The following is a 51946-nucleotide window of genomic DNA, read 5'->3' as shown; positions in this document are numbered from 1 at the left end:
GCCGACAATAGGTAAAGCATATGAGCGCGCTGGAATGGCCTCGATATATCCGCTGTCGCTATCAACACCAAGAAGGTAGGAGATTGTGACGCCAAGGGTTGAGGACAGCTTTATCAGCACGCTTGACTTTACGTCGTTTGCACCACTCTCATATCTTGCGATTTGCTGCTGCGTGGTACCTATGTGCTTGGCAAGATCAGCTTGGCTCCACCCCTTTGCGCGTCTCGCCTCGGCAATCTTGTAACTGCCCAAGGCAAACACCTCCTCCGTTTTGTGTCTTGGCTGAACCTGATTTTTACACACAAAAATGTTGTTGACAAACACGGAAACGTTGTTTTATTCTTACTCCAGCAACACGTAATTGTTGTTGGAGGTGAGACATGAGAGGACACATGAGGGCCGAGAGAGCAAGGCTTGGTCTGACGGCAAAGGAGGTCGCTAAGGCCATTGGCGTGCATGAGAATGCACTGCTCAGATGGGAGAACGGTCTTACTGAACCACTTGGGGACAACTTGATCAAGCTTTCAAAGCTCTACATGGTTTCTCCTGAGTACCTGATGGAGCAAACCAAGGATCCACACCAAAAAGTTGTCGCGAAATAGACCGTAGTCATCAATGCACCTTGAGAACCGAATAGCCGATGTGGGCCGTCTGGTGGAGCCAGCGGCACCCGCCATCGCACGTTTGGCCGCTGTTTCCGTGGGTGCGCCCACGGTCGCTCGACTGAGGAGAAACGGCCGCAAGCACTGACAAGCAATCATACGCAAGCGAGCGCCCCGCGGGGCCGTCCCGCTTCCGGGGGCCGTCTGCATAGCGGCAACCCGGTCGCAAGGGCGGACGAACCGACACAGCCACGCGGTGGTCGCGCCCCTCCTTTCTGGCGTGCGCCGCCCTGACCGGGACGGCCGCGCGGGACGCTCGCGGGGAATCGGAGGTATGGACATGGAGAAGGTGCAGGTCGGCCTCGTCAGGGGCCGTCATGAGATGCCCGTCAGCAGATACGTCTTCGAGGCGATCGCCGACCCGACCGACTTCGAGGGCATGGCGCGCGTGGCAAGCGACTTCGTCCTGCAGGAGGTCGGCATCATCATCAGGGTCGGGCGCCCGCTCAACAGCGCCGACTACACCGACCTCCCGTGCTACACGGGAGTGTGTGAGCTGGTCGTGTACGTGACCGGCCTCACCGCCGCAGCCGCGGCGGTCATCAGGGCATGCGCCATCTACGGCGTGACCCTCACGCTCATGCACTATGACCGCGAGGCGGGCGGCTACGTGCCGCAGCGAATCTTCTAGGGAGGAACACATGGACGCACAGAGCAAGTACCGCATCGTCGCAGACGTCATCAGTCTGTGCGACGAGAACGACCGCCTGCGCGAGCAGGCGCGCGCCATCGAGGCGGCCGAGCGCGAGCAGCGAGAGGTCACAGCCACGGCGTCGCTGAGCGTCACCGAAGCCTACTTCATCGAGGCCGGAAAGCGCGCGGCGGTCAAGAAGTGCATCGACGGCTACTGGTCGAATCCCGAGTACGACGAGGACACGGACACCTACCAGTCGTTCGATGGCTGGTGCGACAGGCAGATCAAGCGTGACAAGATTCCCGACTGTATGAGCCTCACGGCCTTCCGCGACGCCTGCGACGCGCAGCTGCGCGAGGTCTACGACGAGAAGCTTGCCGAGGCCATCAAGGAGAACGAGTGACAAGGCGCCCGCCCGCTGCTGGCACAGCGGGCGGGCCGACAGGATCGGAGGGATCCATGGACAAGAGCATAGCACCACCGGAGGGGTCAGTGACGCTCTCCGTCGCAGAGGCGGCGGCGCTCACGGGCTTCTCGGAGCGGGTCATAAGGACGGCCATCAGGAGCGGTGAGCTGCCGAGCCTGATGCCGCACGGGGCCTTGCGGGGCCGCAGGGTACGGAGGCGCGACCTGGACAGGTGGATGAGGGGGATGAGGTCATGAGGGCGCATCGGAGGTTCGAGGACACGGACATGCTGACGCCACTCCAGGTGGCCGCCGCCGTCCTGGCGCTCCTGCTCGTCCTCGCGTGCCTCGGCATCGCGGGGGAGATGGACTACGAGGACAGGACCGGGCGCGTACCGGCGTCGGTGGTGGTCGTCGATGGGTGACATGCCGAGCTACCCGATGCCACTCGGAGCAAACGCCAGGAGGCAGCTCTTCGAGATGTGGAAGAGGCGCAACCCCAGGGCGTGCGCGCTCCTGGACGAGTACGCGCTGGGGATGCAGGAGCGCGAGGGCCGCGTGAGCGTCCAGTACGTCATCGAGAAGCTGCGCCACGACGGCGGGCTGCGGATAGACCCCATTCCGTTCCAGGACGCCTACGGCCAGGTGCACCGCTACAGGGTGAACAACAGCGACCGCGCCCTCATAGGGCGCTGGCTCGCGCGCAGGCACGACGGCATGCGCGTCATGACCCGCAGGAGCGACTTCGACGGGGTGTCCTGATGGTCAGGCGCTTCGAGGTGCCCGGGAGGCTCCCCGGGCTCAACGAGTACACGAGGGCCTGCCGCTCCCACTGGGCGGTGGGCGCCAAGCTCAAGCGCGAGAGCACCCGGCTCGTGGCCGCGTGCGCCAGGGCCGCGAGGGTCGGCCGGTTCTTCGGCCCAGTCACGGTCACGTGCAGGTGGGTGGAGCGCGACTCAAGGCGCGACCTGGACAACGTCGCGTTCGGGATGAAGTTCGTGCTGGACGGCCTCGTCGAGGCCGGGGTCATCGGGGACGACGACCAGCGGCACGTGGGCGGGATATCGAGCGAGTTCTCGATAGACAAGAGAAAGCCGCGCGTGGTGGTGACCATCACGGGCGAGGACATGCATTGGAGGAGCTCATGACAGCGAGGAAGAAGAAGGTCGAGGAGGTCGAGGCCACGGTCATCGACGCGCCCGACGTGCTCTCCGGGGCGGACAGGTGGCTCGCCGAGCAGCGTGCCAAGGTGGCCGAGATAGCCGAGGACTACCGGCCGCACGAGATCGAGAGCGCGAAGGACTACAGGGACAGCAAGCGGGCGCGCACGCAGGCCCGCAAGGCCATCAAGGAGGTCGAGGACGCCCGCAGGGAGCAGGTCGGCGCCATCAAGGACGCCGTGCGCGACTTCGAGGCCCAGGTTCGCGACCTGCTCGCGCCGCTCTCCGGGGTGGACGCCTCCTACAAGGAGGCGCTCGCCGAGTGGGAGAGGCTCACGGTGGAGTCCCGCACGCAGGCCATCGAGGCGTGGTACGTCGACCAGGGCGGCGTCGTGGTGGACGCCGTGCCCTTCCAGAGGCTCGTCGACGCGTTCGGCGCCGAGGGCAAGTGGCTCAACTACGGCACAAACGAAGCAGCCATCCAGGAGGACGTCACCAGGCACGTGAGGGCCATAGAGGCCGACCTCGAATCCATAGACGCCCAGTCGCTCGACGAGGGCGAGAGGATGGCGCTCAAGCAGGACTACCTCTCGACGCTCGACATGGGCGAGGCCATGCGCCGCGCCGCCGAGCGCAGGCGCCAGAGGGAGGCCCTCGAGGAGGCGGAACGCCGCCGCCAGGAGGCCGAGCGGGCCGAGCGCGAGCGCCTCGAGCGTGAGGAGGCCGAGAGGGCCGCCGCCGAGGCGGAGAGGAGGGCACGCGAGGAGACCGAGCACGAGGCGAGGCTCCGCGAGGCCGAGGAGGCACGGCTGAGGCGCGCCGAGGCCGGAATGGAGCCGGCCGCGCCCGGTGACGCTCCGATGGCCCCCGAGGCCGCACCAGCGCCTGAATTCGCGCCGTTTGCGCCCGCACCCGACCCGGTGGAGGCACCGCCCGCCCCGGCGCCGGATACGGCCCCTCAGGCGCCCGCGGCACCTCCCGCACCGACGTTCTCGGAGCCGGGCGAGGCCACCGCCCCGTGGGTGGTCGTGGTCGAGGCGGCCACGAGGTCGCAGATGGAGCTGGTGGCGAAGGCCATCGGGTCGCTCGGCGTGAGGGGGCGCGTGCTGCCGGGGACGCTGGCGCAGGCGCTCGACAGGACGAGAGGATAGAGAGATGGCAGACGAGACAAGCCTGATGGCGCGCCTGGCCGACATACAGGGCAGGATCAAGGTCGAGAAGAAGCAATGGAACAACTTCAGCAAGTTCTACTACCGCAGCAAGGAGGACATCCTCGAGGCGGCCAAGCCCCTGTGCCACGAGAGGGGCCTCGCGCTCATATGCGACGACGAGGTCGTGGACGTCGGCGGCTGGCACTACGTGCGCTGCACGGCGTCGGTCGTGGACACGGAGACGGGCGCCATCATGTCGGCCCACGGCCTGGCGAGGGAGCCCGAGGAGAAGAAGGGGATGGACGCGGCCCAGATAACCGGGACCGCGTCCTCCTACGCCGGCAAGCGCGCGCTGGGAAACCTCTTCGCCCTGGACGACACGGCCGACAGCGACGCTGGTGACGGGGCGACGGGCGCGGAGGCCATCCCGGACGGCCCGTTCGAGGCGAAGTGCCACAGCTGCGGTATGGCCTACACCTTCAAGAACGCAGCGCAGTACGAGGCCTTCCTGGCACGACCCGGCTGCTGCCCGAACCCCGACTGGCGGATCAGGTAGCCCATGGGCACCTACGCCGGGCAGGGCGACTACGCCGAGCTCATGGAGCTGCAGGACAGGCTCGACGGCGAGGTCGAGGCCATGAGGAACGCGGGCTGCCAGTACGCCAGGAACGAGGCGGAGTACCGCAAGGCGCTCCGCCTCCGCATCCTGGACGAGCGCACCAAGGGGACGCCGGTGACGGTCATATCGGACCTGTGCAGGGGCGACCCCCACATAGCCGACCTCAAGTGCTCCAGGGACTGCGCAGAGGCGCTCTACAAGGCCTCGCAGGAGGCCATCAACACGATAAAGCTGCGGATACGGATAGTGAACGCCCAGATAGACCGAGAGTGGTCGAGGGCGGCGAACGGATAGGGGAGACGATGAGCATCAACGTTGCAAGCATCTCAGGCAACCTCGGGGCGAACCCCGAGCTGAGGCAGACCAGCACCGGCACCCAGGTGCTGAGCATGAGGGTGGCCGTGAACGACAGGGTCAGGCAGCAGGACGGCACGTGGGCGGACAGGCCCAACTGGATCGGCGTCGTGGTCTTCGGCAACCGAGCCGGCGCGCTCTCCGGGATGCTGCACAAGGGATCAAAGGTGTCCGTGTCCGGGCGTCTGCGCTACAGCGAGTGGCAGGACTCCGAGACCGGGAAGAAGCGCAGCAAGGTCGAGGTCGTCGCCGACGACATCGAGTTCCTGAGCCCCAGGAGCGATGCGCCCGCGTACGCGCCGCAGCACCAGCAGCCTGCGCCCGCATACCAGCAGGCGCCACAGGAGGCCCCGCAGTACCAGCAGGCATATGCGAGGCAGCCTCAGGTGGCACCAGCACCGGCTCCGCAGTACCAGCAGCCTGCCGCTGCACCGGCGCCGCAGCCAGCTGCCGCACCAGCCCCGCAGGCGGCGCCACAGCCAGGCCTTTACGACGACGAGATTCCATTCTAGGGACAGAGCTGTGAACATCTTCGACTCATACATAGATGCTGGCCAACAGCTTGGCAAAAGGGACAGGGAGCGGTACTACACGGCGCTCATAGAGTTTCTCGCCTACGGAATCGAGCCAGACGTCAAGGGGACGGCCATGGCGGTTATTATCGCCATCCGTCCATCCCTCGACGAGAGCCGCACGCGGATAGTCAATGGGCGCAAGGGCGGAAGGCCTAACAAAAAGCTAAACGGCGAAATCGCGGAAAGCCAAACGCCCGAAACCGAGAAACCTAACCGAGAGAAATCGGAAAAGCTAAACGGCGAAATCGCGGAAAGCCAAACGCCCGAAACCGAGAAACCTAAGGGTAAGGGTAAGAGTAAGGGTAAAGAAGAACTTCCTAACGGAAGTTCCAAGAAAAGCCCCCGCTTTCAAAAGCCGACCGCAGATGATGTCTCGGCCTACGCGTCCGAGAGGGGCCACCCAGGATTCGATGCAGCCCGCTTCATGGACTACTACGAGTCGAACGGCTGGAAGGTCGGGCGAAACCCCATGAGGGACTGGAAGGCCACCGTCCGCAGATGGTGCCGTGACGAGTGCCACGAGGGCGGTGAGTACCATGGCGAGTACGACTAGCTGCCCGTTCTGTGGGATGGAGCTGCGCGCCCGCACCCTGGACGTCGCTGGTAGGACGATCTTCGCTGGCTACGAGCCATGCCAGTGCGATGGCGCCGTGAGGCAGCGCGAGGCTGACGGGAGGGCCGAGGCTGACGCCGCCGAGCGTGAGAGGTACGAGCGCAGGCGTAGGGCCTACGAGAGGGCTGGCATCATGCCTCGCTACTCCGATGCCGAGCACCCCATGGCTCATGAGTGTGCAGAGCTGGCCGAAGGAGGGTCTAACCTCTACATCTGCGGAGGCGTCGGGACGGGAAAGACGATGCTCGCGGCAGTAACGTCGCGCACCCTCGTCGACCATGGCGTGCGTGTCAGGCTCTCGTCAATGTGGAAGATTCTCGACGCAATCAAGGACGGATTCAAGGATGGAAGCGACCCGCTCCCCGAGTACCAGCGCGTTAGATGCCTGGTGCTCGATGACCTCGGCAAGGAGAGCCCAACCGACTTCGCACTAGAGCGAATATTCGCCCTCGTGGACGAGCGATACAACCGCATGCTCCCGACGATCGTCACGACGCAATACAAGCCGGGAATGCTCATCGAGCGCCTGGCAAAGAACGGTGACAAGGACACGGCGATAGCGGTTGTCTCGAGGCTGCGCGATGGATGCGAGGTAGTCGAGCTAGGCGGAAGGGACAGGAGGCTCGATGGCTAGGGTGACAACGCTGCCGGAGATGCTCCGGCCGATGATGGGCAGGCCATCCGTCACGCTCGGCCGCTGCGCCGTGTGCGGCAGGACGTGGCCCCTGAACCAGCACCACGTGGTGCGCAGGGGCGCCGGGCGCATGTGGCTGCATGGCGTCGAGCTGGCAAAGCCGACCATCACGCTCTGCGGCAATGGCAACGCGTCCGGGTGCCACGGGCTCGCCCACCAGAACAGGCTGCACTTCCGTTGGGTTGACAGGAGGCCAAACGCGGCAGACGGAATCGTAAGCAGCGCGGGCCACTGGGAGTACCTCCTCTGCGACGAGCCGACGAGGTACCAGGACGCGCTCGACATGGACGGATGGAGGCGCATATGCGCGATGTGACGACACGCGACCCGCACGACGCGGCGGAGCGCGCCAGGGTGGCGGCGCAGCTGCACAGGTCGGCCGCGACGGGTGACGACCAGATGTGCCTGCTCGGCGACCTGCGGGCGGCGGCGTACCCGGAGGCCGAGAGGGACTGGGGCCACTGGACGTGGGGAGACGTGCTCGAGAGGCTCGCATGCCTCATAGAGCCGACTGACAGGGAGGACGAGTGATGATCACGACCAATGAGCGACGCGAGATCGCTGCGAGCATTGGAGAGATCGACTGGGCAGGCTGTGTCAACAAGACCTGCTGGTGTGCGGTGAACAGGCTGTGCGAGGCGATGGGGCTGGAAATGCGAAACACCTACGTAGAGGACGTAATTGCCATCGCCGCCAAGGTTCGCGAGCTGTGCGATGTGTCGGACGACACTGAGGATTACCAACGTGGGTTCGACGAGGGCTTTGCCTCCGCCGACGACTGGTACGCCGACAGGACGGACGCAGAGCTGGCCGCGCACGGCCTCATGCGCCTGCCGATAGGTGCGGACGGGGAGCCGATACGACCCGGCGACGTGGTCACCCACCCTGACATGGGCAGCAGGCGGGAGGTGACGAGCGTCTACCTCACGGACAATGGCGTCAGTGTCGGGTGCGCGGACGGCTTCGTGACGCTGCGCACCGGCCTCTTCAGCCACGCAGACACGCCTTCCTCGCTCGCGGACGAGATAGACCGCTGGATAGACGCCGGGCAGGACCCCGACGAGCCGTATGACCACCTGCACGGCATCGCCGAGCGCCTGCGCAGGCTGGGAAGTGACGAGTGATGACACCGGCGCTGGATGTGGCCTGCGGGCCGAGGAGCTTCTACTTCGACAAGGAAGACCAGCGCGTCACATTCTGTGACCTCAATCCGCGCCACAAGGTCCTCTGCGACGGTCGTGCGCTCGACGTGGAGCCTGACCTGGTGGCCGACTTCCGCGACCTGCCCTTCCCGGACGAGTCTTTCTCGCTGGTCGTCTTCGACCCTCCGCACCTTGAGGTGGGGGCGGGCTGGCAGGTGGACAAGTACGGCAGGCTCGACCCCAAGGGGTGGCGCGACGACCTCTCGGCGGGCTTCTCCGAGTGCCTGCGCGTGCTCAGGCCGGGCGGCACGCTCGTCTTCAAGTGGTACGAGTACCACATACCCCTCATGGACGTGCTGTCCTGCTGCCCGGCAAGGCCGCTCCTGGGCAACCGCAGGCCGAAGGCGAGCAAGACGCACTGGATTCTTTTCCTCAAGGAGGATGACTTATGAGCAAGTACGGATACGGCGACTACGTCGCATACGACCTGGGCATCGGGCAGGTGCGGGTCGGGCGCGTCGCTGGGCGCGGCCGGACCGGCTGGTACGTCTGCTACCACGAGGGATGCACGGCGGCGCTCACCCCGAGGGAGTGCCTGCGCCCCGCCACGGCGGAGGAGGCCGCGCGGGCGGTGCCGGGCATCGGGCACCACAGGTTCGACGCCGAGTGCCCGGACTACGACAGGGACGTGTGCATGAGGTGCGTGCACGACGTCCACAACATCAAGACTGGAGATGGCAAGCGATGAGCGGCATGGGCGAGTACGTGGCCGAGCTGATGGTTGCCGACGTCCTCCTCGGCGGCGACGCCGTGCGGGAGAGGGTCGTGCGGTGCCGCGAGTGCGAGCACTGGGGGGGACTGTGGGATTGGGACGAGGCAATCGGCTGCGACCTGGCCGACCTTCCGCAGGCGGATCCAGACGGCTTCTGCGCTTGGGGCGAGAGGAGGGACGATGCGCAGATGTGAGGACTGCGAGCACTCGCGGTGCGTCCTCGGCCCGCACCCGAAAATACCGGACGTGTGGAAGTGCATTGTCCGTGGCGGGCAGATTCAGCTGCACCCCGTGCTCCGGGCGATGACGTGCAGGGCGTACGAGTGCAGGTACAGGTTGAGGATAGGAAGTGCGAACGATGGCAGCTAGTGACGAGAGGCGCGAGGTGGCCGAGAGGCTAAGGGCCGAGATGGGGTTCTATGACGAAAAGGCGGTGTTCAATGCGGTTTTCGGGAGGATGCCAATCGAGATGTATATCAGTGAGAGAAAGCGGCTCATTCTCCGTATCGCCGACCTCATCGATCCGACGTGCCGCGCCGTGCGCTCGGACACGAGTAATGACGACGAGCTGGTGTGCTCCGAGTGCGACAGCTCCCTGGGCGTCTCCCTGCGGGACGGGAGGACACTGCTGCCGCGCCACTGCGCCTGCTGTGGTGCGAGGGTCATGAGGGGAGACACGGATGAGTGAGCGTGACGAGGCACTGCTCAAGTGCCTGGAGGCACTGTACGGCATGGTGGGCATCCTCTCGGCCGCGCTCGGGGAGCGCATGTCGGAGAGCGAGGCAACGTCGTTCGGGCGGGCGCACGGCAGGTGGAACTCCGCGCACACCGACCTGCTGCGCGAGATGAGGGGTGACGGGGATGAGTGAGCTTAAGCCCTGTCCCTTCTGCGGCGGCACGTCCGCCATCGTGGAAAGGTACGAGCACCACGAAGGCCAATGGCGCTACAGGGTCGTGTGTCCTGATTGCATGGGACAGGTCGACTCCGGATGGTGGCAGAACGCTGCCCAGGCAATCGAGGCGTGGAACCGCAGGACGGAGGGCACATGCCACGATGTGACCACAGGCAATGCCCGGTGCTCCGCGCGCTGACGTGCAGGGCGTACGAGTGCAGGTACAGGCTGAGGATGGAGGAACGCGATGGTCAACGAGTTCGATGAGAGCGCGAGGCGCGACGAGCTCATGCGCATGACGATGAGGGAGCTGAGGCAGCTCGCCCGCGACGAGGGCGTATGCCTCGGCTATGCGGGCGCGCGCAAGGACACGGCGGTCAACGAGATCGTCTCCTGCGAGCGGTACAGGTCCATGCATGCCGACGATTGACGATCCTGGTGACTGATGGCGGAATGGCGGTCTGGGGTGGAATCTTGGAGACAGGGAACTCGTATGCGACGGCAATCGACCTCTTCGAGGCGACGCGCGAGGCGGCAAGGGACGCCGAGCGCATCAGGCGGTCGCTGGCACGCATGGAGTCGCGCGAGGGCGTGAGGCCACAGTCGTACGACGCCCACGGCAGGAGCGGGCACAGGGCAGACCAGATGCGCGCCACCGACGAGCGCATGGACTACGAGGAGCGCGTCAGGAGCCGACAGAGTGAGGACTACGCGCTCATAGACCTGTGCTGCGACGTCATATACGGCTCGGGGCAGACCGGGTCGGGAGGCGTGTGCTCCATGCTTGGATCGCAGTACGCCGACTGCCTGTGGTGGCGCTTCTGCGCCGCGGCAACCTGGCCAGAGGTGGCCGAGGGGTGCGGCATGAGCGAGCGTTGGTGCAGGGACGCCGTGCGCGTCGCCTGCGACACCATCGACGCCTACGGGCTCGACCGCATGAGGGACGGCCTGGGGCTTGCCGAGGGGTAAAATGATTGGAATCGCGTGTCTATTCAGATTAATGGATTAAGACCCCGTGATTTCCGACACCTTATGTCATAGGTTCCAGACATAGGCGCGCGCTTTAGTCACGCGCCAGGAAAATTGCCGGGTCGTGCCGGGTTCTGCCAGGTCGTGCCAGGTGATTGGTGGTATAAGGGTATCGTGCTGAGATTGACCGGTGGGGCCATGGGCTTATGCCTGTGGCCCCTTTTGCGCATGGGGGTGCATGGTGACGCTCTTCGACATCGCACGCATCGCCGCCAGGCATACGACACGGATGGCGGTGGCGATGAGACGTGCCCTCCTCGAGCGTGGCGTGGACGCCGACGCCCTGGCATACGTCGAGCGCCGGTATGACGGCGTGGTCGAGTGCATGCGCAACGTCGCGAGCCCCGTCGACCTGAGGGCGGCGAGGCACCATGGCTAACCCAGAGAACCTCGTGCCTAACGACGCGCGCACGCCGAGCCAGCGCCGAGCCAACGCAAGCAAGGCGGGCAAGGCCTCGGCGAGGAAGCGCCGTGAGCGCAGGGACATGCGCGAGACCTTCCGCGACATGCTCGACATGCCTCTGCACAAGGGCGGCGTCACCTCGGCCGGCACGATGGACGGCATGGACGGCAAGAACATGACCGTCGGGCAGGCCATCGCGCTGGCGCAGCTCCGCAAGGCCATGGCTGGAGACACCAAGGCAGCCGAGTTCATCCGCGACACGTCAGGCCAGAGGCCGAGCGACCGCGTGGAGCTTACCGCTCCGTCCAGGGAGAGCGCGGAGGCGTTCTCGCACCTGCTGGACGTGGCTATGGACGATGGCGGCTAGCAGGGCGCAGGCCCTTGCACGCGTCATGGCGTCACACTCTGTCAGGCTCGCCCGCATGATGGGCTACGACAGGCTCGTCGAGCCATTGCACGACGGATGGATACGCCGTATGGCGTTCGGCGACGGAGACTGGACGCTTCAGGCGCACCGAGGCTCGTACAAGACCACCTGCGTCAAGGTGGCCCTCTGGCTGCTAATGGTCACCAAGCCACAGCTAACCGTCGGCTTCTTTCGCAAGGCGTCCCCGGACGTCGAGGAAGTCATGTCGGCGGTGGCCCGCATGCTCTGCTCCGACACGTCGGCCATGGTCATCGAGACGATATACGGCCGGCCAGCGCGAGTGACGTCGGCAAGCTCGACGGCGATAAGCACCGACCTCGCATGCAACGTCTCGGGCCTTCCGCAGCTCTCGGGATACGGCATCGGCGAATCGCTCACGGGCAAGCACTACGACGTGGTCTTCACGGATGACGTCGTCACGCTCAGGGACAGGGCGTCGAGGGCGGAGCGCGAGGCAACCAAGGCGTTCTACCGCGAGCTTCAGAACGTCCGCAACAGGGGCGGCCGCATCGTCAACACGGGCACACCGTGGCACAGGGATGACGCCTTCCAGCTCATGCCAGAGCCGGAGCGTTGGCCGTGGGACTCAACCGGCCTCGTGTCGGACGGTGAGGCCGCAGACCTGCGCAAGGCCATGACGCGCTCGCTCTTCGCCGCGAACTACGAGCTTCGCCATGTGGCCCAGGATGGCGCGGTGTTCGAGGGCGAGCCAGAGGCGTTCGCCGACCAGACGCTGCTGTACGACGGACTGATGCACGTCGACGCGGCGTATGGCGGGAGCGATGGCACGGCCGTCACCTGCATCGCCTGGCACGACGGCAGGCCATACGTCCACGGCGAGCTCTTCCGCGAGACGCACGTCGACCGCTGCATGGCCCGCATCATGGAGCTCCACGAGACGCTCAGGCTCGGTACGGTATGGTGCGAGCGCAACGCCGACAAGGGCTACCTGGCCGAGAGGATGCGCGGCATGGGCCTTCCCGTCTCCACGTACCAGGAGAGCGCCAACAAGTTCGTCAAGATATCCACCCACGCCCGTGGGCGCTGGGCCGACCTCGTGCGCTATGACAGCGCACGCGACGCCAGCGCGGCCTACTGGGACGAGGTCATGGACTACACGGAGGGCGCCGAGCACGACGATGCGCCCGACTCGCTGGCGTGCGCCATCAGGCTCCACGACGACGCGCCGAGGGTGCATCTCTTCAGGGGAGGGATATAGTGGCCGACAGCAAGGCGGCTGACGCCGCGACCTACGAGCCGTGCGGCGGATACCGCGTGCCTGACGGGACGGAGCTCACCGGAGACCTGCTCGCATCGATGCTGAGCGACTACAAGGCCAGCCACCTCCCAAGGCTGGCGATGCTGCGCAGGGAGTACGAGGGCGACCACGCGATCCTGCACCAGGCGGCTAAGGCGGAGTACAAGCCCGACAACCGCCTCGTCGCCAACTACGCCCGCCAGATCGTGGACTCCATGGTCGGCTACTTCCTCGGACGCCCGGCAAAGCTCCTGGGTGACGATGACGCCACCATCCAATGGCTCAACGCGTGGGGTTCCGCTAACGACGTCGACGACCTCAACGCCGAGCTGAGCAAGCTCGCTGATATCTACGGCCAGTCGTACGAGGTCATGTGGCGCGACTGGATGGCAGAGCCGCACAGCACGTTCGTGAGCCCGATGAACATGTTCCTCATCCGCGATGACAGCGTAGCTGGCAAGGTGTTCTGGGCCGTACGCTTCTGGCGCGATGACAACAGGTTCGACAACCGTCCTGACACGCTTCGCGGGACACTGTACGACGCCACGTACGAGACGCCGTTCGAACTCGTCGGCGGGACGGTGAGGTTCGGTGAGGCGACCGAGCACGGCTTCCCGGACGTACCGGCCGTCGAGTACGTGGACAACGAGGAGCGCCAGGGCCTCTTCGAGGGCGTAATCACGCTCATAGAGGCTCACGACAAGGCGCTCAGCGAGAAGGCCAACGACGTAGAGTACTACGCCGACGCCTACCTCAAGATACTCGGCGCGCACCTCGATGAAGAGACGCTCAAGAACCTGCGTGACTCGCGCATCATCAACCTGGAGGGCCGCGACGCGTCAAACGTGGTCGTTGACTTCCTGCCGAAACCGGATGCGGACGGGACGCAGGAGCACCTGATAGACCGCCTCGAGAGGCTCATCTTCACGCTCTCGATGGTCTCAGACCTCAGCTCGGAGAGCTTCGACACCTCGAGCGGTATCGCCATCAAGTACCGCCTTCAGGCCATGAGTGATCTCGCCCTCGTCAAGGAGCGCAAGTTCAAGCGCGGGCTTGGTCGGCGTCACATGCTGCTCTGCGGCTACGCGGGCAACTCGCTCTCTCCGGACGCGTGGGAGGGCGTGCAGGTCATCATGACGCGCAACCTGCCGAACAACTTGCTGGAGGAATCGCAGATAGCCGGCAACCTCTCGGGCATCACGTCCGAGGAGACGCAGCTCTCCGTGCTCTCCAACGTCCCCGACCCCAAGGCGGAGATGCGCCGCAAGGCGGACGAGCAGGAGGCGCGCGCCGCCGCGCTGGTGCCCCAGAGGGGCGGTCAGGAGGGGTAGGTGGCCACCTACTGGGAGCGTCGCATCGCGAGGGCTGACGCGGCCATGGAGTCAGACGAGCACGCCCTCGCAAGGCGCGTGTCCAGGGCCTACGAGACCGAGATGGCCGACCTCTCCAAGGAGATTGCGAGCTACTACGAGCGGTACGGGCAGGACGGCGTCCTGCGCTACCGCACGATGCTGGAGGCGATGGACGAGGCAGACCGCGACCTGCTCATGCGCGACTGCGACGCATGGGCCACGGCCCACCCAGACAAGGCCGACATGGTCGCCATACGCAAGAGCATCTACAAGCTTGACCGCCTCGAGGGGCTCCAGGCGTCGGCCAGGCTCCACCTGGCGCGTGCCACAGCCCAGGCGACGGACGGCCTTGGCGCCCACTTCGCCCGCCAGGCGGCGCGCGGCGCCAACGCGGTGGCAGAGGCGATGGGCTACGGCAGGTCGTTCCACTCGATGGACGACGACACGATCCGCCGCTTCGTCGGGACGCCCTGGAATGCTGGCGAGAGCTACAGCCAGAGGGTCTGGAACAACGCTGACAAGGTTGCAGCCTACGTCCAGGACGACATGGCCAAGGCCCTGGCGCGGGGCGAGTCCTACCGGCGCCTGGCGGACGCCGTGTCAAAGCGGTTCGTGGGCGTCTCCGAGTCGAGCGTCATGCGCCTGGTCTATACCGAGGGCACCTACGTCTCGCGCCAGGCCCAGCTCGCGGAGCTCGCCCGCGAGGGCTTCGAGGAGTACCGCGTCGAGCCGATAGGCGACGAGCGCACGTGCTCCGAGTGCTCGGGCCTCACCGGCAAGACGTTCCGCGTCGAGGACGCCATGCCCGGAGTGAACCTGCCACCGATACACCCGAACTGCCGCTGCCAGATAGCGCCGGCCGTCGACGACTGGGACGCCTGGACGCGCCAGCAGGTGGACGCCAAGCGTGCCGAGCTTGCCGCCAGGCGCATGACGGATGATGGCGAGCGTGCGAAGAGGGCGCGCGCCGTCCAGGACGAATGCGGCCGCATCGAAAGCGACTTCGGGCGCGTCTGGAGGGACTACAGGGCCACCGGCAAGAGCCGCAGGGGCTATGACGAGACGGTGAACGCCTACCTGTCTTCGATATCGGACGGGCGCGTGAGCGCCGAGTACAGGGCGAAGCCCAAGGCCAAGGAGATTCAGGCGGCAACGTGGCTCGCCAGGAACGGCCACAAGGTGAGATTCAAGCTCGAATCGAGCAAACCGGGATCACACAACGCAGACATGCTTCTTGACGGTATTCCTTATGAGATGAAACGCCTCGGCACACGCAGCGCATACAAGGCAAAGGTGAGGATAGGCGATGCAGCACGGCAAAGCGAGAACGTCATCGTAGACCTATCTCTCCGCACGCTCACCGATACCCAGGAGGAAGAGGTGCTGCAGGAGATGATTAAGAAGGGCGATATAAAGGTAATAGTCGCCCTCACCGAGCTTCTTGAGAGGGTGTTCAGATAAAGAATGACGCCGATTCTCTGCTCTGGTTCGTATACCCGGGTGGAGCTCGGCGTCACTGGCAGTATACCCGATTTCGGGGCGTGGCGAAACTGGCATACGCGCGTGCCCCAGGAGCACGTGGCCGTGCGGCCTTGCGGGTTCGAGTCCCGCCGCCCCGACCATAGGAGGACCTCATGCCGACGGTCACCATCTGGCACGCGAGCTGGTGCTCCCCGTGCAGGGGGACGCTGCGCGACCTCGTGCCGACGCTCGAGGACGAGGGCATAGAGCCGCTCACCAAGGACATCGACTGGTGCCCGTGCGAGGCCATGGACAGGGACATCGACTACCTCCCGACGGTCACCGTGGACGACGGGGACGAGGAGCTCATGCGCTGCAGGGGCTACCCGACGGCCGATGCCGTGGACAGGATCATCGAGCTTTGCGAGTAGGGCCAACCGGGGACGGTGGCCCGCTCGCGCGTCCGAGACGTGATGACGCTAAAAGCACCGTGGGAAGGCCGAGCCGCAGGGCCATGACATGCGGGGATACGGAGCACGCGGATGGCGGACGAGAACGACGGCACGCAGCAGCAGGGCGAGGGCGCCCAGCAGGGCCAGCAGCAGACCGACCCGACCAAGAAGGGCGAGGGCACCCAGCAGGGCGGCAAGACCTACACCGACGCGGACGTGGACGCGATCATCGCGAAGAAGTTCGCTAAGTGGCAGGAGCAGCAGGAGGCCAAGGTCGCCGAGGCCGCGAAGCTCGCCGAGATGAACGCGACCCAGAAGGCCGAGTACGAGCGCGACCAGCTGCAGAAGCGCCTCGACGAGCTCGAGCGCGAGAAGTCGGTGTCCGGCATGGTCGCAGAGTCCAGGAGGCAGCTCGCCGGGCGCAGCATCAGCGTGCCGGACGAGCTCGTGGGCATGCTCGTCGGCGAGACGGCCGAGGACACCAAGGCGGCGGTCGATGCCTTTGCTGATGCCTTCGACGCGGCTGTGGAGTCCGCCGTGAAGGCCAGGCTCTCTGGCAGCGCGCCGAAGGCGGGCGGCACCGGAAAGCCGATGACCAAGTCCGACGTCATGGCGATCAAGGACACCGCCGAGCGCCAGAGGGCCATCCGCGAGCACATAGAGCTATTCACCAACCAGCAGAAAGAGGCATGACATGCCAGCAGCGAACCTGAGCTATCCGGAGGCCGGCGTCACCAAGGCGGCCGACCTCGCACCTGACATCTCCATCGACTACGTCAACCGCTTCGCGCAGGGCATCCAGCGCCTGCAGAAGCTGCTCGGGATGACCAACCTCATCCCCGTTGCCGACGGAGGCACGATCAAGACCTACAAGTACACGACCGACGTCAAGGGCGGCAACGTCGCCGAGGGCGAGTACATCCCGCTCTCCAAGGTGTCCCGCACCCTTGACCAGACCATCACGCTCGGCCTCAGCAAGTGGCGCCGCAACACCACGGCCGAGGCCGTCCAGGGCAAGGGCCGTGACCGCGCCATCAACGACACGGACGCGAAGTTCGTCGCGGGCCTGCAGGGCAACATCAAGTCTGACCTGCTCGCCGCCGTCACCGGCACGACCAAGACCGCTCCCGCGGGCAAGACGCTGCAGGCCGCGCTCGCCAACATGTGGGCCGCGCTCGAGACCATCTTCGAGGACTACGACGGCTTCGGTGACATCGACGACGACGGAGTCCCGCCGTTCGCGTTCTTCGTGAACCCGACCGACGTGGCATCCTACCTCGGCACGGCCACCATCACGACCCAGAGCGCATTCGGTATGTCCTACATCAAGGACTTCCTGGGGCTCGGCACGACCTTCACGAGTGCAAAAGTTCCCGCAGGCACAGTCTTCGGCACAGCCGCACAGAACCTGAACATCGCCTACGTGCCCGCCAACGGTGGCGACCTTGCACAGACCTTCGGCCTCACGTCAGACGCGACCGGCATGCTTGGCATGACGCACGCCGTGATCACCACGAACGCGAGCATCGACACGCTCGTCATGGGCGGCACGAAGGTCTTCCCGGAGGTGTCTGACGCCGTCCTCAAGGGCACCATCACGCCCGGAGCCTAATGACAGGGAGGTGGCGGCATGGCCGTCCTGGATCGCGTCAAGGCGAGGCTTGACGCCTGGGAGGACGTCCCGTCCGACGAGTGGCTGGCGGAGGCCGTCCAGTCCGTCTCCGACCGCGTGTGCCTGCGGGCAGGCGTCGCAAGGCTCCCTGCGCTGGCTGAGTCCATCGTGGTGGACGCCACGGTCAAGGCCGTCAACCGGCGCTTCGACGAGGGCATCACGTCCGAGTCGGAGGGCCAGGGCGACGTCATGTCAGTCACCTTCGTCGACGACCTCCTCTCCGAGTACGACCGGGAGCTGTCCGCGCTCGCCGACATGGCCCGCGCGGACGGCTCGTCCGGGCTGCCGAAGGTGAGGTTCGTATGAGGTGGCGCATGGCGGAGCTCTATGAGCTCTCCGACACCGGGAGGCGTGACAGGCTCGGCAACCGAATCCGCGAGTCAAGGAGCCTGGGAAGGGTGCGCGTGCGCACCACCCCATGGGGGCTGACGGCCACCGAGAACGAGGGGAACGGCTACAGGGCCTGCGACCTCGCCTTGGTCACCACGGCACCCGTGGCCACCGTCCGCAGGGCGGACACGATCCGCTTTCCGGTAGGTCAGGACGGCGAGACCTACGAGGTAACGCAGGTGTCAGACCTTGGCAGGCGCCGATCCCTGTACTGCACGAGGCAGAAGGGTGGCTAGCAATGGGCATCACGCTGGACGATGGTGGGCTCTCGGCGGCGCTGGATGGGCTCGGGCAGCTCGCCGTGAGGACAGCCATCACCGCGACAGTGAACGAGATGGCCGAGGACCTCAGGGCATCGACGCCGCGTGACTCCGGCGGCCTGGTGAACTCGCTCAGGCAGGAGGTCACGGACACCGAGGGATACGTGGGCTACAACGCCGAGTACGCCCCGCACGTCGAGTACGGGCACCGGCAGCAGGTCGGGAGGTACGTGCCGAAGCTTGGCAAGCGGCTCAAGGCCCCCTACGTCGAGGGACGGCACTTCCTGTCGCAGGAGGTACGCAGGGCCCAGCCTATCCTCGAACGCAGGGTAGGAGAGGCGCTGAGGGAGGCCGGTCTATGAGCAGGCGGATGCTGAGGCGGCTCTCGCCGGTCGACCTCGTGGCCGCGATAGTGGCGAGGATCCAGGACGGCACGGGCACCAGGTGCGTCCTCGACCCGGACGACGAGCCGTCGCCGCTCTACTCGGTGTCGCTCGTGGGGAGCAGGCCCGGCAAGTCGAAGACCATGTTCCTCGACGTCTTCGACGTGCAGATACATGCCATATCGTCACCCTCCAGGTCGAAGGAGGGCGTGCTTGCCATGGTGGCCTCCCTCGAGGAGGCCATGGAGCAGGACGTGGTGGTCGACGCGTCCGAGTGCCCCATCTTCAACCTGGTGCGCCAGGACGACATGGGAATCCAGAACATCAAGCGCGACGGGACGGGCGAGTGGCATGCCATCGTGGCATACGAGCTCACGGTCTCGTACGGGCTCATCGCGAAATAGGAGGCATCAATGCCAGACCCAGCACCCACCACGAACTTCGATTCGGGAGCGTACTGCGTCACCGAGAAGTCGGTGGCCGCCCTCAAGGGCTCGGACATCCTCACGTGCATCTTCAACGCGGACGGAACCAAGCTGCTCGCCATCGACGGCGAGACCGGCGCCAAGATCTCGCTCTCTGCGGACACGACCAACTTCACCAGCAAGGACACGAAGCAGACCTGGCAGATCAACCGGCCGTCCACCAAGAGCTGGACGCTCGACATCGACACGGCGACCGTCAAGGACAGCGAGTCCGACAAGGCCCTCCGCAAGGCCTTCGAGGACGGCACGGCCATCTGCATGAAGCAGGTGTACGACGACACGAACTACACGCCGCGCTGCGGCGGCCTGGCCTACGTGACCAAGTACGAGAACGACGCCCCTGCGGATGACAACTCCACGGCGAGCATCTCGCTCACCGGCACGGGCAAGCTCACCTGGTTCGACATCGACACCGCCGCAGCCGCCAAGGCGGCGGCGAAGCCGTCGAACCGCCATTAGGACTGACAGCGACGATCATGGTGGGAGGCCCGTACGCCTCCCGCCGACATGGAGGGCAGCATGGCAGACACGCAGCAGACGACGCTCGAGCAGGGCGGCACCGAGTACGAGATCGTGTACGTCCCGAAGCGCATAGAGATGGCCGAGGCGGCCCTCGGGAACCGCTCGGTCGTGCAGGTGTTCAGCCAGATGCCGACCATCAAGGACGAGCGCACGGTGGTTGCCTACGGCCTGCGCGAGGTCGGCAGCGCGGCGTGGGTGAACCCCACGCGTGCCATGCAGGTAGTCGATGGCTACATCGGCGAGCACGGCATGGTGTCGCTCATGAACCTGGCCGCAGAGGCTCTCAGCCGCGACTGTGGTTTTTTATTCCAGTAGCCCTCACAAGGCAGGTCATCAGGCGCACCAGCGCAGGCAGCGTCGGCCACCCGTGGATGAGGCTCGTCCCACGGGAGCACGCCGAGGACGCCGAGTGGGCGTACGTGGCCGCGAGGCTCGGGTGGACGCCTGACCAGTGGGACGGCATCACGCAGGCTCAGAGGGTGCTCCTGGCGCGCGCCATCGAGGACAGGGACGCCGAGGAGGCAGAGACGCTGAGGGACGCCCTCGCCAACGCCCTCGCCAACGCCATGGCCAAGAAGGGAAGCAGGGCGGTCAGGCTCTACGAGGACCTCACTGCCATGAGGCGCATGAGCCCACGACAGGCGCGAGACAAGATGCGCGACATACAGGCACACATCGACGGGCGGTGACACATGGCTGACTACACGCTGTCGGCGAGGATAACGGCCGACTCGTCCGGCTTCACGGATGGCGTGGGGAAGGCCTCCGGCGCGCTCGACGCCTTCAAGCAGAAGTGCAGGCAGGCGACGAGCTCCGCGACGTCTGACGTCAACGGCATGTCCTCTGAGACGGGCTCGGCCTGGGACAGGCTGAGGGCCAAGGCGTCATCGACGTGGGACGGCGTGAGGTCGTCCATAAAGGATAAGGTGTCCAGCTCCCTCACTGCCGTGAGGGAGAACGCCGGACAGCTCGTCGGTGCGCTCGGAAGCGTCGGAAAGGCCGGTGTGGCCGCTGTCGCAGGCATAGCCGTCCAAGGTGGCTTCGACCGCGCCCTTGCCATCGACAACGCGGAGAAGAAGCTCGCCGGCTTCGGCCACGACGCGGCCGACATCGCCAGCATCATGGACTCGGCCACGACCGCCGTGCGTGGCACCGCCTACGGCCTCGGCGACGCGGCGACGGCCGCGGCCACGCTCTCCGCCGCAGGTATCAGGAGCGGCCAGGACATGACCAACAGCCTGCAGGCCGTGGCGAACGTCGCCGCTGCCTCTGGCAGGAGCTTCAACGACATAGGCACGATCTTCTCGTCGGTCGCGGCGCGCGGCAAGCTCATGGGCGACGACATGCTCCAGCTCACAAGCTCCGGCGTGCCAGTGCTACAGCTGCTCGCCGACCACCTGCACATGACCACGGCCGAGGTCTCCGACATGGTCTCCAAGGGCCAGATAGACTTCCAGACGTTCTCGGACGCGATGCGCGAGGGCCTGGGGGACTCGGCCAAGGCGTCCGGTGACACGTTCCAGGGAGCGGCCGCCAACGTGCGTGCCGCGCTCTCGAGGATGGTCGAGCCGCTCGCCACGCCGGTCATCCAGGGCGCCGTCGACCTCTTCAAGAGGCTCTCGGCGGCCATAGACGAGGTTCCAGGCAAGATAGGCCCCATCATGCCCGCGCTCGCACCTGTCATCGCGGGCTTCGCCGCCTTCGCCAGTGGTGGGCTCGCGCCGGTGATCTCCGGGATACCAGGCCTGAGCGCAGTGCTTGCGCCGCTCACGAGCCTCCTCGGTGCCATGAGCGGCCCGGTGGGCGTCGCCGTCGCGGCGTTCCTCGGCATCGTGGCCGTGTGCCCTCCGCTCCAGGACGCCCTCGGCAACCTGTTCGGCTCGATAGGGCAGCTCGCCCAGGCCTTCGTGTCGTTCGCCGCACCGCTCGTCGACGCGGTGATGCCCGTCATCTCGCAGTTCGTGCAGTGGGTCGGGCAGGGCCTCGCTGACGCCATCAACATCGGCGCGCAGGCCATCCAGGGCTTCGCCGGATACCTCCAGGGCATCGCGGACGGCGGGACGAACGCCCTCACGATGCTGCAGCCGGTCGCGGACTGGTTCATGGGCACGCTCGTGCCCGCGCTCCAGGGCATAGGCGACTACATCGCGCAGACGTTCGGCCCGGCATGGGACATACTCGTCCAGGGCTTCCAGGACTTCGCCGCGAACGTCGGGCCGCTGCTCACGCCAGCCCTGCAGGCGGCGCAGACGGCGTTCCAGCAGATAGGGGATGCCATCGGCACGTACCTCGTGCCGATGTTCCAGACGCTGCAGCCCGTGTTCGAGGCGGTGGCAATGGTTCTGGCGAGCGTGGTCGGCCCGGCCCTCACGATGGTTGCTGGGATAGTGTCGAGCGTCTTCACGGCCGCGTTCACCGTGGCCGGTGCCGTCATCTCCGGGGCCATGCAGGTCATAGCTGGCATCGTCCAGGCTGTGGTCGGCACCATAGAGGCCATCGTCGGCGTCTTCGTCGGCGTCTTCACCGGTGACTGGTCAATGGCTGCCAATGGCGCGAAGTCCGTCATGAGCGGACTCGCGAACATCCTCGGCGGCATCATGAACGCCATGGCGGGGACGATAGGCGGCATCCTCAGGGGCATCGCAGGCGTCTTCACGAGCGTCTTCAACGGCATCTCGAGCACCGTCAGCGGCGTCTTCTCGGCCATAGCCAGCACGATATCGAGCAGGATCGGCGATGCGAAGAACGTCGTCTCGAACGGGCTCAGCGCGATAAGCGGGTTCTTCAAGGGCCTGCACCTCGAGCTGCCTCACATAAAGCTGCCGCACTTCTCTATATCCGGGAGCTTCAGCCTCGACCCGCCGAGCATACCGACCATCGGCGTCAGCTGGTACGCGAGGGGCGGCATCCTCACGAGGCCGACCATCTTCGGCGCCAGCGGTGGGAGCGTCCTGGGCGGCGGCGAGGCCGGGCCGGAGGCGGTGCTTCCCGTCGAGAGGCTCGTGGGCTTCATGTCAGACGCCCTCTCAGACTTCTTCAGGGGGAGCGACGCGTCAGGTGGCACGACCGTGGACCAACACGTGGTCATCGTGCGCGACGACGAGGACCTCTACAGCGCAGCCGCGATACTCAACCGCTCCGCGCTCGCGGAGCTCTAGGGGGCCACATGCTGATCATCCTGTCGGCCGATGGCCTCGATGACGTCACGATCCATGGGGCGCCCGTCGACGACCCGTGCCTCGTCGCAACGGATGACACCAAGGGCTGGTACAGCCACCCCGATCTAAAGGTGCCCTCCGTGGCGCGCGGCATGGGCGACGGCGACTTCGACGTCGAGGACGCCGCCGTGCTCTACGGGCCGCGCACGGTCACCATCGGGGTAGCCGCAGTCGCCGACGACAGGGACGGCGTCCTGTCGCTCATGGGGTCGGTCAACGCCATGGCGCACCGCAACGTGCGCATCCGCGTCATTGACGACGGCTCGAGCGCGGGCGGCACGTGGTCGGTCGGCTACCTCAGGGCGATGTGGGACAAGCTCGACGAGGCCGGGAGCATGGTGGTCGGCTCCATCACCGTCGTGTGCCCCGACCCGCGCAGGCTCTCGACGACCGTCCGGACGGGCCGGATGCTCGGCGGCGCCGCCTCGACCATGGGGCTCGTCTTCGACGCGAAGGGCAGCCTCTCCTGGCCCGTGAGCTTCGGCGGCTCTGGCGCCGTGCAGAGCCTCTGTGTGATAGGGAACCGGGGCACCTCGACCGCGTGGCCGACCATCGCCATCGGCGGCAGCTCACCCAACGGGTGGGCGGTGACGGACGTGGCGACGGGCGAGGCTGTCTCGAGCAGACAGGATCCCGTGTGGAACCCCATCGTGCTCGACTGCATGCGCGGGACGGCGCGACAGGGCGGCGTCGACGTCACCCGCAGGCTCGACTCCCGGCGCTTCCCGTCGGTGGGGCCCGGCGGCACGCTCCAGCTCGCCCTCGAGGCCGACGCCGGGTGCACGTGCGAGGTCACGTGCTACGACACGTACGTATAGGAGGACACATGAGCACTGTCGGATTCCCCGTGCCGCAGGACGCGGCCGGCAACGGCTGCACGGCGGCCATGATGCGCCGCATCGTCGCGGCGCACTGGGAGGCCGGCGGCGTCGTGGACGGCCTCAGGGTCAGCGGCGGCACCGCCATGTCCTACGCGGTCTCGCCAGGCGTCGCCGTCATCCCCATGGGGGCCAACCGATCCCAGGGCTACGTGGAGGCGTACTGCGAGGGCGGCACGGTCGCCACGACGCCGAACGCCGGCACGACGCCGCGCGTGGACGCGGTGTGGGTGATGGCGCACGACGTGACGTTCGGGGACGCCGACAACCTGGTGACGCTCGGCGTCACCCACGGGGCGCCCGCCGTGAGCCCCGTGGCCCCCGACATCCCGGCCAGGGCGCAGCGCATCTGCGACATGCAGGTGCCTGCCGGGGCCACCAGCACGGCCGGGGCCGTCACGCGCGGCTCCTACCACGACGCGGTGCCCTACGGGGCGTCGCTTGGCGTGCTGGCCGACGTGCGGGACTCGACGGGCGAGCGTGTCTCGGCGTCGAACGCCGACTGGAAGACCAGGGCCGTCGCCACGCTGAGCCTGCCGACGAACAGGGTCGTGGAGGTGCGCTACGACCGCACCGCGACGACGCACGACTTCAACTCCACCGGCTCCCTCGTCGTGGACATACTCGTGGACGGCGCATCGTCCCTCATGGACGAGATCGCCTACTCCGGGGCGTGGGAGACGAAGGGCGTGTCACTCATCACGACCCTCAGGGCCGGGACGCACGTCGTCTCGGCGCGCGACGGGTGGCACGAGGGCGCCGCCGTCGACCTGATCTCGACGAAGCCGGGATACCCGACCGCCAACGTCGGCATGCGCATGCTGGTGGTCGACCGGGGGGTCGCCCGATAATGTGGGAGTGCAGGCTGGCCGACACCATGACGGGGCTCCTCGGCGAGCCCATCGACATACCGCGCCTCTCGTGGTCTGTGAGCGTGTCGGACTGCTCGCTCTCGACCACCAGGGACAAGGGCGCGGGCGACTACACCGGCTCGGGGATAACCGTCCCGTGGACGGCGCTGCCGTGGGGGTCCCAGGGGGAGCGCGAGCGGGCGCTCGCGAGCTACCGCCGTGCGCTCGTGCTCATGTGGGACGGCCGCCCGGTAGTCTTCGGGGCCATAGGGCCGCGCACCGACACCTGGCAGGACACGAGCTTCTCGCTCCTGTCGGCCATGGGCATCCTCGGATCCAGGCACCTCTTCCCAGAGGGCACCTTCGGCACCGGCTCCACGTGGGCGAAGGACGCCGACTACCAGCACGAGGGGGAGCAGGAGGGCACCGTCTGGGGCACCACAACCAGCTCGGTCGCGCTCTCCGGGCTGTCGCTCCGGGCCATAGCCTCCGAGGTCGTGAGGCTCTGCACGTCAGGCAAGCGCGGCGGAGAGCTGCCCATCGACCTGCCGTACCTCGGCGAGGTCGGGACGCACCAGAGAACGTACTGGGGCTACAACGTCGCCAACTCAAGCGCGAGGCGGCTGCTCGAGAACATCTCCAACGTCACGAACGGCCCCGACCTCGCGCTGCGTCCGTACCTCGCCGACCAGGCCCACGTGAGGCTCACGCTGGACGGCGGCACCGACAGCGACCCCTACGTGCACATGGGCGGCGAGGTGCCCATGCTCACGTGCCGCCCGGGAGGGGGCACCCTCAAGGGCCTCAAGGTGGCCTGCCAGGGGCCGTGCGAGCGCGTGCTCGCGACGGGCGCCGGGCAGGAGACCGCCATGCTCTGCCACCAGTCGGAGGACATGACGCTCTGCGAGCAGGGAGACCCCTGGCCGCTCATGGAGGCGACGCGCTCGAGCGTTGACTGGGAGACGCCAGACGTCCTCGCGAGCCACGCCGACGCCCACCTGGCCGAGGTGAGCCGCCCGGTCGTGCAGCTCACGGGCACGGTGGATGCCGCCGACCCGCACGCGCCGCAGCCCGGCGTGGTGTGGCCCGGCCAGCGCGTCGACGTGGCGGTGGAGGGCTTTCCGACGTTGCCGGACGGCACCTACCACCTCCGGCTCATGGAGATGTCGGGCACCGCCGGGCCCGAGGTGGCCCTCACCTTCGACCCGATGCAGCACCCTACCTGGGCGCGGGGAGGCCAGGCAACGTTCGATCCGATTTCATAGGGGGGGGGCAATGAGACACACCAAGCTCACGGGGCTCCAGAGCGTGGCCGAGAGGCTCGCGCAGGAGGCCCTGGGCGCGCGGGAGGGCGCCCGCGGGGCCGCCACGGCCCCCATCGGCCCGGTCTCGGTGCTCAACCAGGACGGGACGCGCACCGTGATGGGCCTCGGCAACGACGACGGCACCACCATGGCCACGCACGTCGGGGACGTCACGCCCCCGGGCGTGCCGACCGGCATCACGGCTTCGGCCCAGGGCCTGCTCGTCACCATCTCGTGGGACGGCAGCCTGCAGGGCGGCATCCCGGGCGACTTCATGTGGGTCAACCTCATGGTCGACGGCGTCGTGGTCGGCCACCTGACGCACGCGGGCTCGCAGACCGTGCGCGTCCGCGAGGGAGAGCGCACCATAACGGCGTCCTCCGAGGACGACGCGTGCCTGCCGGACGGCAGGGCGTCCCACAACCGCTCGTCCCCCTGCGCGCCCATCACGGTCACGGCGGCGGCCCTGCCCACGAAGGAGGACACGAGGCAGGTGGCGATGCTCGTCAGCCTCACGCCATCGGGCACGGCCGCGAAGGAGGCCACCTCGCAGGGCGTGATGCCGGCCATGGAGGTGGGGCTCGTCGCCCACTGCAACTTCTCGGACTCCAACACCGCTCCATATCCCACGCTGTCGATCGACGGTGGCGAGCCGCAGGCGATCATGACCAACGGAGCGCCCTTCGCCTACTGGGTGGCCGGAGCCACGCTCACGCTGCTGTGGGACGGCTCGGACTGGCAGAACTGCTCGGCCCCCGTCTACGGCGCCACGGCCACGATCGGCAACCCCGCCGCCGCGAACGTCGCCATCGACTCCGACTCGGTGGACTTCCGCACGGGCGGCGACCACGTGGGTGGCACCATCACGCGCGACGGGGCGAGCTTCAACGACGGCGCGCTGCAGCTGGGTGCCTACCACTACGAGGACGCGGGCGTGACGGTCCGCTACGCGACCGTGGGCACGGGAAACGACCCCAACGAGTTCGGCGGCCTCTTCCTCACGCGTGGCGCCGGCATGGGCATCGACAGGCGCCCGGACGGCTCGACCGCGGCCATTGTCCTCGAGCGCGGCAACGACGGGCAGGAGAACGTGTCGATGTTCGGGCACAACCTCGCCTTCTACAGGCGGTATGGGTCTGGCCTGTCGGCCAACCTCATGAGCGGGACGTGGACGGAGATGCTGCAGACCGGGGCGTGGTACGCCACCAGGGGCTTCCTCGTGGTCGTGCAGATCTACAACATCACGCTGCAGCAGAACTACGAGTGGCGCACGATCGGCCGGATATCGAGGGTCAACCTCCAGGCGATCGTGGGGATGCAGGGGGGATACTCGATCAGCGGCATGACGGTCGTCTCCGACGGCACGCACATCGGGTACCTGTACATCATGTCGGACGGGACGGTGATGGCCCGGGCGGGGAGCTTCGGCCACTACTCCGGCCAGATAGCCGTCCCGGTGGGCCTTGGATAGGGGGATCGGTGCCACTCGATGACATAGCCACGATCGGGAGCCTGATGGTCGCCGCCATAGCCCTGCTGCTCTCCTTCCGGGAGCACGGCGAGACCGGCAACGAGCGAGAGAACGCCTCGATAGAGCGCCAGCAGATGCTGAGCGACAAGCTCTCCTACATCTCGGACATGGTGTCGGAGACGCGCGACGGCATGCGCGAGCTGAGGCAGCTCACCGGCGTCCACGAGAGGGAGCTCGCCATCGTCAAGCAGCGCATGAGGGCCGTCGAGAGCCGCGTGAAGCACCTGGAGATACGCATGGACGACATGTAGGGCCAGGGCTCCGGTGACGGCTCGGGCCGTCCCGTCCAGGCGAGGCAGCCCCGCGCCCGACGCAAGACACCGTAAACAGGCTCTGATAGGGCCGTCTACCTGCGGAGACGCAGAGAATGGAGAAGAAGATGAAGGAGTCCGTCAAGGCCCTGCTCGGCGCCGTCGTCACCATCGTGGTGGTGGTCGCCGGGTTCGCGGGCTACCAGGTCGACGCCTCGCTCGTCACCAACGTCCTGTCGCTGGCAGTCGCCGGCGGGGCAATCGCCTACGGCTGCTGGCGCAACCACAACTTCAGCAGAGCGGCCCAGGAGGCGCAGGTGTACGTCGACCTGCGCAAGGCGGGGGCGACCCCCGAGGACGCGGCGGCCGCGCTCGTCGCCCAGGCGTCCGGCACGCCCGGGACGGACGCCTCTCCGGCGGCGGGCGAGTAGCGATGGGGACGGACGGGCCCCGCCGCTGCCCCGTGTGCGGTGACGAGATGGTGGTCGTCGTGGCCAAGACGCGGGGCGCGCACGCGTGGAGGGGCTGGCACTGCAGGCACTGCGGCCACGAGGAGCGGGAGCGCGTGGCCCCCGCAGGGCGGAAGGAGGTGAGGTAGATGGACTTCGCGAGCCTCACGGCAGACGAGAACCGATGGCTGGGCACGCACTACACGAGCGGTCGCGCCGGGAGCCCAATCCGGCACGTCGTCGTGCACTACATGGGCGGCGACCTCGACGGCGCCGGATGCTACGGCGTCTGGCAGACGAGGCCGGCCAGCGCGCACTACGCGGTGGCGTCGACCGGCAGGATCACGCAGCTGGTGCGCGACCGCGACATGGCGTGGCACTGCGGCAACAAGGCCGAGAACAGGCGGAGCATCGGCATCGAGCACGCCAACCGCGGCGGAAACCCCGGATACCTCACCGACGCGTGCATGGCGAGCGGCTCGCACCTGGTCGCGGCCCTGTGCGCCTGCTACGGGCTCGGCCGACCTGCCTGGGGGAGGAACCTCTTCGGGCACTCCGACTTCGCAAGCACCGACTGCCCCGGCCCCCTGCGGGTCGGGATGCCGCAGCACGACAGGTACGTGAGAATGTGCCAGCAGTGGTACGACTACATGACAGGGGCGGGGAGCGCCCCGGGAAGCGAGGACGACTTGCCTACGCCAAACGACGTCTGGGCCTTCACGAACGACGGGCAGCAGGACGACACCGCACCAGGATCCGCCTGGACGAACCTCATCGACATCGACCGCGTGGTCAACGCCATAAGGCAGACCATCGGCGGCGACGACACGCACACGGTGCTGGCGAACGTCGTCGACACCAACCTGCGCATCCAGGAGCTGCAGGCCACCATCTCGGCCCAGGCAGAGGCCATCAGGACGCTTGCGAGCGCCCAGGGCGCCGACCCGGAGGCCGTCGCCAAGGCCGTCTCCGACGCCGTGGCCGCCAAGCTCGCCGAGATCAGGCTCGAGGTGACGACGTCCTAGTGGGCGATGCGTCATCGCCGACGTGCGCCACCTGCCGCCACGCCACGCACGGCTACCCGGGCGACGGGCGCATCATCTGGTGCCTGTGGTGGGAGCATGCGACGGAGCCCGATGCGGCATGCACGCACCACGAGGCGCCAGAGCCCGAGCCATGGGACGGCCCCACGGCACTCGACGGGCTCGACGACGGCGAGTAGCACCATCGCGGCATCATCGCAGCACGGCCACGACACACACGACGACGCCCCCACCCTCCTGCGGGAGGATGGGGGCGCTCTTGCGTCTGCGCAGGTAGACGGCTCGCTGAGAGGCCGTATGCGGGCCTGTGACGGCCCGGCCCTAGTCGGTATAGGCGCTTACTCGCCCGCGAGCGACAGTAGTAGGCGCTCAAGGATGGCCGTCTGGGTCTCGCCCGTGCGCTGGGCCTCGCGCTCGAGTGCACGCTTCGCGGCGGCGCTTACCCGCGCGCTTACGACCTCATCCCCGCCACCCTCGGAGACGGGGCCGAACTCGGCCTCGTACTCCTCCGCCGTGAGGTGCGACTCGGCCCACTCGCGGGCCTCGTCGTATGACAGCGGGGTAATCGTCCTCTCCATGCCGACGAGCGTGCCGCTCGTCTCGACGAAGTACTCGCTCGTCCTCTTGCGGTAGAGGTCGCCGAAGACGTAGGAGCCCCCGTCCACCTCCGCCTGGTGGCTGCCGACGAGCCTTGCCGTGCCGGTGTCATACAGGCGGTTGTTGATTACCTTGCGCATGATTCCCCTCCTTCTCCTCCGCCGCCCTGAGCGACCTCAGGAACTCCTCCTCGCTCGTCGGCGGCTTCCCGTGTGCCGTGAGGTACGGGTCGTATAGCTTTATCTCCGCTTCCCTGCGCGCCCATGCCGCCTCGTCGAGCGTGTCGAACGTGCCAAGGGTATGTGTCACGCCGCCGAACGTTATTTCTGCGTAGTACCTCCCCGACTTCCTCACGCCCACGCCCCGCACGCCTACTACGTTGTCAGCTCGCGGGCGTGAGGACAGGTACCTGTCAGCACGTGACCCATCGCTCAGCACGGCGTCGTTGCGGTTCTCGCCGGATCGCTTGCGGTTCTCGGCGTTCCCGCACCCGCACGATCTCGTGTTTCCGTTGCGCAGCTCGTGCGCGCCAACCTCGCAGGTGTTGCCGCAGTCGCACCGGCACCTCCATATGGCGCCACCTGAGTGCCTGTCCCGCCTGTCCGTAAGCTCGACGGCGACGAGGCGCCCGAACCTCTGTCCGGTCAAATCGATGGGCTTGCCAGCCATGTCGCGACGCGCCCCTCCTCACTACCTCGTCATCTCGCTCATTGGTACCCAGTCGGTCTCGGGCACATCCGCCATGGTGCGGGGCATCGGCGTCTGCCAGTCCGTGGGTACCAGCATTGTGCCATCTGCGTCAACAAGCACAGTCAGACCATATTCGAGGACATCGTTGGGCTTGATGTAATACATCGTCTCGTACTCGTCCTCGTCGATCTGATCCATGCCCTCGACATCAATCTCAGTGATGGCGTCATCGCTCATGACTTGCTCCCTCTCTCGCTCTCCTTGCTTGCAACTCCATAATAGCACGAGCTGCCATAAAATCAAGCAATAATATGAGATTGTGGCAAGTCGAGTGGTAGCAGACGGGCGGTGAGCGGGGATCTTCTGCGTCCCGGGCGCGTCCCAAGTGGTGTTCCTTGTGGCGTCTTGTGGAGCCTATGGTATGAATAACGGCAGCTATGAAGCTTAGAGAGCGTCGCATAACTTGCCGGCCTGTTTCTACGTCATCTAGCGTGGGGCTCGAGTGGGTGAGCCTCCTCCCGCTCGTCATGGCTGATGGTGGCAAGCGATGTGTCGCCAGGGCGATGGATGAGGAATCCGCGCACGAGCGTGCCCTTGGCACGACCGCTCGTGTAGAGAAAGCCTGCCGTGGAGCACACCGCGGCACCGACGAAGTTGACGAAGAGGTCCTTCATGGTGTCGATGAGGCCGATGTCCAGGTAGCCTCCATTGATGACGAACGACTGCCCGTCGGCGCATTCGATGGTGGTGCGTACGATGCCACTTGCGAGCACGGAGTGCGGGGACTGGGTGGGATCGAGCATCACGGAGCCAAACGCCTGGATGACGAAGTCCTTCTGCATGTCCAAGAGCAGCGTCTGGTCGACGGCGAACTCCACGAACTCCCACAGCACGCCGATGGTCATGGAAAAGCAGAAGGCGACGAGCGCCAGGTAGAGGGGGGAGAGCTCGAGGCCAGGGCTGTGCCGGTTGAGGAGGTCCACCAGCGAGAAGCCCACGGCCGCGCACAGGAAGCCATTGATCGTGTGGAGCATGGAGTCCCAGCCGGGGATGAGCACGTAGTAGTGATTGACCTCCCCAAGTATCTCGGCGGCAAAGATGAAGAGGTAGATCATGCCCTCGAACAGGGGCGGGATCTCTATCCGCAATTGGGTCTCGGCCAGTGCCGGCAGCAGGAAGAGCACGAGCGAGAACACGCAGAGCGCGGCGCTCTCGATGGAGCCGATCATGATGGAACGAACGAGGGTGATCATCACCAGCGCACGCAGGATGGTGTAGAGGATGAAGGTGCGCCGGTCGGTGCGTATCTGGTCGTTGAGGTTGCGGAAGAAGTACCTGACATTGAAGTTTGTCGTGCGTTTGGGGGTGGTGTGACGTGTCATGCCTGCTCCAACGAAAGGATGGGGCAGCCGATGCCGGCTGCCCTCGGTAGCTAGTGGATACTGTAGGGTATGATGGCCGCATGCGGGGATACGAGCACTGCACGCCGCACCATTCGTAACCCCACGGCACCCTTTGGCACGAGACGGACGAGATGATGAAGGGGCGACCTTCCGCAGAAGGCCGCCCGAGTCGCCGTATGTGCTGTCACGGTCGGCGTAGTCGCCGAGACCCCTCGATCCGCGTCAGGGATCCCTACCTTGCCGTTGCCGCGTCGATGGCGCATGCCACACTGGTGGCGATGACTGACTTGAGCATGTCCAGGGTGACGAAGGGGGCCACACCGGCGGCAAAGGCAGCGGTGGGGGAGAGGTGAGCGACGAGTGCGAGCTGGCCCCAACCAAGCAGGTAGATGATGACCATCATGGCACCAAGCGCGAGGAACGTCGCGATGGGGCGGGGCATCCTGTGTCTGATGAGCAACTTGCGGACGAGCGACCCCACCGCGACACCCGGGACGAAGCCCACAATGAAGCCCCCCGTGGGGCCCACAAGGCGCAGCAGCCCACCCATGGCGCCAGAGAACACGGGTGCGCCCAGGGCGCCGATGGCGATGTAGACGAGTACGCTTGCGACCGCCTCGCCGGGATCAAACGTTGCCGCAATGATGCCCAGGGCCAGAACCTGTAGGGTGAAGGGCACCGGTTGGAGGGGAATCTCAACAGAGGCCGAGAGGCAGAGCAACAGCGCCGCGGCCGTCACGCACAGGACGGTCTTGATGATGGGGCGCGCCCCACGGAGGCTGATGTCTGAGAACAGGTTGCTTTCGTGTGTATTCATGCATGACTCCCTTGTCTTGTTACCTTGTATCATAAGGTGAGCACGTACACGTGATGCACTCATCTTACATGACACGTTGTCTGTTGACAAGACACCACATATGCCTGTTCCCTCGTACACCTAAGCGCTAGAAGGATGGATGCTTGCTGTAAGGGGGGCCGTGGGGTGCCAGGCATGCACCCCTGGCACCCCGAGCGCCTCGCTACTTGGGATGCGCATCACGCAATGCCGGTTACCTTGTAGCCGGCATCCTCGACGGCGTTCTCGAGCCTCTTGTTGGAGACGAGCGCGCCGGCCTCGAGCGTGGCCTTGTGGTCCTCGAGCGAGACGTGGACGTTCTTGACGCCCCTCACGCCCTCGAGCGCCTGCGTCACGTGCTGCACGCAGTGGTCGCACATCATGCCTTCGATGTCCAGGGTCTTCGTGGTCATAGTCTCGTTCCCTTCCTTTCCCTCCACAGAGGTAGCGATGGCGGTTGGTGGCGTGGCGGCGGGTGCTCCACCGGTCGACGGCCTCCAGGCGAAGAGCCGGAGGGCGTTGGACACGACGAACACGGACGAGAAGCCCATGGCCGCCGCGCCGATCATCGGGTTGAGCGTGATGCCCAGGGGTGTGAGGGCGCCCATGGCCACCGGGATGCAGATGGCGTTGTAGAACAGGGCCCAGAACAGGTTCTGGCGGATGTCGCGCATGGTGGCGCGCGAGAGCTCGATGGCGGTCGCGACATCGCCGGGGTCGGAGCGCATGAGCACGACGTCGGCCGACTCGATGGCCACGTCGGTGCCGGCGCCGATGGCGATGCCCACGTCCGCACGGGCGAGGGCCGGGGCGTCGTTGATGCCGTCGCCGACCATCGCGACCCTGTGCCCCTGGCGCTGGAGGTCGTGGACCTTGCGCTCCTTCTGGTCGGGGAGCACTCCGGCGACGACCTCGTCGACACCCACCTGGCTGGCGATGGCGTGCGCGGTCCGCTCCTGGTCGCCCGTGAGCATGACCGTGCGGATGCCCATCGCGCGCAGGCGTGCGATGGCATCTGCCGAGGTGGGCTTCACGACGTCGGCGACGCCCACCACACCGAGTGCGCGCCCGTCCGAGGCGAAGGAGAGCGGTGTCTTGGCCTGGGCCGCCAGGGCATCGGCGTCCGCCGAAAGGTCCGTGAGGTCGATGCCCCGCTGACCCATCAGGCGGGCGTTGCCGGCCACGACCGCATGGCCGTCCACCGTTGCCACGAGGCCACCACCTGCGACCTGCGTGAAGTCGGTAACTTCGGCGGTCGCGTCCACGCCGGGCGCCTCCTCGTCCGCATAGGCGCAGACGGCTTCGGCGAGTGGGTGCTCGCTCTTGCGCTCCAGGGCGGCCGCCACGCGGAGCAGGTCGCGCTTGGTGATGCCGGGTGCCAGCCGCAGATCGGTGACCTCGGGCGTGCCCGCGGTGATGGTGCCGGTCTTGTCGAGCACGACGGTGTCGAGCGAACCCGCCGTCTCGAGCGCCTCGGCGCTCTTGACGAGGATGCCAGCCTTGGCACCGCGCTCGGTGCCCACCATGACGGCGGTGGGCGTGGCGAGGCCCAGGGCACAGGGGCAGGAGATCACGAGGACGGAGACCGCGTGGTTGATCGCCGTGGCGAGGTCGCCCGGCACGAGGAGGGCGACCCACGCCACGAAGGTGACGGCCGCGATGCCGAGCACGACCGGCACGAAGACGCCGGCGATCCGGTCGGCCTGACGCTCGATGGGGGCCTTGGAGCTGGTGGCCTCATCGACGAGGCGGATGATGCGGGCGAGCGTCGTGTCGGCCCCGACGGCGGAGGCCTCCATCGCGAACCAGCCGCGCCGGGAGACGGTGGCGCCGGTGACCGTGTCGCCTGCGGCCTTCTCCACGGGCAGCGGCTCGCCGGTGATGGCGGACTCGTCCACCGAGGCCGACCCCTCCACGACGACGCCGTCCACCGGCACCGACTCACCGGCGCGCACGACGACCCTGTCGCCGACGGAGACCTCGCCGGTGGGGATCTTGACCTCCTCCCCGCCGCGCACGACCGTCGCCTCCTTGGGGGCGAGGTCGATGAGGGCCGAGATGGAGCTCGTGGTCTTGCCCTTGGCGCGGGCCTCGAAGTACTTGCCGAGCGTGATGAGCACGAGGATGGTGCCCGCCGAGTCGAAGAACAGTGCGTGCATCATCGCGTCGTGCGCGGCCCCCACGTCCATGTGGCCGAGCGCAAAGGCCATCTGGTAGACGCCGACGAGGCTGTAGCCGAAGGATGCCGCCGAGCCGATGGCGATGAGCGAGTCCATGTTGGGCGAGCCGTGGAGGAGCGTCTTGAAGCCCATGGTGAAGTAGCTGCGGTTGACGAACATGACGCACACTGCCAGCAGCAGCTGCGTCACGGCGGCGGCCATCATGTTGCCCATGCCGTCGAGCCCCGGCACCTCGGGCCAACCGAGCATCGGACCCATGGCCAGGTAGAAGAGGGGCACGCCGAAGACGAGCGAGCCTACGAGTTGGTTGCGCCTGGCGCGCACGGCCTTCTGGGCGTTGACCTTGGGGTCGACGAAGGCGGGGGCCTTCTGGCGCGTGGTGACCCTGCCTGTGCTGCGCGGCACGGCCCCGTAGCCAGCCCTGTCGATGGCGGCGACCACGGCGTCGATGGTCTTGGGGTCGCCATCGTAGCTGAGCTCCATCGAGTTCTTGAGCAGGTTGACGCTGGCCTCGCTCACGCCCTTGACGGCCGCGGCGGACCTCTGCACGCGCGCCTCGCAGGCCGCGCAGGTCATCCCCCTGATGTCGAACGTCTCCCGCCGTTGTGTCTGAGCCATGTTGTATTGCCTCCTACGCACCAAACTTTTTCATGAGGTCCATGACTTCGTCGATGATCTCGGTGTTGCCAACCGATACCTGCTCGACCACACAGGTCTCCAGGTGATCCTTGAGGATCATGCGCGACACCGCCTTGACGGCGCTCTCAGCCGCTGCGAGCTGCGTGAGGACGTCTCCACAGTAGCGGTCCTCCTTCACCATGGACTTGACGCCCTCAAGCTGGCCGATGGCGCGGTTGAGGCGTCCGGTCACGCTCCTCTTGAGCTCGTCCGAACGCGGTGTGTGCTTCTTGCCATGACAGCTGTCGACCATTGGACCCCCTTGTTCCGTACGATGCGTACTATACCCCATGGGGGTACATTAAAACGGATCCGACCGAATCCGATCTCAGGATGTGGGACAGAAGTGCACACGCAATGATTGCCCGGAAAAAGCACCTGGGCAAACGTGTCCGTTGCGTCACAATGAAGGCGTTGCGTGTGCAGTTTGACGTGAGGGGGTCATCTATGGTCACGACGGTGGTGTTGGTGCGACATGGCGATGCGGAACCCCGTAATGCGCATGGGGACAAGGAGCGCCAGCTCACGGCTGTGGGCCTGCGGGCGCTGGAGCGAGCATACCCCCAGGCGCTTGCCTCCCTGCACGGAGTAAAGGGGCTTGCGCTGTGGGCCAGCCCTGCCGTTCGCGCGCTGCAGACGGCCAAGGTCGTCGCCCACGCCCTAGGCATTGACCCCGAGGACATAGACCCCCACGATTCCCTCTACGAGCAGGACGAGGAACGGTTTCTGGCCGAGCTTGGCGCCGCGCATGAGCCGACCGTCGTCGCCGTGGGGCACGTTCCGTTCATGGAGCGGTTGGCTTGCACGCTGACGGGGGAGTCCGTGGCCTTTCACAAGGGGGCGATTCGCGCCATCCGCCTGGGCGAGCGGCCCGGCGAGGGCGAGCTGCTCTGGGGTGCCGAGGCGTAGGGCGGCGCAAGCGGCGCGGCAGGCATCAGCGCCTGCGCGATGTGGTGCCCGTGGTCTTGCCCGAACCGCCGGTGGAGCGCGAGCTACCGGTTGAGCGCGAGGATCCCGTGCCGCTTGACCTGCCCGTGGGCTTCGAGCCGCTGCTGCCACTCCCCGTGGGGGCAGAGCCCTCGTCCGGCACGGTGGAGCCCTCCTGGTAGCCGTTCGCCACGGTGGAGGGGTCGCCGCCGGCGTCCACCACGCTCATGAGCTGCTTGGTGGCATCGGCGTCCACGATGACGTAGCTCACGCCGCCCTCCATCTTGGCTGCGGAGGGCAGCGATGCGCTGTACATCGTTGGTGCCTGCAGGCTCATGCGCAGCAGCAGGGGGATGAGGTCGTAGCAGTGATAGGTGGTGTCCATCACCTCGCCCATGGAATCGGCGGCGGCGGGCAGCAGCGTGGGGTTGGTGCGCAGCCTCTCCACGATGGCCTTCATCACGAGCGCCTGATCGGCCTGGCGCTGGTAGTCGCCCAGCGCAAATCCATGGCGCACGCGTGAGAAGCGCATGGCCGTGTCGCCGTCCATGTGCTGCTCGCCGGCGGGCAGCACGAGTTGGGCATACTCCGGGTCGTTGACGGCGACGGGGACGTTGACGTCAATGCCTCCGATGGCATCGATGAGCTTGGCAAGGCCGTTGAAGTCGATGACGGCCACCTGGCTCGCGCGAATGCCGGTAAGCTTCTCCACGGCATCGACCGTACCCGAGGCGCCCCCGATGGCAAAGGCGGCATTGACCTTCTGCGTCCCGTGGCCGTCGATCTCCACCTTGGAGTCGCGGGGGATGGAGACGAGCGTGACCTTGTTGCCCAGGGGGTCGATGCGCGCCAGCATCATGGTGTCCGTGCGCGCGGGCTCGCCGTTCTCGCGATCGTCCGAGCCCAGCAGCAGCGCGTAGTAGGGCGCAAGCGGCGTGCTCGTCGTGAGCTTGCCCGAGAGCGCCCGGCCGTCCGCATCGCTGAAGGCGATCCTCTGGTCTATGGGTGCGAACACGATGGCATAGATGACGAGGAGCGCCGCGACGACGGCCGCCAGTGCGATGAGGATGGTGCGCCCGACGTGGCGGCGCCTGCGTGGGGCGTCGGCCTGTCCCGCGCGCCTGCGGCCCCAGGCGCGCCTGCGCGAGAAGCCGTCCTCTGGACGCTGCCGGCCGCGTTGGTAGCGCTCGAGCACCTCGTCGCGCCCCTGCTCCAGGCGCTCCCGCATGCCACGCTCGACGCGCTGGGCGACGTCTGCGCCTGTCCGGGGGCGCGCGGTGCGCCGACGGTTCATCTCGGCGTACCGGCGAGGGTCGTCATAGTCCTCCGCAGGCCGTGCGGGTGCGTCCTGCAGTCGGCGCTTGGTGACGGGTACATCACGCGAGGTGGGCCGTGCGTTCCTGACCGTGCTCGAACCCGCGCGGCGGCTGAACTTGCTGCCCGATTGCAGGGTGCCGTGCCTATGCGTCTGCCGGTCGTCGAGCTCGCCCATGCCCTCTCCCCATCGGGTCTTCCAGTGGCATCTAGGCTACCATCCCCTCGTTGGCCCCCCGCAAAAAGCAGGGGCTCCCCATAAGTTCGGTGAGTTGGGGTGGGAGGTGGTGCAAGGTGTGCCTCAGTACGATACGGAGCAGGGGATGCCCAGCGCATGCACCCGCGCCCCGATGGCATCGAGCGCCTCGGGCGAGGCCTTGTGCAGGCCCGGCTCGGGCGTGTCGCGCGCGATGGTATAGACCGTGACGCCCGAGGGGCGAATGCGCTCGAGGGCATGGAGCCACGGACCTACGTAGTGCTCGCCGGTGTCATCCATGTCATGTCCCCACACCGTGCCCGTGAGGAAGATGGTCTGTATGATCACATGACCCCCGTAGGAGGCGAAGGTCTCCACCTGACGTTTGACGTCGTAGTCGCCAGCGGGCCGGTCGAGCAGCCGTATGTAGTCGGCGTCCACGGTGTCCAGCTTGAGGATGTTGTCCTCAACGCCCATGAGTGCCTCGCGGACGCGGGGACGGTCGGCGTAGGCGCCGTTGGAGAGCACGGCAACCCTAGCCGAGGGGCAGTACCGGTCGCGTAGTTGGCGTGCCGTGGCGATGGCCTCGGGAAAGATGGGGCTTGTCGTGGGCTCACCGTTGCCGGCGAAGGTGATGACGTCGGGTGTCTCGCCGCCTTCCCCCATCTGCGAGAGCGCCCCCTCGAGGGCCTGCGTGAGCTCGGGGAGCGTCACATAGGGATCCTTCGTGCGGTGCTCCTCGTTGAGGCCGTTCTCGCAGTAGATGCAGTCGAACGAGCAGATCTTGCCCATGGCGGGCATGAGGTTGACACCCAGCGAGACGCCGAGGCGGCGGCTGTGCACGGGCCCAAAGACGGGGCTGGGGTTGAGGTAGGTGGACATGGGGCTCCTTTCCATGGCGCCTAGCGTAGCGCAAGTGTCGGGGAGGATTGCCACATTCGTCGTAATTGCGACGGAATGTGAGGCGGTAGTGGTACATACTAATGACAATCAACCGAAGGGCGATGACACATATGGCAGAGAAGGACCCATTCCAGCAGGTCTTCGATGAGATTAGGGCCGATCCCCAGAACGCGGAGTTCACGAGGCGCGGCATCGACCCGCTCTACTCGGTGGGGCCGGAGGCGACCATCGCCGTCATCGGGCAGGCGCCAGGTCGCGTCGCGCAGGACACGGGCATCGTGTGGAACGACAAGTCCGGCGACCGCCTGCGCGACTGGATGGGCGTCAGTCGCGAGGAGTTCTACGAGTCGGGCAAGCTCGCCATCGTGCCCATGGACTTCTACTTTCCGGGCAGGGGAAAGTCGGGCGACCTGCCGCCACGCAAGGGCTTTGCCGAGAAGTGGCACCCGCGCCTGTGGGAGCTCACGCCCAAGATCGAGCTCACGGTGCTGGTGGGCAACTATGCCAACAGGCACTATCTGGGACTCAGGAGCAAGGACACACTCACGAACGTCGTGCGCAACTTCAGGGACTACCTACCCACGTACGTTCCGCTGGTGCATCCCTCTCCGCGCAACCAGATGTGGATGGCACGCAACCCCTGGTTCGAGGAGGATGTCCTGCCCGAGCTGCGCCGGCGCGTGCGTGCGCTCATGTAGACGGGTGGGTCGGCCAGGCCGTGTGGATTGGTCTACCCCACCACAAGGCAGCCCATGTTGAGACGATGCGTGTGCTCGCCGATGACGCTCTGGGTGCCACAGCGCGTGAACACGCCGCCGAACCTCCCGTTGAAGAGGTAGAGCCCCTCCATGTTGCTCATGGGCTCCGCCGCAAGTGGATCCTCGCCGGGCCCCAGCACGCCGCCCCGCATGACGGGCGTGCGGTACTGGGGCGCGTAGGCCTGCGCCACGCCGTTGGCCCGTGCCGTCCGAGCGAGCGCGCTCTCCCACTCCGCCTGCGTGCAGTCCCGGCCCGCTGTCACGCCCACGGCGTTGTAGCCGCCTGCGGGCTTCACGATCCAGCGGTCCCTCTCCGCGAAGGGTGCGAGGTCGCTCTCGGGAGCGAGCTGCTGGGTGTAGGGCACATGGCGTCTCACGAAGTCCAGCTCCTCGGGCGAGAGGACCTCCTCCATCAGGGGGTCGTACAGGGCGACGAACACGGTCTTGGCCGCGCAGGGCCAGGTGCGGTAGCCACCAGCCACGCAGGCCAGCCCCTCGGCGGCGGCGCGCGTGAGCGCGTCCACGCCAGGACAGGGCCTCTCGGCGACCTCGGAGGTCACGGCGCGGCGATACACCAGGTCAATGGGGCCATCGTCCATCATGAGTCGTGGCACGCCCGTGGTCTCGCCCACACGGAGGGTGCGGATGTCCACGTACTGCGCATACAGCCCCCGCTCCGAGAGCAGCATGAGGATGTCCTCCAGCTCGTCAAGGGAGGCGCTCTCGGTGTAGTCCACGATGGCCACGGCAGGTCGCTCGGATGCGGTGGGATGGCCCTCCCGCCAGCTGGCATAGGTGTCGAGCAGGGCGTCCACGGCGCCGTTCAGGATGTCGAACGTCCGTATGTCGGGATGACGCGCGGCGAAGCGACGATAGGTCTCGCTCTGCTGGATGGCCCGTGTGACCTCAACGGTATTGGTCATGCCGGCCGATCCGTCGGTGTTGAGCTCGCAGAACTGGTAGTCGCCCGTCTCCTCGTCGAAGAACACGTCCACGCGCGCGAGTGGGATCTGTCGCTCGTAGCCGCCTGGCACGAGTGCCAGGCGCTCGAGGGCTGGTGGGAGGTTGAAGAGCCTGCGTACGCGCTCGTCGGCACAGAAGGTGCACGTGACCTTCTCCATGATGCGCCCCATGGTCTCGGCAGCGTCTGCCAGCGTGGCAATCTGGTCGCGGTCGAAGATCTTGGGCGTGAAGGCCCAGTCACAGGGTGCACCATGGTAGAGGGCGTTGGTGCGGGCGAGATAGGCGTCGCCCCGGGCGCGGCTTGCCACGTCACCACCAAGCGAGCGCGCAAGCTCCAGGAACTCGTCCTCGAGCGCCCTGCCGAAACCCTCAGTCCTGCCGGTCATCATGGCCATCGTCCCCCTCGTCTGGCACATCGCCACAGCCATCCCGCCGCATCTGATAGTAGTGCGTCCACGACCGCCCGTGGGGCCTCGTGCGGTCCCCGGCGTGTCGCTGCTCGAGGATGGCAGGCGTCTCGTCGGCGATGTCCTCGGGCCGCGTGGGCCTGGCGTCGCGCAGAGAGGGGGCCATGAGCAGCATCGATCTCTCGCCATCCGGATCGCTGCCCAGTACGTGGCCGAGCTCCTCGGGAAGTCCCGTGTCGCACCTCACGGACGAGCTGTCTGGGTGCGCCTCTCGTGGGCCCATCGTCGCATCTCCTCTCCGCCCACCGATCGCGGCCGACCGCTAGGATTGTGCCCAAAGGGACAGGGGGTATGCCATGGGCATTGCGATCATAACGGGAGCATCGAGCGGGCTGGGCAGGGAGTATGCGCGCATCGCCGCCGGAAGCGGGCGCTACGAGGAGCTCTGGCTCATCGCCCGGCGCGAGGATCGCCTGCGCGAGCTCGCCGCCGAACTGGGCGTCCCCACGCGGGTGGTGGCACTCGACCTGCTTGCGCCTGATGCCATGGACAGGATGGAGGCCCTGCTCGCGCAGGCCACCCGGGAGCGGGCGGGGCTCTCTGTGGGGCTGCTCGTGAACGCGGCGGGCTTTGGCAAGTTCGGTACCTGCGACGACCTCAGCCGTGTCGAGGTGGACGGCATGGTGCGGCTCAACTGTGGTGTGCTCGTGGACATGACGCAGCTGTGCCTGCCGCTCATGCGGCGGGGGAGCCGCATCCTGCAGGTTGCCTCGACGGCATCGTTCGCGCCGCTCCCGGGGCTGGGCGTGTATGCGGCCAGCAAGGTGTTCGTGCGCAGCTACACGCGGTCGCTCCGCTTCGAGCTGCGCGGGCGGGGCATCTTCGTGACGGCGGTCTGTCCCATATGGATACGCACGGAGTTCATGGACGTGGCACGGCGGACGGCGAACGGCACCACGGTACGGCATCCCATGCCGACCCTCTCGCCGCGCAGGGTCGCCTGGTGGTCGATGCTGGTCAACCGCTGCAACTATCCCATCGCCACCTGCTGCGTGACGGGCGCCATCCTACGCATCCTGGCCAAGGTGATACCTGACCCCATCCTCATGTGGGGCTGGGAGGGCCTGCGCAGGCTGTAGGCAGGGGCGGGCCGTGCTGTGACGTTGCTGGCGGGGCGCTGTTGGCGGTGCGCTGCCGACGTGGTGCTGCCGACGTGGTGCTGCCGGTAGCTGCCGCTCACGCGTCACTGCTGATAGCCGCCGCTGATATGCCGCTGCCCTCGTCATGTGGGTGTCTTTCTTCACCTCTGTGGGTGCCAATCGATTCATGTAGGTGCTTTTCTCCCGGAACAGACCGATAAAACCCCAGTTCGGCGGAGGTGGAAATATGCGATAAGCACCCACACGCAGAGAATGGCACCCACAGGGCATGCGACAAGCACCCACACGACGGGGACACGACGGGGACATGACAGGGCATGGGGCATGACCGGGTGTGGCGAGAAGGGAGCCCGCCTGTTACTCTGCGACCACCTCGTCGATGGACATCCGTGAGGTCGCCGAGGCGTTTGACAGGTTGTGAGGACGGTTGCCGGGCGGGAACTTGTCCCTATAGAACGACTCGGGAATCTCCACGGGATAGGCGCCCGTAAAGCAGGCCGTGCAGTAGCCGTTGACGGGCACCACGTCGAGCAGGCCCTTCGTGGAGAGGAAGCCCAGCGAGTCCGCGCCGATGTAGCCGCGAATCTCCTCGAGGGACATGTTGGCCGCGATGAGCTGATCCTGGTCGGCCGTGTCGATGCCATAGAAGCAGGGCCACATGACCATGGGGGAGGCGCTGCGCACGTGCACCTCGGTGGCACCGGCGTTGCGCAGCATGCGCACGATCTGCTTGGAGGTGGTGCCGCGTACGATGGAGTCGTCCACCATCACCAGGCGCTTGCCGGCCACGGCGTCGGGCAGGGCGTTGAGCTTGAGGCGCACGCCCAGCTGGCGCAGCTCCTGGGTGGGTTGGATGAAGGTGCGCGCCACGTAGCGGTTCTTGATGAGACCCGTCCCGTAGGGAAGGCCCAGTTCGGCGGCAAAGCCCTCCGCTGCGGGCGTACCGGAGTCGGGGACGCTGATCACGAGATCCGCGTCTACGGGGGTCTCGCGCGCCAGGCGGCGGCCCATGTCGTGGCGCATCTTGTAGAACGACGAGCCATCTTGGACGGAGTCGGGACGCGAGAAGTACACATGCTCGAAGATGCAGTGGGCTGGCGGCAGCGGCTCGAGACCCGCCTCGGACCTCAGGCCATCCTCGGAGATGCGGACGATCTCCCCTGGGATCACCTCGCGCACGAACGTGGCGCCCACGATGTCGAGGGCGCAGGTCTCGCTGGCGACGGCCCAGCCGTCGCCGTCCAGCCGACCCAGCACGAGCGGACGGATGCCGTGCGGGTCGCGGAAGGCGTAGAGCGCGTTCTCGCGCACGAGCACGATGGCATAGCCGCCCTCGAGCAGGTGCATGGTGTGTGCGATGCCGGAGCGCAGGCGTCCGGCGCGCACGGTGAAGTAGCCGATGAGCTTGGCCGCCACCTCGGAGTCGGTGTTGGAGCGGAAGGGGATGCCCATCTCGATGAGCTCGCGGCGCAGGGCGTCGAAGTTGACGAGCGTGCCATTGTGCGCCAGCGCGATGATCACGTCGTCGATGGTGGAGAGGTGCGGCTGCGAGGACTCCCAGCCCTTGGCGCCAGCCGTGCCATAGCGCACGTGCCCGATGGCGACCCTGCCTGGCATGGCCGAGAGGTCGGCATCCGAGAACACCTGCGTCACCAGGCCAAGGTCTTTGCGTACGAGCACGGTGTCGCCGTTGCCCACGGCGATGCCGGCGGACTCCTGGCCGCGGTGCTGCAGCGCACGCAGTGCGAAGTACGTCATGCGGGCGACGTCGCGCCCGGGGGCCCAGACGCCAAAGACGCCGCACTCGTCGTGCGGGGTGTCGCCATCGCTGGCTGCTGCGTTGGTGGGGCAGGTGGAAAGGTCGCTCACGCGTGCCGCCCTTCTCGTCGTATGTGGATCTCCCTGACTCTATATATAGCGCACGCGAGCCGAGATTGTCTCAGGCGTGGTGCGTTTGGCTACTTCCCACAATCGTGAGTGGGCGAGTATGAAACGAACTGGCTTCTTGTCTCTGACGTGCACTGTTCTGCTTGGCATTGCGCTGACGTTGGGCTTGGCGTCCCGCGCTGCTCAGGCAGAAGTTCCCTTGGCAGAGTTCTATACGAACGCAAGCAGGGAACTCAATCATTGGATTCAGCTTGACCTTGAGGGTGGCTCCCATCTCAAGGGCGTGGCGTCTCGGATCTTCGATGCCTCATGCACCTACATGGGCAAGGCCATCCTGCAGATCGTGAGCGGATGGCTCGTGGCACATCCCGTTAGTGGCGGGTACGATACCACTTACGCCAGGGGGGCACGTTTCCCACCCCCTCTGCTCAACAATCAGTGTGTGCCACGCATACGTGGTGGGGAAGGGGACCGTGATGAGCAACCTGTCGTTTCATACGAACGTGACCCGCCGGGGGCTCGTGGGTGCCTCTGCACTGGCGAGCCTGCTGCTTGCCGGCTGCTCCGGCAGCTCGGGGCCATCGGATGGGACGGGGACGGACACCAGCACGAAGGGCACGCCCGATGCGCCGACGGCGCAGACGACGTATGGTACCGTGACCGGCATCACGGATGGCGGCGTCAACATCTGGTACGGCGTGCCCTACGGCAAGTCCCCGGAGGGCGAGCTGCGCTGGCAGCCACCTGAAGCGCCCGACTCCTGGAGCGATGCGCGCGCCTGCACCCAGCCCGCCGCGGCGGCTCTGCAGTTTGCGAACAACCAGGTCACGGGTGTGGAGGACTGTCTCAACCTGGATGTCTACGCCCCACAGGACGCGAGCGGCCTGCCCGTGATGGTCTACATCCACGGCGGCAACAACCAGACGGGCACTGCGCAGGAGATTCCCGGCAAGGATCTGGCCATCAACGACGGCATCGTGTATGTGTCGCTGAGCTACCGTCTGGGGCTCCTCGGCTTCAACTGCCTGCCCGCGCTGGGGGTGGAGACGGGCAACTTCGCCCTGCTCGATATCGCCCGCGCGCTCGACTGGATTCGCTCCAACGTCTACGCCTTTGGTGGCGATCCCAACAACGTCACCGTCACGGGCTTCTCCGCGGGCGGGCGCGACGTCATGTGCATGCTCATGAGCCCCACGTTCCAGGGGAGGTTCGACAAGGCCATCGCCTTCTCGGGCGGTATGACCACGGCCGAGGTGGAGCCCGCGCAGAAGAAGATCGCCGCGGCGCTGGTGCCGCTGGCCCTGGAGGACGGCAAGGCGACAAGCGACCGGGAGGCCTACGCCTGGCTCCTCTCAGATGGCTCCGACGTGCGGGACTGGCTCTACAACCTCTGGGGCGATCGGCTTGCCCCGCTCATGGGCGATGCCTCTATCCGCATGAGCGTGTTCCCGCACCTGTTCGAGGATGGCGTCATGATCCCCAAGGGCGGCTTCGAGAATGCCTCGTACCACGCCGTGCCCCTCATGATGCTCACAGGCGCCACCGAGTTCAGCCTGTTCAGCCTTGGCGACCCCTTCTGGACGGGCGACCTGATGAGCGATGCCCCTGGAGACGTGCTTGCCGCGGCGCAGGACTTTGCCGTGAGGTATGGCTCGGATATGTACCGCATCTTCAACGCCGAGTGCAGCGCCGAGCAGATGGCGGACACCTATGGTAGCGACATCTACGTGTGCCAGGTTGACTTTGGCAGTGCGGGCTCGGCCGTCCACATCGACCCCTACGGTGCCTTCCATGGCATCTTCGTGCCCATGCTCTCGAGCACCAACAACTACACCTCCATGGTGCCCGACACCTTTGATCAGGACGGCTACCAGGCCATGGCCAAGGCGTTCAACGACTACCTCAAGAACTTCCTCATGGCAGGCAACCCCAATGATGGCAGCCTTGCCACCTGGGACGCCTGGAGCAACGACGAGGGCAAGAGCATGGTCCTTGACGCCACCGAGACCGATGCCGTGGTGGGGCTGAGGGACGTGCGCAGCTCCTATGACCAGATCATCGCCGCCATGGATGCGGACGAGACCATTGACGCGGACACCAAGCTGCTGGTGGAGCAGAACGACATGGCGGGTCGCTGGTTCTCGTCCGCGCTGGACGAGCACACGGGCGCACAGGACCTTTGGCAGGTGCCCTACGAGGAGTGAGGCATGGGCGCCCCAGCGCCTCCCGCACCCCTGCCGGGGAATGTGGTTGACCGCACTGGTCGAGCGTAGGATGATGGACCGTCGTGGGTGGTGCCTTGGGGGCGCCGCAGACCGAGGCACAGAGAGGGCCACATGTCCGGCGAAGAGAAGGCCGAGGGGCCCAAGGCCCTCAGCATCAAGAGGAACATGCTGTTCAACACCATAGGGAGCCTCATGTACCAGGGCTGCCTATGGCTCACCACGGTCATCGTGGTCACGCTGAGCAGCGACTACAACAACTCGGGCATCCTCGCCCTTGCGATGACCGTGGGCAACATGCTGGTTCCCATCGCCACGTACACGATCCGCACCTATCAGGTCTCGGACGTGGGGGGAACGTACTCAAAGGCCAACTACGTCACGTTCCGTCTCATCACCATCCTGGTGGGACTTGCGCTTTTGGTGCCCTACACGCTCTTCATTGGCGCCTCGGCAGAGGTGATCGTGGCCATCCTGCTCTACCTGCTCTTCAAGATGGACGAGAGCTTCTGCGACGTGCTCTATGGCATCGACCAGAGCCGTGGTCGCATGGACTTCATCGGCATCTCGCAGTTCGTTCGTGGCGTGCTCGTGATCGTGCTCTTTGGGATGGGGCTCAAGGTGTTCGACAGCCTCTGGGTGGCCATAGCCGGCATGATGGCTGCCGGTCTTGCCACCACCCTGCTCTACGACCTGCCGCATGCGCGGCTCCTGGGCCTGCATGGCCTGGGGATCACGGGCGGGCAGGTGCGGTCGCTCTTCGTGACGTGCCTGCCGGCTGTGCTGTCCTCGCTCCTCGTGAGCATGGTCGTGTCCGTGAGCAGGCAGTACTTCAGCTCCGTCTTTGGCACGGAGCAGCTGGGGTACTACGCCGCCGTCGCCACGCCCACGGTGCTCATCCAGGCGGCCGCGCGCTACCTCTACAGCCCCCTGCTGGTCCCCTTGGCCGACCGTTGGAACGCGTCGTCCGTGGCGGAGTTCAGGCGCTGGTTCTGGGGCATCCTCGTCCGCATGCTCGGAGCCATCCTGGTCATCGTGGTCATCCTCTCGGTGACGGGCGCCCCCCTGCTTCGGCTGGTCTACGGTCCCTCGATCGATGCCTACACCTACCTCTTCCCACCCACGCTGGTCTGCGCCACGCTCATCGCACTCATCTGGTTCTTCTCCGACGTGCTGGTCATCATGCGCGACATGAGTGGCGAGCTCATCGCCAACGCCGCGACGTTTGCCGTGAGCATGGTGCTGATGGTGCCCCTCATCGATGCATTCTACATGAACGGCCTCAACATGGTCATCATCGTATCGATGCTCGTGGGGCTTGCCGTCTGCGCCATCAGGCTCCTGCGACTCTTCAGGAGGCGGGAGGCCGTCCGGCCGTGAAGCCGTTCACGTTGTACCGACACATCGATTGAGAGCAGGCTGAAGACATGGACAAGGCGTCATACCCGGATGGGGTTCTCGAGCGGTTGCAGGATGCCGAGCGCAGCATCCTGGCTGCCATAGATGCCACATGCCGCGAGAACGGCATCACGTACTTCATCGACTCGGGCACCTGCCTGGGGGCCGTGCGCCATGGTGGCTTCATCCCCTGGGACGACGATGCCGACGTGGGCATGCCCATCGAGGACTACCGACGCTTCCTGGAACTGGCACCCAAGGCATTGCCCCAGGGATTCTCGCTTCATACGATGCGTGACACCAAGGGCCTTCCCGTCCTGTGGGCCAAGGTGTTCCTGGATGGCACGCTGTTCTATGACGACCTCTACGAACAGGCTGGATGTCGACAGTCCATCTTCGTTGACGTGTTTCCCTACGTTGCCCTTGACCGGGATCCCGTTCGTGCGGACGAACGGGGCAAAGCGGCCGTGAGGCTCCAACAGAAGGCCTGGCTCCACAGCGTACACACGCCGCGCGTTCCCGCCTCCATGAGGACGCCGGGACTCTTCCGTGCGGGCTTTGCCATCGGACACTACACCATCGGGCGGCTCTACACTCCCCAAAAGCTCATGGACTCCTTTGAGTCCCTGCTGGCGGTCAATGATGCGGGCGACCGATGGGTCGACACGGCCTATCCGCAGTTTGGCGCCTTTGCCACTGACGTGCTCCTTCCCACGCGGGAGATCGCGTTCTGTGGGCTCAGGCTCATGGGGCCGCACGACACGGATTCCTACCTCACGACGCTCTATGGCGACTACCGGCAGTTCCCGCCGATGTCGGAGCGTTACACGCACCTTCCCGTGATGCTCGACTTCGGCGACGGCGTCAACGTGATGGAGCGTTAGGTGCCCTGCTCATCCCTCTGTCGCTGGCGCTGCCGATGGCGTATGAACACGGGGATGAGCGTCGTGATGATGCGCAGCCTGAGCGCGGGGAACGGGTGGGTGAGCACGTTGAAGGCGTTCCACAGCCTGAAGTACGACGTCCAGCCCTCCTCGAGCGGTGCGTCCGAGAAGGGCGTGAGTGCGAGGTAGTGCAGGTAGTCATCCCTGAAGCGATGGGTGTTGCCGCGCCTCCAGGGCCGCTCCTCGCCCAGGTAGTGGATGATGGCGGGATCCCTGCGTGCCGCGTCGAAGGTCTCGCGGTCGACCCATGCGGGAACGAGCTTCGCCAGGAAGCGATAGGGGTAGAGGTCAAAGGTGTTTGCGTAGTTGTAGGCAGGGGAGATCTGCTTGATCTCAGCGGCCAGCGCGATGTTGATGGCATCCTGATCGTTGGCAAACAGATGTGTCCCCTCACGCTCGATGCAGTCGAGCAGCCTGTGCTCCGCATCCGTCGTCCGCCACGCGTCCAGATCCACAAAGAGCACGCCGGCGTTGTAGTAGGGTCTCCCCGCGAGGCCGATCTCACCGAGACGGCGCCGATCAACTGTGGGTTCCGCCACCATGCAGAGGGTGTTCCCCTCGAAGTCCGTGTCCCAGAGGGGCTGGAGCGAGCGACGCACGATCGTGTCGCCATCGAGGTAGAGGATGCGATGGACGTCCGCCGGCAACAGCCGTGCCATCACGAGGCGGGCAAGGACGATGCTCTTCCACCCCTTGGTGTCAAAGTCGACGCCGATGAGGTCCATGAGGTTCGAGATGTCAATGAGGTGCATGCGCCGACCATAGCCGTGGGCGAACTCGTCGAGCATGCGGGCGTGCCCGTCGGAGATGCCCTGTCCGAAGACGTAGACGTCGATGTCCCGGGCATCCCCGTCATTCTCGAAGATGGAGCACATGCCAGCCGCAAGCTGGGGAACGAATGCGTCATCGACCGTGTACAGGATGTTCATGTTCTTCCTCGGGGTACGGGAGCCTACGTCTTCCGCTCTTGGGGTGCTGCCGGAACTCTGGCGGGCCCAAGCGCCGCGTACTATAGTCTATGCCTAGACCCTGCCGGAGCGAGGCGGAAGGCCACCGACGTGACACCAACCCATACCTTTGCCATCTGCGCCTATGGGAAGAGCCCGTACCTGAGGGATTGCATCGAGTCCATCAAGGCGCAGACCTACCGGGAGAGCGAGGTCTACCTTTCCACGGCCACGCCCTCCTCCTGGCTGTCCCATCTGGCAGAGGAGTACGACCTTCCCATCTATGTGAACGAGGGCGCCCATGGCATCGGTGAGGACTGGAACTTTGCCTACTCCAAGGCGACAGGCGCCTTCGTGACCATCGCCCATCAGGATGACGTCTACGAGGCGGAGTACGCCACCACAGCCGTTCGCATGCTGGAGGCGTCACGGCTCCCCCTCATCTTCTTCACCAACTACGGCGAGCTACGCGATGGCGTTCCCGTCGATGACAACCGACTGCTGCGCATCAAGCGCCGTCTGCTCAAGCCCTTCCTCGATCCGCGTGCCTTTGGAAGCGTGAAGGCGCGCCGTCGCATGCTGCGCATGGGCTCGGCCATCTGCTGCCCCTCGGTCACGCTCTGCAGGCGCAACGTCCCCAACCCACCCTTCGTGACGGGCATGCGAAGCAATCTGGACTGGGCCACCTGGGAGCGGCTCTCTAGGCTGCCGGGCGAGTTCATCTATGCGCCCCAGATCCTCATGCGTCATCGCATCCACGGTGGCTCGACCACCTCCAAGCTCATCGCGGACAGGACCCGCGGTGCCGAGGATCTGGAGATGCTGGAGAGGTTCTGGCCCAAGCCGGTGGCGCGCCTCATCTACGTGGTCTACTCGCATGGGATGGACAGCAACGTCGGCGGGTAGGCTATCCTCGCCCGCTCAGTCACCTGTCCACCAAGCGGATCTCGGCATTCGTGGGCAGCGTCTCCCCTCCTGGGGCTTGCCAGACCGGCTTCTTCAGCCCTCCCTCGCAAGCCACCTTGCGAGGTCGTGGACCTCGATGCCCTCGTAGGTGTAGGTCTCGTGCCTCGTGCGGGCGAGGATTACCTTCGGGTAGGCGTCGCGGATGGAGAGGAGGGGCGTGTACTCCCGCTCGAAGGTCGGCTGCGAGCTGATGTCGTCGCTCACTTGTATGTACAGCTTCTCGCTGCCCCGTATGGCCACGAAGTCGACCTCCTGCTTGTAGAGAACGCCCGCGTAGGTCTCGTACCCCCGCCTCAGGAGCTCGATGGCCACCACGTTCTCCAGCATGCGGCCGAAGTCCATGTTGCGGGTCCCGAGCTTGGCGTAACGGAAGGCGTGATCCGCCAGGTAGTACTTGTCTCCGGACGAGAGGTAGCGCTTCCCCCGGATGTATAGCGCTTGACCCGGTAGAAGGCGAATGCCTCCTCGAGGTGGGACATGTACGACGAGATCGTCCGGTCGTTCGTCTTGGTCCCCGCCGACGTGAGGGCATCTGCTACGCTGCGCGCCGAGGTGATGTTGGACACGTTGTCCATCAGGTAGTCGGAGAGCCTCTCGAGCAGCCGTGCGTTCCTGACGCCGTGCTTCTGCCGTATGTCGCGCAGGATGAGGGTGTCGCACACGTCGGAGAGGTAGCCGTATCGGTCTCGTTCGTCCTCGTAGACGTAGCTTCCCGACATGCCCCCCATGCGCAGGTACCGCCCGAGCGCATCATCCACCTGCTCCCCTTCGAAGTAGGAGCGGTACTCCTCGAACGAAAAGGGGAACACGTCCACGTTCACGGTGCGGCCCGTGAAGAGGGTGGCGCGGTCGCTCGAGGGCAGGAAGGCGTTCGAGCCCGTGATGTAGATGTCGTAGCCACCCGAGGCGTGAAGGCTGTTGACGGTCCTCTCGAATCCTGAACACATCTGCACCTCGTCCACGAGGACGAAGTTACGCCCGCCCTCGATGCGATGGGAGGTGACATAGGCGTTCAGGGCATGGTACTCCGTGAGCTCTTCGAACTCGAGCAGGCTGAGGTCCACGTGGATGACATTGGCGCCGTCGACCTCGCGTATGAGGTAGTCCCTGAACGCTTCGAGGAGCTTGGACTTCCCCGCGCGCCGCACACCGGTGATCACCTTGATGTCGGGCGTGCCGATGAGCCTCTTCAGTCTCTCCAGGTACCTGGGTCTCTCGACGAGCTTCATGTGGGCTCCCCTCTATTTCGCGAAAATAAGAATAATTCGGATTTGAGAA

At 66.1% G+C, this 51946-nt stretch carries 70 protein-coding genes, 1 tRNA gene and 1 pseudogene (1 of these 72 cut by a window edge); 57 read left to right on the top strand and 15 right to left on the bottom strand.

The features are described 5' to 3' along the window. Positions 1–324: the start of a LexA family protein gene (locus tag HMPREF1316_RS03045; protein WP_232204407.1), read on the bottom strand. The gene continues 390 nt to the left of window position 1, outside the view; only the first 324 of its 714 coding nucleotides appear in the window; it begins with the start codon at positions 322–324; the stop codon falls past the left edge of the window. 56 nt (positions 325–380) lie between these two features. Here HMPREF1316_RS03045 and HMPREF1316_RS03040 point away from each other — a divergent pair, with 56 nt between their 5' ends. The 50 genes from HMPREF1316_RS03040 to HMPREF1316_RS13960 all read left to right on the top strand — a co-directional run bounded on the left by HMPREF1316_RS03040 (position 381) and on the right by HMPREF1316_RS13960 (position 29472). Continuing rightward, complete coding sequence (locus HMPREF1316_RS03040) at positions 381–602, top strand: helix-turn-helix domain-containing protein (RefSeq protein ID WP_021725442.1); 222 nt, start codon at positions 381–383, stop codon at positions 600–602. A 334-nt stretch (positions 603–936) separates the two neighbouring features. Beyond that, on the top strand, positions 937–1293 hold the full coding sequence (locus HMPREF1316_RS03035) for a hypothetical protein (protein WP_040651059.1): 357 nt from the start codon (positions 937–939) through the stop codon (positions 1291–1293). A 10-nt stretch (positions 1294–1303) separates the two neighbouring features. Beyond that, positions 1304–1699 carry a hypothetical protein gene (locus HMPREF1316_RS03030; protein WP_021725404.1) on the top strand — a complete coding sequence of 132 codons (396 nt, stop codon included), beginning with the start codon at positions 1304–1306 and terminating at the stop codon, positions 1697–1699. Positions 1700–1755: 56 nt separating this feature from the next. Further along, the gene (locus tag HMPREF1316_RS03025; protein WP_040651057.1) at positions 1756–1959 is read left to right on the top strand and encodes a helix-turn-helix domain-containing protein; all 204 of its coding nucleotides are present in this window, start codon (positions 1756–1758) and stop codon (positions 1957–1959) included. Then, positions 1956–2126, top strand: coding sequence for a hypothetical protein (locus HMPREF1316_RS13975; protein WP_021725381.1), 171 nt, complete (start codon positions 1956–1958; stop codon positions 2124–2126). The genes HMPREF1316_RS03025 and HMPREF1316_RS13975 overlap by 4 nt, the downstream gene beginning before the upstream one ends. 16 nt (positions 2127–2142) lie before the next feature. Beyond that, positions 2143–2463 (top strand): hypothetical protein, encoded by a 321-nt coding sequence (locus HMPREF1316_RS03020; RefSeq protein ID WP_198009557.1) that lies wholly within the window; start codon positions 2143–2145, stop codon positions 2461–2463. Beyond that, positions 2463–2849 (top strand): RusA family crossover junction endodeoxyribonuclease, encoded by a 387-nt coding sequence (locus HMPREF1316_RS03015; RefSeq protein ID WP_021725471.1) that lies wholly within the window; start codon positions 2463–2465, stop codon positions 2847–2849. The genes HMPREF1316_RS03020 and HMPREF1316_RS03015 overlap by 1 nt, the downstream gene beginning before the upstream one ends. Next, positions 2846–4012, top strand: coding sequence for a DUF1351 domain-containing protein (locus tag HMPREF1316_RS13070; protein WP_021725467.1), 1167 nt, complete (start codon positions 2846–2848; stop codon positions 4010–4012). Before HMPREF1316_RS03015 ends, HMPREF1316_RS13070 begins: the two co-directional genes overlap by 4 nt. Positions 4013–4016: 4 nt before the next feature. Further along, positions 4017–4568: an ERF family protein gene (locus tag HMPREF1316_RS03005; RefSeq protein ID WP_021725403.1), complete on the top strand. Its 552-nt coding sequence runs from the start codon at positions 4017–4019 to the stop codon at positions 4566–4568. Positions 4569–4571: 3 nt separating this feature from the next. Then, complete coding sequence (locus HMPREF1316_RS13065; protein ID WP_021725393.1) at positions 4572–4925, top strand: hypothetical protein; 354 nt, start codon at positions 4572–4574, stop codon at positions 4923–4925. Between the two features lie 8 nt (positions 4926–4933). After that, a complete protein-coding gene (locus HMPREF1316_RS02995) occupies positions 4934–5497 on the top strand; it encodes a single-stranded DNA-binding protein (protein ID WP_021725385.1) in 564 nt (187 codons plus the stop codon). 10 nt (positions 5498–5507) lie between these two features. Then, positions 5508–6113, top strand: coding sequence for a DUF6291 domain-containing protein (locus HMPREF1316_RS13060; protein ID WP_021725433.1), 606 nt, complete (start codon positions 5508–5510; stop codon positions 6111–6113). Next, positions 6097–6807: an ATP-binding protein gene (locus HMPREF1316_RS02985; RefSeq protein WP_084620818.1), complete on the top strand. Its 711-nt coding sequence runs from the start codon at positions 6097–6099 to the stop codon at positions 6805–6807. Before HMPREF1316_RS13060 ends, HMPREF1316_RS02985 begins: the two co-directional genes overlap by 17 nt. Further along, positions 6800–7183, top strand: coding sequence for a hypothetical protein (locus HMPREF1316_RS02980; RefSeq protein ID WP_040651053.1), 384 nt, complete (start codon positions 6800–6802; stop codon positions 7181–7183). Before HMPREF1316_RS02985 ends, HMPREF1316_RS02980 begins: the two co-directional genes overlap by 8 nt. Further along, a complete protein-coding gene (locus tag HMPREF1316_RS02975; RefSeq protein WP_040651050.1) occupies positions 7171–7398 on the top strand; it encodes a hypothetical protein in 228 nt (75 codons plus the stop codon). Before HMPREF1316_RS02980 ends, HMPREF1316_RS02975 begins: the two co-directional genes overlap by 13 nt. Next, positions 7398–7991 (top strand): hypothetical protein, encoded by a 594-nt coding sequence (locus HMPREF1316_RS02970; RefSeq protein ID WP_021725422.1) that lies wholly within the window; start codon positions 7398–7400, stop codon positions 7989–7991. Before HMPREF1316_RS02975 ends, HMPREF1316_RS02970 begins: the two co-directional genes overlap by 1 nt. Beyond that, positions 7991–8461, top strand: a complete 471-nt coding sequence (locus HMPREF1316_RS02965) for a class I SAM-dependent methyltransferase (RefSeq protein WP_021725430.1) — start codon at positions 7991–7993, stop codon at positions 8459–8461. Before HMPREF1316_RS02970 ends, HMPREF1316_RS02965 begins: the two co-directional genes overlap by 1 nt. Beyond that, positions 8458–8757 (top strand): hypothetical protein, encoded by a 300-nt coding sequence (locus HMPREF1316_RS02960; RefSeq protein WP_021725456.1) that lies wholly within the window; start codon positions 8458–8460, stop codon positions 8755–8757. Before HMPREF1316_RS02965 ends, HMPREF1316_RS02960 begins: the two co-directional genes overlap by 4 nt. Positions 8758–8762: 5 nt before the next feature. Continuing rightward, positions 8763–8975 carry a hypothetical protein gene (locus tag HMPREF1316_RS02955; protein WP_021725462.1) on the top strand — a complete coding sequence of 71 codons (213 nt, stop codon included), beginning with the start codon at positions 8763–8765 and terminating at the stop codon, positions 8973–8975. Positions 8976–9139: 164 nt separating this feature from the next. Beyond that, entirely contained in the window at positions 9140–9469 is a 330-nt protein-coding gene (locus tag HMPREF1316_RS02945; protein WP_040651043.1) for a hypothetical protein, read from the top strand. Next, positions 9462–9650 (top strand): hypothetical protein, encoded by a 189-nt coding sequence (locus HMPREF1316_RS02940; RefSeq protein ID WP_021725470.1) that lies wholly within the window; start codon positions 9462–9464, stop codon positions 9648–9650. Before HMPREF1316_RS02945 ends, HMPREF1316_RS02940 begins: the two co-directional genes overlap by 8 nt. Continuing rightward, the gene (locus HMPREF1316_RS02935) at positions 9643–9873 is read left to right on the top strand and encodes a Lar family restriction alleviation protein (RefSeq protein ID WP_021725466.1); all 231 of its coding nucleotides are present in this window, start codon (positions 9643–9645) and stop codon (positions 9871–9873) included. The genes HMPREF1316_RS02940 and HMPREF1316_RS02935 overlap by 8 nt, the downstream gene beginning before the upstream one ends. Positions 9874–9921: 48 nt before the next feature. Beyond that, positions 9922–10104, top strand: coding sequence for a hypothetical protein (locus tag HMPREF1316_RS02930; protein WP_021725389.1), 183 nt, complete (start codon positions 9922–9924; stop codon positions 10102–10104). 44 nt (positions 10105–10148) lie between these two features. Further along, positions 10149–10643: a hypothetical protein gene (locus tag HMPREF1316_RS02925; protein ID WP_021725408.1), complete on the top strand. Its 495-nt coding sequence runs from the start codon at positions 10149–10151 to the stop codon at positions 10641–10643. Positions 10644–10881: 238 nt separating this feature from the next. Next, a complete protein-coding gene (locus tag HMPREF1316_RS02920) occupies positions 10882–11082 on the top strand; it encodes a hypothetical protein (protein ID WP_021725491.1) in 201 nt (66 codons plus the stop codon). Next, positions 11075–11473 carry a hypothetical protein gene (locus HMPREF1316_RS02915; RefSeq protein ID WP_021725483.1) on the top strand — a complete coding sequence of 133 codons (399 nt, stop codon included), beginning with the start codon at positions 11075–11077 and terminating at the stop codon, positions 11471–11473. The genes HMPREF1316_RS02920 and HMPREF1316_RS02915 overlap by 8 nt, the downstream gene beginning before the upstream one ends. Before the next feature lie 25 nt (positions 11474–11498). Next, positions 11499–12752, top strand: coding sequence for a hypothetical protein (locus HMPREF1316_RS02910; protein WP_232204405.1), 1254 nt, complete (start codon positions 11499–11501; stop codon positions 12750–12752). After that, positions 12752–14122 (top strand): phage portal protein, encoded by a 1371-nt coding sequence (locus HMPREF1316_RS02905; protein WP_021725394.1) that lies wholly within the window; start codon positions 12752–12754, stop codon positions 14120–14122. Before HMPREF1316_RS02910 ends, HMPREF1316_RS02905 begins: the two co-directional genes overlap by 1 nt. Next, positions 14123–15604, top strand: a complete 1482-nt coding sequence (locus HMPREF1316_RS02900) for a minor capsid protein (RefSeq protein WP_021725453.1) — start codon at positions 14123–14125, stop codon at positions 15602–15604. Between the two features lie 74 nt (positions 15605–15678). Then, positions 15679–15765, top strand: a tRNA-Leu gene (locus HMPREF1316_RS02895). 12 nt (positions 15766–15777) lie between these two features. Further along, on the top strand, positions 15778–16035 hold the full coding sequence (locus tag HMPREF1316_RS02890) for a thioredoxin domain-containing protein (RefSeq protein ID WP_021725474.1): 258 nt from the start codon (positions 15778–15780) through the stop codon (positions 16033–16035). Between the two features lie 111 nt (positions 16036–16146). Beyond that, entirely contained in the window at positions 16147–16749 is a 603-nt protein-coding gene (locus HMPREF1316_RS02885; protein WP_021725423.1) for a DUF4355 domain-containing protein, read from the top strand. 1 nt (position 16750) lies between these two features. Continuing rightward, entirely contained in the window at positions 16751–17668 is a 918-nt protein-coding gene (locus HMPREF1316_RS02880) for a hypothetical protein (protein WP_021725427.1), read from the top strand. 18 nt (positions 17669–17686) lie between these two features. After that, positions 17687–18034, top strand: coding sequence for a phage gp6-like head-tail connector protein (locus tag HMPREF1316_RS02875; protein WP_021725478.1), 348 nt, complete (start codon positions 17687–17689; stop codon positions 18032–18034). 8 nt (positions 18035–18042) lie between these two features. Continuing rightward, positions 18043–18354 carry a hypothetical protein gene (locus HMPREF1316_RS02870; protein ID WP_021725405.1) on the top strand — a complete coding sequence of 104 codons (312 nt, stop codon included), beginning with the start codon at positions 18043–18045 and terminating at the stop codon, positions 18352–18354. A 2-nt stretch (positions 18355–18356) separates the two neighbouring features. Then, the gene (locus HMPREF1316_RS14280) at positions 18357–18740 is read left to right on the top strand and encodes an HK97 gp10 family phage protein (protein WP_021725416.1); all 384 of its coding nucleotides are present in this window, start codon (positions 18357–18359) and stop codon (positions 18738–18740) included. Next, a complete protein-coding gene (locus HMPREF1316_RS02860) occupies positions 18737–19165 on the top strand; it encodes a DUF5072 family protein (RefSeq protein WP_021725434.1) in 429 nt (142 codons plus the stop codon). Before HMPREF1316_RS14280 ends, HMPREF1316_RS02860 begins: the two co-directional genes overlap by 4 nt. A gap of 9 nt (positions 19166–19174) precedes the next feature. Next, positions 19175–19705 carry a phage major tail protein, TP901-1 family gene (locus tag HMPREF1316_RS02855; RefSeq protein WP_021725482.1) on the top strand — a complete coding sequence of 177 codons (531 nt, stop codon included), beginning with the start codon at positions 19175–19177 and terminating at the stop codon, positions 19703–19705. A 60-nt stretch (positions 19706–19765) separates the two neighbouring features. Continuing rightward, on the top strand, positions 19766–20083 hold the full coding sequence (locus HMPREF1316_RS02850) for a hypothetical protein (RefSeq protein WP_021725424.1): 318 nt from the start codon (positions 19766–19768) through the stop codon (positions 20081–20083). Positions 20084–20139: 56 nt separating this feature from the next. Then, complete coding sequence (locus HMPREF1316_RS02845) at positions 20140–20457, top strand: hypothetical protein (RefSeq protein WP_021725487.1); 318 nt, start codon at positions 20140–20142, stop codon at positions 20455–20457. Between the two features lie 3 nt (positions 20458–20460). Continuing rightward, positions 20461–22926, top strand: coding sequence for a tape measure protein (locus tag HMPREF1316_RS02840; RefSeq protein ID WP_021725443.1), 2466 nt, complete (start codon positions 20461–20463; stop codon positions 22924–22926). An 8-nt stretch (positions 22927–22934) separates the two neighbouring features. Continuing rightward, a complete protein-coding gene (locus HMPREF1316_RS02835) occupies positions 22935–23804 on the top strand; it encodes a phage tail family protein (protein ID WP_021725469.1) in 870 nt (289 codons plus the stop codon). 8 nt (positions 23805–23812) lie between these two features. Further along, the gene (locus tag HMPREF1316_RS02830) at positions 23813–24715 is read left to right on the top strand and encodes a hypothetical protein (protein WP_021725436.1); all 903 of its coding nucleotides are present in this window, start codon (positions 23813–23815) and stop codon (positions 24713–24715) included. Then, positions 24715–25980 carry a hypothetical protein gene (locus tag HMPREF1316_RS02825; protein WP_021725480.1) on the top strand — a complete coding sequence of 422 codons (1266 nt, stop codon included), beginning with the start codon at positions 24715–24717 and terminating at the stop codon, positions 25978–25980. Before HMPREF1316_RS02830 ends, HMPREF1316_RS02825 begins: the two co-directional genes overlap by 1 nt. A gap of 10 nt (positions 25981–25990) precedes the next feature. Next, entirely contained in the window at positions 25991–27490 is a 1500-nt protein-coding gene (locus HMPREF1316_RS02820) for a phage tail protein (protein ID WP_021725488.1), read from the top strand. 8 nt (positions 27491–27498) lie between these two features. After that, positions 27499–27801, top strand: a complete 303-nt coding sequence (locus HMPREF1316_RS02815) for a hypothetical protein (RefSeq protein ID WP_021725387.1) — start codon at positions 27499–27501, stop codon at positions 27799–27801. A 116-nt stretch (positions 27802–27917) separates the two neighbouring features. Continuing rightward, positions 27918–28232 carry a hypothetical protein gene (locus HMPREF1316_RS02810; protein ID WP_021725409.1) on the top strand — a complete coding sequence of 105 codons (315 nt, stop codon included), beginning with the start codon at positions 27918–27920 and terminating at the stop codon, positions 28230–28232. A 2-nt stretch (positions 28233–28234) separates the two neighbouring features. Next, positions 28235–28399 (top strand): hypothetical protein, encoded by a 165-nt coding sequence (locus tag HMPREF1316_RS13965; protein WP_021725437.1) that lies wholly within the window; start codon positions 28235–28237, stop codon positions 28397–28399. After that, positions 28400–29275 (top strand): peptidoglycan recognition protein family protein, encoded by an 876-nt coding sequence (locus HMPREF1316_RS13050; RefSeq protein WP_021725390.1) that lies wholly within the window; start codon positions 28400–28402, stop codon positions 29273–29275. Next, positions 29275–29472 (top strand): hypothetical protein, encoded by a 198-nt coding sequence (locus HMPREF1316_RS13960; RefSeq protein ID WP_040651034.1) that lies wholly within the window; start codon positions 29275–29277, stop codon positions 29470–29472. The genes HMPREF1316_RS13050 and HMPREF1316_RS13960 overlap by 1 nt, the downstream gene beginning before the upstream one ends. Before the next feature lie 159 nt (positions 29473–29631). Here HMPREF1316_RS13960 and HMPREF1316_RS02795 read toward each other — a convergent pair whose 3' ends face one another. From HMPREF1316_RS02795 to HMPREF1316_RS02760, 7 genes are all read right to left on the bottom strand, one after another. Beyond that, on the bottom strand, positions 29632–30030 hold the full coding sequence (locus HMPREF1316_RS02795) for a hypothetical protein (RefSeq protein ID WP_021725428.1): 399 nt from the start codon (positions 30028–30030) through the stop codon (positions 29632–29634). Then, complete coding sequence (locus HMPREF1316_RS13045; protein WP_021725450.1) at positions 29999–30559, bottom strand: AP2/ERF family transcription factor; 561 nt, start codon at positions 30557–30559, stop codon at positions 29999–30001. The genes HMPREF1316_RS02795 and HMPREF1316_RS13045 overlap by 32 nt, the downstream gene beginning before the upstream one ends. Positions 30560–30580: 21 nt before the next feature. After that, complete coding sequence (locus HMPREF1316_RS02780; RefSeq protein ID WP_021725417.1) at positions 30581–30817, bottom strand: hypothetical protein; 237 nt, start codon at positions 30815–30817, stop codon at positions 30581–30583. A 245-nt stretch (positions 30818–31062) separates the two neighbouring features. Next, positions 31063–31962, bottom strand: a complete 900-nt coding sequence (locus tag HMPREF1316_RS02775) for a hypothetical protein (protein ID WP_021725455.1) — start codon at positions 31960–31962, stop codon at positions 31063–31065. Positions 31963–32215: 253 nt separating this feature from the next. After that, complete coding sequence (locus HMPREF1316_RS02770; RefSeq protein WP_021725446.1) at positions 32216–32800, bottom strand: biotin transporter BioY; 585 nt, start codon at positions 32798–32800, stop codon at positions 32216–32218. Between the two features lie 218 nt (positions 32801–33018). Then, positions 33019–35616: a heavy metal translocating P-type ATPase gene (locus tag HMPREF1316_RS02765; protein ID WP_021725454.1), complete on the bottom strand. Its 2598-nt coding sequence runs from the start codon at positions 35614–35616 to the stop codon at positions 33019–33021. 13 nt (positions 35617–35629) lie between these two features. Next, complete coding sequence (locus HMPREF1316_RS02760; RefSeq protein ID WP_021725419.1) at positions 35630–35929, bottom strand: metal-sensing transcriptional repressor; 300 nt, start codon at positions 35927–35929, stop codon at positions 35630–35632. A 152-nt stretch (positions 35930–36081) separates the two neighbouring features. Here HMPREF1316_RS02760 and HMPREF1316_RS02755 point away from each other — a divergent pair, with 152 nt between their 5' ends. After that, entirely contained in the window at positions 36082–36585 is a 504-nt protein-coding gene (locus HMPREF1316_RS02755; RefSeq protein ID WP_198009556.1) for a SixA phosphatase family protein, read from the top strand. Positions 36586–36610: 25 nt separating this feature from the next. On the opposite strand, the gene HMPREF1316_RS13040 is transcribed toward HMPREF1316_RS02755, so the two are convergent. Continuing rightward, positions 36611–38095 (bottom strand): LCP family protein, encoded by a 1485-nt coding sequence (locus tag HMPREF1316_RS13040; protein WP_021725383.1) that lies wholly within the window; start codon positions 38093–38095, stop codon positions 36611–36613. A gap of 123 nt (positions 38096–38218) precedes the next feature. Further along, positions 38219–38995: a radical SAM protein gene (locus HMPREF1316_RS02745; protein ID WP_021725486.1), complete on the bottom strand. Its 777-nt coding sequence runs from the start codon at positions 38993–38995 to the stop codon at positions 38219–38221. Between the two features lie 131 nt (positions 38996–39126). Between HMPREF1316_RS02745 and HMPREF1316_RS02740 the strand changes: the two genes are divergently transcribed. Continuing rightward, entirely contained in the window at positions 39127–39714 is a 588-nt protein-coding gene (locus tag HMPREF1316_RS02740) for a uracil-DNA glycosylase family protein (protein WP_021725451.1), read from the top strand. 32 nt (positions 39715–39746) lie between these two features. Here the strand turns inward: HMPREF1316_RS02740 and HMPREF1316_RS02735 are convergent, their stop codons facing one another. Continuing rightward, the gene (locus HMPREF1316_RS02735; RefSeq protein WP_156900975.1) at positions 39747–41132 is read right to left on the bottom strand and encodes a Rossmann-fold NAD(P)-binding domain-containing protein; all 1386 of its coding nucleotides are present in this window, start codon (positions 41130–41132) and stop codon (positions 39747–39749) included. Continuing rightward, the gene (locus HMPREF1316_RS02730) at positions 41107–41427 is read right to left on the bottom strand and encodes a hypothetical protein (RefSeq protein WP_021725426.1); all 321 of its coding nucleotides are present in this window, start codon (positions 41425–41427) and stop codon (positions 41107–41109) included. Before HMPREF1316_RS02730 ends, HMPREF1316_RS02735 begins: the two co-directional genes overlap by 26 nt. A 73-nt stretch (positions 41428–41500) precedes the next feature. On the opposite strand from HMPREF1316_RS02730, the gene HMPREF1316_RS02725 reads away from it, so the two are divergent. Beyond that, entirely contained in the window at positions 41501–42283 is a 783-nt protein-coding gene (locus HMPREF1316_RS02725) for an SDR family NAD(P)-dependent oxidoreductase (RefSeq protein WP_021725492.1), read from the top strand. Between the two features lie 378 nt (positions 42284–42661). Here HMPREF1316_RS02725 and purF read toward each other — a convergent pair whose 3' ends face one another. Further along, positions 42662–44173 (bottom strand): amidophosphoribosyltransferase, encoded by a 1512-nt coding sequence (gene purF, locus HMPREF1316_RS02720; RefSeq protein ID WP_021725407.1) that lies wholly within the window; start codon positions 44171–44173, stop codon positions 42662–42664. Positions 44174–44667: 494 nt separating this feature from the next. Between purF and HMPREF1316_RS02715 the strand changes: the two genes are divergently transcribed. The 3 genes from HMPREF1316_RS02715 (at position 44668) to HMPREF1316_RS02705 (ending at position 48695) form a co-directional block, all read left to right on the top strand. Then, positions 44668–46395: a carboxylesterase family protein gene (locus HMPREF1316_RS02715; protein ID WP_021725396.1), complete on the top strand. Its 1728-nt coding sequence runs from the start codon at positions 44668–44670 to the stop codon at positions 46393–46395. Positions 46396–46527: 132 nt separating this feature from the next. Beyond that, positions 46528–47793 carry a lipopolysaccharide biosynthesis protein gene (locus HMPREF1316_RS02710; RefSeq protein WP_021725412.1) on the top strand — a complete coding sequence of 422 codons (1266 nt, stop codon included), beginning with the start codon at positions 46528–46530 and terminating at the stop codon, positions 47791–47793. A 47-nt stretch (positions 47794–47840) separates the two neighbouring features. Further along, a complete protein-coding gene (locus HMPREF1316_RS02705; protein ID WP_021725452.1) occupies positions 47841–48695 on the top strand; it encodes a LicD family protein in 855 nt (284 codons plus the stop codon). On the opposite strand, the gene HMPREF1316_RS02700 is transcribed toward HMPREF1316_RS02705, so the two are convergent. Beyond that, the gene (locus tag HMPREF1316_RS02700; RefSeq protein WP_021725473.1) at positions 48692–49684 is read right to left on the bottom strand and encodes a glycosyltransferase family 8 protein; all 993 of its coding nucleotides are present in this window, start codon (positions 49682–49684) and stop codon (positions 48692–48694) included. The genes HMPREF1316_RS02705 and HMPREF1316_RS02700 overlap by 4 nt on opposite strands. Positions 49685–49813: 129 nt before the next feature. On the opposite strand from HMPREF1316_RS02700, the gene HMPREF1316_RS02695 reads away from it, so the two are divergent. Then, positions 49814–50608: a glycosyltransferase family A protein gene (locus tag HMPREF1316_RS02695; RefSeq protein ID WP_021725461.1), complete on the top strand. Its 795-nt coding sequence runs from the start codon at positions 49814–49816 to the stop codon at positions 50606–50608. Positions 50609–50701: 93 nt separating this feature from the next. On the opposite strand, the pseudogene HMPREF1316_RS14980 reads toward HMPREF1316_RS02695, so the two are convergent. Next, positions 50702–51897: pseudogene (locus HMPREF1316_RS14980) on the bottom strand (ATP-binding protein). Positions 51898–51946 lie beyond the last annotated feature (49 nt).

This window comes from Olsenella profusa F0195, from assembly GCF_000468755.1.
Classification (GTDB): Bacteria; Actinomycetota; Coriobacteriia; order Coriobacteriales; family Atopobiaceae; genus Olsenella_F; species Olsenella_F profusa.
This window is presented reverse-complemented; position numbering and strand designations above follow the sequence as displayed.

What these genes read in the sequence shown, in the direction of transcription:
- HMPREF1316_RS03040 (WP_021725442.1), top strand. Translation starts at nt 381, where the DNA reads ATGAGAGGACACATGAGGGCCGAGAGAGCAAGGCTTGGTCTGACGGCA.
- HMPREF1316_RS03035 (WP_040651059.1), top strand. Translation starts at nt 937, where the DNA reads ATGGACATGGAGAAGGTGCAGGTCGGCCTCGTCAGGGGCCGTCATGAG.
- HMPREF1316_RS03030 (WP_021725404.1), top strand. Translation starts at nt 1,304, where the DNA reads ATGGACGCACAGAGCAAGTACCGCATCGTCGCAGACGTCATCAGTCTG.
- HMPREF1316_RS03025 (WP_040651057.1), top strand. Translation starts at nt 1,756, where the DNA reads ATGGACAAGAGCATAGCACCACCGGAGGGGTCAGTGACGCTCTCCGTC.
- HMPREF1316_RS13975 (WP_021725381.1), top strand. Translation starts at nt 1,956, where the DNA reads ATGAGGGCGCATCGGAGGTTCGAGGACACGGACATGCTGACGCCACTC.
- HMPREF1316_RS03020 (WP_198009557.1), top strand. Translation starts at nt 2,143, where the DNA reads ATGCCACTCGGAGCAAACGCCAGGAGGCAGCTCTTCGAGATGTGGAAG.
- HMPREF1316_RS03015 (WP_021725471.1), top strand. Translation starts at nt 2,463, where the DNA reads ATGGTCAGGCGCTTCGAGGTGCCCGGGAGGCTCCCCGGGCTCAACGAG.
- HMPREF1316_RS13070 (WP_021725467.1), top strand. Translation starts at nt 2,846, where the DNA reads ATGACAGCGAGGAAGAAGAAGGTCGAGGAGGTCGAGGCCACGGTCATC.
- HMPREF1316_RS03005 (WP_021725403.1), top strand. Translation starts at nt 4,017, where the DNA reads ATGGCAGACGAGACAAGCCTGATGGCGCGCCTGGCCGACATACAGGGC.
- HMPREF1316_RS13065 (WP_021725393.1), top strand. Translation starts at nt 4,572, where the DNA reads ATGGGCACCTACGCCGGGCAGGGCGACTACGCCGAGCTCATGGAGCTG.
- HMPREF1316_RS02995 (WP_021725385.1), top strand. Translation starts at nt 4,934, where the DNA reads ATGAGCATCAACGTTGCAAGCATCTCAGGCAACCTCGGGGCGAACCCC.
- HMPREF1316_RS02985 (WP_084620818.1), top strand. Translation starts at nt 6,097, where the DNA reads ATGGCGAGTACGACTAGCTGCCCGTTCTGTGGGATGGAGCTGCGCGCC.
- HMPREF1316_RS02980 (WP_040651053.1), top strand. Translation starts at nt 6,800, where the DNA reads ATGGCTAGGGTGACAACGCTGCCGGAGATGCTCCGGCCGATGATGGGC.
- HMPREF1316_RS02975 (WP_040651050.1), top strand. Translation starts at nt 7,171, where the DNA reads ATGCGCGATGTGACGACACGCGACCCGCACGACGCGGCGGAGCGCGCC.
- HMPREF1316_RS02970 (WP_021725422.1), top strand. Translation starts at nt 7,398, where the DNA reads ATGATCACGACCAATGAGCGACGCGAGATCGCTGCGAGCATTGGAGAG.
- HMPREF1316_RS02965 (WP_021725430.1), top strand. Translation starts at nt 7,991, where the DNA reads ATGACACCGGCGCTGGATGTGGCCTGCGGGCCGAGGAGCTTCTACTTC.
- HMPREF1316_RS02960 (WP_021725456.1), top strand. Translation starts at nt 8,458, where the DNA reads ATGAGCAAGTACGGATACGGCGACTACGTCGCATACGACCTGGGCATC.
- HMPREF1316_RS02955 (WP_021725462.1), top strand. Translation starts at nt 8,763, where the DNA reads ATGGGCGAGTACGTGGCCGAGCTGATGGTTGCCGACGTCCTCCTCGGC.
- HMPREF1316_RS02945 (WP_040651043.1), top strand. Translation starts at nt 9,140, where the DNA reads ATGGCAGCTAGTGACGAGAGGCGCGAGGTGGCCGAGAGGCTAAGGGCC.
- HMPREF1316_RS02940 (WP_021725470.1), top strand. Translation starts at nt 9,462, where the DNA reads ATGAGTGAGCGTGACGAGGCACTGCTCAAGTGCCTGGAGGCACTGTAC.
- HMPREF1316_RS02935 (WP_021725466.1), top strand. Translation starts at nt 9,643, where the DNA reads ATGAGTGAGCTTAAGCCCTGTCCCTTCTGCGGCGGCACGTCCGCCATC.
- HMPREF1316_RS02930 (WP_021725389.1), top strand. Translation starts at nt 9,922, where the DNA reads ATGGTCAACGAGTTCGATGAGAGCGCGAGGCGCGACGAGCTCATGCGC.
- HMPREF1316_RS02920 (WP_021725491.1), top strand. Translation starts at nt 10,882, where the DNA reads ATGGTGACGCTCTTCGACATCGCACGCATCGCCGCCAGGCATACGACA.
- HMPREF1316_RS02915 (WP_021725483.1), top strand. Translation starts at nt 11,075, where the DNA reads ATGGCTAACCCAGAGAACCTCGTGCCTAACGACGCGCGCACGCCGAGC.
- HMPREF1316_RS02910 (WP_232204405.1), top strand. Translation starts at nt 11,499, where the DNA reads ATGGCGTCACACTCTGTCAGGCTCGCCCGCATGATGGGCTACGACAGG.
- HMPREF1316_RS02890 (WP_021725474.1), top strand. Translation starts at nt 15,778, where the DNA reads ATGCCGACGGTCACCATCTGGCACGCGAGCTGGTGCTCCCCGTGCAGG.
- HMPREF1316_RS02885 (WP_021725423.1), top strand. Translation starts at nt 16,147, where the DNA reads ATGGCGGACGAGAACGACGGCACGCAGCAGCAGGGCGAGGGCGCCCAG.
- HMPREF1316_RS02880 (WP_021725427.1), top strand. Translation starts at nt 16,751, where the DNA reads ATGCCAGCAGCGAACCTGAGCTATCCGGAGGCCGGCGTCACCAAGGCG.
- HMPREF1316_RS02875 (WP_021725478.1), top strand. Translation starts at nt 17,687, where the DNA reads ATGGCCGTCCTGGATCGCGTCAAGGCGAGGCTTGACGCCTGGGAGGAC.
- HMPREF1316_RS02870 (WP_021725405.1), top strand. Translation starts at nt 18,043, where the DNA reads ATGGCGGAGCTCTATGAGCTCTCCGACACCGGGAGGCGTGACAGGCTC.
- HMPREF1316_RS14280 (WP_021725416.1), top strand. Translation starts at nt 18,357, where the DNA reads ATGGGCATCACGCTGGACGATGGTGGGCTCTCGGCGGCGCTGGATGGG.
- HMPREF1316_RS02860 (WP_021725434.1), top strand. Translation starts at nt 18,737, where the DNA reads ATGAGCAGGCGGATGCTGAGGCGGCTCTCGCCGGTCGACCTCGTGGCC.
- HMPREF1316_RS02855 (WP_021725482.1), top strand. Translation starts at nt 19,175, where the DNA reads ATGCCAGACCCAGCACCCACCACGAACTTCGATTCGGGAGCGTACTGC.
- HMPREF1316_RS02850 (WP_021725424.1), top strand. Translation starts at nt 19,766, where the DNA reads ATGGCAGACACGCAGCAGACGACGCTCGAGCAGGGCGGCACCGAGTAC.
- HMPREF1316_RS02845 (WP_021725487.1), top strand. Translation starts at nt 20,140, where the DNA reads ATGAGGCTCGTCCCACGGGAGCACGCCGAGGACGCCGAGTGGGCGTAC.
- HMPREF1316_RS02840 (WP_021725443.1), top strand. Translation starts at nt 20,461, where the DNA reads ATGGCTGACTACACGCTGTCGGCGAGGATAACGGCCGACTCGTCCGGC.
- HMPREF1316_RS02835 (WP_021725469.1), top strand. Translation starts at nt 22,935, where the DNA reads ATGCTGATCATCCTGTCGGCCGATGGCCTCGATGACGTCACGATCCAT.
- HMPREF1316_RS02830 (WP_021725436.1), top strand. Translation starts at nt 23,813, where the DNA reads ATGAGCACTGTCGGATTCCCCGTGCCGCAGGACGCGGCCGGCAACGGC.
- HMPREF1316_RS02825 (WP_021725480.1), top strand. Translation starts at nt 24,715, where the DNA reads ATGTGGGAGTGCAGGCTGGCCGACACCATGACGGGGCTCCTCGGCGAG.
- HMPREF1316_RS02820 (WP_021725488.1), top strand. Translation starts at nt 25,991, where the DNA reads ATGAGACACACCAAGCTCACGGGGCTCCAGAGCGTGGCCGAGAGGCTC.
- HMPREF1316_RS02810 (WP_021725409.1), top strand. Translation starts at nt 27,918, where the DNA reads ATGGAGAAGAAGATGAAGGAGTCCGTCAAGGCCCTGCTCGGCGCCGTC.
- HMPREF1316_RS13965 (WP_021725437.1), top strand. Translation starts at nt 28,235, where the DNA reads ATGGGGACGGACGGGCCCCGCCGCTGCCCCGTGTGCGGTGACGAGATG.
- HMPREF1316_RS13050 (WP_021725390.1), top strand. Translation starts at nt 28,400, where the DNA reads ATGGACTTCGCGAGCCTCACGGCAGACGAGAACCGATGGCTGGGCACG.
- HMPREF1316_RS02795 (WP_021725428.1), bottom strand. Translation starts at nt 30,030, where the DNA reads ATGCGCAAGGTAATCAACAACCGCCTGTATGACACCGGCACGGCAAGG.
- HMPREF1316_RS13045 (WP_021725450.1), bottom strand. Translation starts at nt 30,559, where the DNA reads ATGGCTGGCAAGCCCATCGATTTGACCGGACAGAGGTTCGGGCGCCTC.
- HMPREF1316_RS02780 (WP_021725417.1), bottom strand. Translation starts at nt 30,817, where the DNA reads ATGAGCGATGACGCCATCACTGAGATTGATGTCGAGGGCATGGATCAG.
- HMPREF1316_RS02775 (WP_021725455.1), bottom strand. Translation starts at nt 31,962, where the DNA reads ATGACACGTCACACCACCCCCAAACGCACGACAAACTTCAATGTCAGG.
- HMPREF1316_RS02770 (WP_021725446.1), bottom strand. Translation starts at nt 32,800, where the DNA reads ATGAATACACACGAAAGCAACCTGTTCTCAGACATCAGCCTCCGTGGG.
- HMPREF1316_RS02765 (WP_021725454.1), bottom strand. Translation starts at nt 35,616, where the DNA reads ATGGCTCAGACACAACGGCGGGAGACGTTCGACATCAGGGGGATGACC.
- HMPREF1316_RS02760 (WP_021725419.1), bottom strand. Translation starts at nt 35,929, where the DNA reads ATGGTCGACAGCTGTCATGGCAAGAAGCACACACCGCGTTCGGACGAG.
- HMPREF1316_RS02755 (WP_198009556.1), top strand. Translation starts at nt 36,082, where the DNA reads ATGAAGGCGTTGCGTGTGCAGTTTGACGTGAGGGGGTCATCTATGGTC.
- HMPREF1316_RS13040 (WP_021725383.1), bottom strand. Translation starts at nt 38,095, where the DNA reads ATGGGCGAGCTCGACGACCGGCAGACGCATAGGCACGGCACCCTGCAA.
- HMPREF1316_RS02745 (WP_021725486.1), bottom strand. Translation starts at nt 38,995, where the DNA reads ATGTCCACCTACCTCAACCCCAGCCCCGTCTTTGGGCCCGTGCACAGC.
- HMPREF1316_RS02740 (WP_021725451.1), top strand. Translation starts at nt 39,127, where the DNA reads ATGGCAGAGAAGGACCCATTCCAGCAGGTCTTCGATGAGATTAGGGCC.
- HMPREF1316_RS02735 (WP_156900975.1), bottom strand. Translation starts at nt 41,132, where the DNA reads ATGGCCATGATGACCGGCAGGACTGAGGGTTTCGGCAGGGCGCTCGAG.
- HMPREF1316_RS02730 (WP_021725426.1), bottom strand. Translation starts at nt 41,427, where the DNA reads ATGGGCCCACGAGAGGCGCACCCAGACAGCTCGTCCGTGAGGTGCGAC.
- HMPREF1316_RS02725 (WP_021725492.1), top strand. Translation starts at nt 41,501, where the DNA reads ATGGGCATTGCGATCATAACGGGAGCATCGAGCGGGCTGGGCAGGGAG.
- HMPREF1316_RS02715 (WP_021725396.1), top strand. Translation starts at nt 44,668, where the DNA reads ATGAGCAACCTGTCGTTTCATACGAACGTGACCCGCCGGGGGCTCGTG.
- HMPREF1316_RS02710 (WP_021725412.1), top strand. Translation starts at nt 46,528, where the DNA reads ATGTCCGGCGAAGAGAAGGCCGAGGGGCCCAAGGCCCTCAGCATCAAG.
- HMPREF1316_RS02705 (WP_021725452.1), top strand. Translation starts at nt 47,841, where the DNA reads ATGGACAAGGCGTCATACCCGGATGGGGTTCTCGAGCGGTTGCAGGAT.
- HMPREF1316_RS02700 (WP_021725473.1), bottom strand. Translation starts at nt 49,684, where the DNA reads ATGAACATCCTGTACACGGTCGATGACGCATTCGTTCCCCAGCTTGCG.